This is a genomic window from Aquimarina sp. (assembly GCF_977115655.1).
Genome location: NZ_CDSBKO010000030.1, coordinates 1 through 57,671 on the forward strand (window position 1 = coordinate 1; position 57,671 = coordinate 57,671).

The window sequence follows — 57,671 nt, forward strand, 5'->3', positions numbered from 1 at the left end:
ACAAAGTAAATCATTATTGAAATTTAAACCCTATACAAACATAGGATGACAAGCAAAAAGTATTTAATCTAAAAACCTGCCTGTATAATTTTAGAATCAAATACAGCACTCCATCTATCTGATAAAAGGAAAGTAAAATAATAAAATATATTATTGCAATACATCTGCTCTTTGGTGTAAAAATAGTTTTAATGTTAATATATTTTATTATTTTAGTTTTCTAAACCCCAAAATAATCTATGAAAAAGCTGTCTGCCCTACTACTGCTTTTTTTTGCACAAATTATCTATTCGCAAACATATACTGTGGTTGATTCTACACAAAAAACTCCTGTATCCTATGCTACAATTTCTTTTGGAAATGGAAATGGCACATTTGCCGATGCTGATGGCAGGTTTAATTTCTCAAAAAAATGGTACCCGGATATAGATGTTTTATATATATCTTCTGTTGGATATAATGAAGTAGCTATCTCAACTGAAACAATGCCAAAAACAATATTCTTAACCGGAAGTATCGACGAACTTAATGAAGTACATATCACTGCCGAAAAGAAAAGGAAATACAAGATAAAAAAACTTCCTTCAGAAATACACAATGATTATTTTAAATGCTGGCTTCCAACGGTTGAATCTGAAATTGCTGTTTTTTTTCCAAAAGATCCTGAAAAATCCTCTAAAATAGCTTCTGTTTATTTACCCATAAAAACAGATGACTCTAACAAAAACTCCAGTAGGCCTCCTTCTTTTTCTACTTTATTCAAAATGCAATTTTATACTAATAACAATGGCTATCCGCAAAAAAGATTGCCTTATGATGATATTATCTTTTTGGTAAGCGATCAAGATAAACCTAATTTTGAACTGGACATTTCAGAACACAAAGTATTTATCCCAAAAGAAGGGATTTTTGTATCCATACAGGTATTAGGTTATGCTGATATAAATGGCAAATTACAACAAACCAAAAAATATAGCCAAATCGAAACCAGAAAGGGTACTGTTAAAGTTTCTACCACTTTTAGACCTTTGCTGCCTTTTACAGACAAAATATCAAATTACAGAACTTTTACCCGCAGGATATTTTATAAAAACAGAGAATGGCAACGTTTTGACAAAGAATACAGCACCACCAATAACCTTATAAAAAACAATAATACCAATTATGGTATGGGGTTACGATTACACTTATTTGAAGAGGAAGAATAGCAATTTTTTTCTTAATCCAGAAAAGATCTTCTTTTGGTGTTAAATTGTATTGCTGCCTCATGCATTTGCGTGTGCTTTTTGCGGTTTTCGGCATAATCCACAGCATCTGTAATGGTTAAATAATAATGATCTATCCCTAGCTTATCGGTAAAGCCAGATCGCTTTAAAAAATCCCGCACAGGACCTATAGTACCTACCATTAATAGCTGCATCCCCAAAGTATCCAAGTATTGATGAATATCTTCTAATACATGCAAGCCTGTACTATCCATATCATGCATATTGGTATTATCCAGAATAAGAAACCTGGGTGTGGGTTTACGATTAGATATATACGCCAAAATAGCATCTTTAAAATAACCAGAATTGCCAAAATACAACTGGTTATCAAATCGAATAATCAAATACTCGGGAGATTGTAAAGCATCCGGAAATCTATTTATATTTCTATAATATTCGGTTCCGGGTATATTTACTAATTCTGCAATGTGTGGGCGGGCGCTATAATATTGAAGAAAAACAAAAGATAACAGCACCCCTATAAAAATTCCTTTTTCTACTCCAAAAATCAAAGTTCCTAAAAAGGTAATAAGCATTACTATAAAATCTCGTCTTCTAAGACGGTACAAATATTTGGCTTCGCCAAAGTTTATCAATCCTAATACAGATACCAATATGATTGCCGCCAGAGTTGCTTTAGGAATATAGTAAAAATACGAGGTTAAAAACAATAAGGAAAACAAGACCATGATTGCTGCAATGATAGACGAAACGGTAGTTTTTCCTCCTGCCTCATCATTGATTGCTGTTCTGCTATAACTGCCCGAAGATGGTATTGCCTGAAAAAACGCGCCGATAACCTTGGCAATGCCCAATGCAAATAGCTCCTGATTAGGACGTATAACATGATCTCTGTTTTTCATCTGCATAGATTTGGCAATGCCTATACTACCAACATATCCTATAAAAGTAACTGTTAATACAGATGGTATAAGTGCAACCATAGTTTCATAACTCATTTCGGGGACAACAAAAGATGGCAGTCCGCTAGGAACCTCTTTAATGATAGCCACTCCATGATGTTGCAGATCAAACATATAAACAAGCACTGTAGTAACAACCAATACCATCAACGCTCCCGGAAATGATCGTTTCCATTTTTTTAAAATATTAATAATTATAATTGAACCAACACAAATCGCCAATGTAATCCAGTTTACTTCAAAAAAATGGCTGATTGCATACCAAACAATTTGATGGGTGTGTTTAAAATCAGGAATCTCAATACCTGATCCTTGTTCTAATTGAGAAATAATTATAATAATAGCTGCGGCAGAAATAAAGCCAGAAATAACGGGTTGCGAAATAAGGTTTACCAAAAACCCCATACGTAATACACTCATTACAATTTGTAATACCCCTATCAAAAACCCTGCAAATAAAACTAATTCTATAAATTTTTCGGTAAATGGCTCTGCAAGCTGGCTTACCCCGCTCATTACCAAAATAGCTGTAACTGCTACAGGGCCTATACTTAATTGCCGTGATGTACCAAAAATAGCATAAAGTACCAAAGGGATCAAACAAGCATATAATCCATAAATTGCAGGAACTCCCATTAATAATGCATAAGCTATAGCTTGTGGTATAAGAACCACTCCTACTGTAATACCAGCAATACTATCTGCTTTAAAAAAAGAACGATTGTACCCCCTGTCTTTGAAGGTCTGAAAAAAAGGGATTATTTTATATAGCTTTTTAACGGTATCTGATTATTTAAGTTGCGTAGGTAAATCTACAATAGTTTAAGAAGTTATACCAAATAATTTGTAATTAACTATACATAATCTTGCTATTTAATCCCTCATTAAGGATCTAATCCCACGAGACTTGTCTCGAAACAAAATATATTTCCGGAAGCATTCCTTGTGAGTTTGCTCCCGGATTGTTGATAGATAATAATATAATCTAATTACTTCTTTTTATAAGCATTTCTGTATCTGGTTAAAAGTAAATATCTAATTTTGAAGAGAAATGTACTTTTATTATTTTCTAAAAACACCTTATGAGTGAAACTTTACTTTTATGCACCCTTGCGATAATTGGTTTTATTGCCGGAGTAATTAATACCCTGGCTGGCGGTGGTTCTTTACTTACTTTACCAATGCTTATTTTTATGGGGCTTCCTCCTGCTATTGCAAATGGCACTAATCGTATTGGAATCTTTATTCAGTCTGTATCTTCTATTGCTGGTTTTAAAAGCAAAGGTATCCGACCTACCCCTTTTGGTATATACCTGGGTATATCTGCCCTAGCAGGATCCCTTATTGGAGCACAAATCGCTATCGATGTTAAGGGTGAAACCTTTAATAAAATCTTAGCTATCGTAATGATAATTGTAGTACTTATTATGGTATTTAAACCTAAAGTAAACATACAGGATCTAGCTGAAAGAACAACAGGCAAACACCTTTGGATATCTATTATCGTATTTTTCTTTATCGGGGTTTATGGCGGGTTTATTCAAGCAGGGGTAGGAATATTTATATTACTGGCATTAACCTCTATTAACTACCTAAGTCTGGTTACATCTAATGCAGTTAAAGTGTTGGTCGTTTTTATTTATACCATTGGTGCTTTAGTAATATTTGCATATAACAACCAAATCGACTACCTGTATGGTCTTGTCCTTGCATTAGGAAATGCTACAGGAGGCTGGATTGCCAGTAGATGGTCTGTAAAAAAAGGGGATGGATTAGTCAAAGTATTTTTAGTAATAATGGTCACTGCAATGGCTGTTAAATTATGGTTGAATAATTAACTCCAAGGTATCCACTAAGTATATTTGTAGTATTATTGCTATCTTTTATATCTTAAACAAATACATAAATCCATCTGTTATGAAAAATTTTCCCTTTTATTTTTTTATACTCTGTATTTTCTTTGCAAGTTGTAAATCACAAAAAAAAGAAGAGCCTGATAGTAGTAGTGAAGAAGTTACAGATACTATAGAAACCGCAGTACAAAAAGTAGTAAATGATATTATTATAGATCCAATAACGCATGCTACTACTATTATAAAATGGAAAGAAAAAACTATTTATATAGATCCTGCCGGAGGTGCTAAAGCTTTTGAAGGGAAAAAAAAGCCTGATTTAGTTCTTATTACAGACATTCATGGAGATCACATGGATATAGAGACTTTAGACAGTTTAAATCTGTCCAAATCCGAAATTATTGTTCCTCAGGCTGTTGCCGAAAAACTTCCTGCCAAATATACAGATCAATTAATCATTATAAATAACGGAGAAACAAAAGAAATACAAGGCATATCTATTGAAGCCATACCAATGTATAACCTGCGTGAAGAAGCTTTAAAATTTCATAATAAAGGGCGTGGTAATGGATATGTAATTACTTTAGGAGATAAACGTATTTATTTTTCTGGAGATACCGAAGATATCAGGGAAATGAGGGATCTTAAAAATATAGATATAGCTTTTGTTTGTATGAATCTACCATACACTATGACTGTAGAAAGTGCTGCGGATGCTGTATTAGAATTTAAACCAAAGCAAGTATACCCATACCATTATCGTGGAACCGAGGGATTAAGTGATGTAGCAAAATTTAAAGAATTAGTATCCAAAGACCCGTCTATAAAAGTATTACAGTTGGACTGGTATCCAGAAAAGAATCAATGAACTTTTAACAAAAGGAGGCTGTCTAAAAAGTAATTTTTGATAAAATCCAACTGAATTATTTGTAGTATTTTCTAAAAAAACTTTATTTATTTCAGTAAAATCTTCTTTTAGAGTTGGTTTTTTGAAGAATTTATAATAAAAAAGAGGGGGTTTGACTTTTCAAACCCCCTCTTTTTTGTTTTTTAAACGTATGACTATTATAATAACCGTAAATCCTTAAGCTTTTTTTACACGAACTGCGTTCATACCTTTTTGACCACGTTCTAATTCAAAAGTAACTCTGTCATTTTCTTTTATTTCATTTATCAAACCATTAACATGCACAAAATATCTTTCTTGTGTCTCATCATCATTGATAAAACCATATCCTTTAGAATCATTAAAAAAAGCAACTTTTCCTTTTCGTACAGGATCAAATTCTTCTTTTTCTCTCTTAGGAATCCCTATTTCAATATTTTCTGCTTTTATCTTTTTCTTCTTAGAAGGATCTGGTGGGGTATCCGTAAGATATCCGTTTTCATCTACATAAGCAATCATACTATCTAAGCCATTTCCTTTATTAGAATTAGCTTTACGCTCTACTTTCTTTTTCTGCTTATCTTCTCTTTTTTTTAATTTCTTTTTTTCTTTCTCTATCTTATTGAAAGTTTGCTGTGATTTTGCCATTCGTTTTTATAACTCTTTTTATTAAAACCTATTTTACTCCGGTATATAGGTATGTAACCGGTTGTCATTGAAATACTAAACGAACAATTGGAAAATGACAATTTTTAAGATTGATTTACCGAATAATTTACCCAGTGGTTGCAATAACTAGAATACAAAAATGCATTCAAATTTTTCACAAAGGTAAGTTTTCATTTTTGATAAAAAAAAAACTCTTCATATAAATCAATGTTATTCTATCAAATAGAGAGTCTGCTACGTCAAAATTTGTAAATTGCTGCCTTATTTTTACCAAAAACAAACCCTACCCTTTTTTTGAATGAAACATAAGGTTGAACAACAAAACCATACTCATTTTGCAATCTATAAACCCTATGGCTATTTAAGTCAGTTTATTAACAATGGGCAAAAACAAAATTCAAAAAAATTATTGGGCGAATTATATGATTTTCCTAAAGGCACAATGGCTATTGGCAGGCTTGATGAAAAATCTGAAGGATTATTACTATTGACCACAGATGGAAAAATCAGCAACCATATATGTAGCGGCACTACCGAAAAAGAATACTACGCGCAGGTAAACGGAAATATTACTACAGAAGCTATTGAGTTATTAAAGTCTGGGGTCGAAATTGGTTTTGACGGAAAAAAATACACAACCACACCATGCAATGCCTGTAAAATAGAGACCATACCAGAGTTTCCTGAACGTTCAAAAAAGATACGGGACAATAGACATGGCCCTACAAGCTGGATATCTATTACTTTGCAAGAAGGCAAATTCAGACAGGTACGAAAAATGACATCTGCAGTTGGTTTTCCTACCCTACGATTAATACGTGTACGCATTGGCTCTATACACCTAAAAGGAATGCTTATTGGCGAAGTACGAGAATTAGACTCTATATAAATGCCTGTTTTTAATACCGTGTGCTTCTGTACATCTGTTATAAAGAAGAAATATTTTCTAAATTCAATATCAATTTTTGTAAAAAAAGGGATAAAACAACTTGAAAATGATTTATAAAAGATTATTATTCTATTTTAAATTCATTTTTTAGAAAATAAAACCTTTGTGTGTAGTTTTGCTCAAATTATACATCTATTATGAAATTACGTACCGCAGAACAAGAACAGCTAGAACAATTATATTTAAGCATACAAAATACGACACAAAACTTTTTGGGATATCCGGTATCCAAAGATTTTGATTATTCAGAGTTAATGCCTTTTTTACAATATCCATTAAATAATCTTGGAGACCCCTTTAGTGAGTCTACATATCGTGTAGATTCCAGAACTATGGAACGTGAGGTTGTTAATTTTTTTGCAGGTCTGTTTAGAGCACATACAGAGGATATATGGGGATATGTAACTAATGGCGGGTCTGAAGGAAATTTATATGGTTTATATGTTGCCCGTGAATTATACCCTAAAGGAATGGTATATTTTTCTGAAGCCACACATTATAGTATTCAAAAAAATGTAACCTTGCTTAATGTAGATTATGTTATTGTAAAATCGCTTTCGAACGGTGAAATAGATTATGAAGACTTAAAAGATGCTATTGGATATCACAGACACAGACCTGCAATAGTTGTAGCTAATATTGGTACTACAATGACAGAAGCCAAAGACGATACTAAAAAGATCAAAGGAATTTTAGAAAAAATGGCAGTAGAAAAGCACTATATTCATGCAGATGCTGCATTAGCAGGTGGTTTTGCTCCTTTTGTGACCCCCAGACCTGCTTTTGATTTTGAAGATGGCACTGATAGTATCTCGATTAGCGGACATAAGTTTATTGGTTCTCCTATGCCATCTGGGGTAGTGATTGTAAAAAAAGATAACAGAGATAGAATTGCCCGAAGAATTGCATATATAGGCAGTTCTGATGCTACTATAACCGGATCCCGAAATGGGCACACTCCATTATTTTTGTGGTATGCTATAAAAAAACTAGGAGTGGATGGCTTTAAAAAACGTACAGAACATAGTTTAGCTGTTGCTTCCTATACCGAAAAAAAACTAAAAGAGCTGGGTATTAAAGCATGGCGAAATCCTAATGCCCTAACCATAGTCTTTCCTGCACTTAGCAAAACCATAATAGATAAATGGCAATTGGCCACCGAAAAAGGACAATCACACATTATTTGTATGCCAAACGTGTCGTATAAACAAATTGATGAATTTATTGCAGATGTAGAATTAGAAATGTGTGCCTCTGCTGTATAACAATTATTCATTTAGCAATCGCTGAAACTCTGCCAGATATTGACCAATATGATATCCATCCATTAATCCATGATGCACATTAATTGCAATAGGTAAGCTTAGTTTATCTTTTTCTTTAGAGTATTTACCAAATGAAATTTTTGGCACACTATCTTTAAATTGAAAATGCCTGACGTGTATAAGTCCTGTAAAAGTATACCAAGGAATTGATGAATAATGGATGGTATCTATGCGTTTAGCATTATTTGTATTTCGTAACCTTTTACTGTTTTGCGTTTCCAGATCTAATTTAGTCCTACTTTGTCATCTTATATATGCTTTTATTTCATTTTTAGATTTACCATTAACATCTCTCTACATCTCCCGTCATAGGGAGAATTTTACTCCTTCCTTTGAAGGAAGGTTGGGATAGATGTATTTTTAACTCTAGGATCACAAAGTAGGATTAGTTCTCTTTTTTATAATACCTGTAATAAATCGCTGGCTTTTGTAAAGCTTCTAAAATTTGGATGATTTATTTCTTCATTTATCATTTCATGTGCCCAGGTAGTATGAAAAGGTATATGAAATGCATGTGCCCCTATATTTAAAACAGGTAGAATATCTGATTTTAATGAATTACCAACCATTAAAAACTCATTTTCTTGAATATCCAGATGTTTCACTAGTTTTTTGTAGTGTTTTTCTGTTTTATCGGAAACAATTTCTATATGATGAAAATATTTTTCCAGGCCCGATTTAATCAATTTGCGTTCTTGATCTAACAAATCTCCTTTGGTAGCCATTACCAAACGATATTTTTTAGACAACTCCTTTAATGTAATCTCTATACCATCTATTAGCTCTACTGGTGCTTCTAACATTTCTTTTCCTATATCGATAAGTTTCTGCACAAGTTCTATTGGCATAGTCCCTTTAGAGACTACTATAGCTGCTTCTATCAAAGAAAGTGTAAAGGGTTTGATACCATAACCATATAAAGGCAGATTTCCTATCTCCATATCAAAAAGCAACTTATTAGCTTCTTCTTTTGGCATATATCCTTCTAAAAGAGCGCAAAAATCTTCTTCTGCTTTTCTAAAAAAAGTTTCATTAACCCATAGAGTATCATCTGCATCAAAGGCAATGACTTTTATATTTTGTAGTGGCATTTTTTTAAGTATATAAGTTTTAAATCAACACTCTACAATACAAAATGGCAGAGTGCTGATTCTTCAATAATTTTACTAGTTTTTACTTCTAATTATCGAACTAACTTCTTATATTTAATACGTTTTGGCATAAGATCACCTCCTAAACGTTTCTTTTTATTTTCTTCATAATCCGAGAAGCTTCCTTCAAAGAAATATACTTGAGAATCTCCTTCGAATGCTAGTATATGTGTGCAGATTCTATCCAAAAACCAACGGTCGTGAGAAATAACTACGGCACATCCTGCAAAGTTTTCTAAACCTTCCTCTAAAGCTCTTAAAGTATTTACGTCCAAATCATTGGTAGGCTCATCCAAAAGCAATACGTTACCTTCTTCTTTTAAGGTCATTGCCAGGTGCAATCGGTTACGTTCTCCTCCTGATAATGCCGAAACTTTTTTGTTTTGTTCGCTTCCGCTAAAGTTAAAACGACTTAGATACGCTCTTGAGTTTACTTGTCTGCCTCCCATCATCACCAATTCTTGCTCATCACTAAAGTTTTGCCAGATGGTTTTTTCTACATCTATATTACTATGGCTTTGATCTACGTACGCTATTTTGGCTGTATCTCCTACAATAAAGCTTCCTTTGTCTGGTTGCTCCTCTCCCATTATCATTTTAAATATAGTGGTTTTACCTGCTCCGTTTGGACCAATAACCCCTACAATACCTGCTTGTGGAAGTTTAAAATTGAGATCTTCGTATAGTAATTTATCTCCAAAAGCTTTACTTACTCCCGTAGCTTCTATTACATTGGTTCCTAATCGCGGGCCATTTGGTATATAGATTTCTAGTTTTTCATCTATTTGTTTCTGATCCTGACTAAGTAACTTATCATAATTGCTTAAACGGGCTTTTTGTTTTGCCTGACGTCCTTTTGGAGCCATACGAACCCATTCTAACTCTCTCTCTAAAGTTTTTTGGCGTTTAGAAGCTTGTTTCTGTTCTTGCGATAATTTTTTTGCTTTTTGATCCAGCCATGAAGAATAATTTCCTTTCCAGGGGATTCCTTCTCCTCTATCTAACTCTAATATCCATCCTGCAACGTTATCCAAAAAGTACCTATCATGCGTTACGGCAATTACAGTACCTTTATATTGTTGTAAATGATGCTCCAACCAATGTACAGATTCTGCATCCAGGTGGTTGGTAGGTTCATCCAGTAGTAATACATCTGGTTCTTGTAATAAAAGACGACAAAGAGCCACCCTTCTTCGTTCCCCACCAGATAAAACTCCAATCTTTTTATCTGCATCTGGCGTACGAAGTGCATCCATTGCTATTTCTAATTTTGTATCCAACTCCCATGCATTACTTGCATCGATTTGATCCTGTAAACTTGCTTGCTTATCCATAAGCTCCTGCATCTTATCCGGATTTTCATACACTTCTGGTAAGCCAAACATATCATTAATCCTATTGTACTCATCCAATACAGCAACAGTTTCTGCTACTCCTTCTTTTACTACTTCAAGTACTGTTTTTTCGGGATCTAATTGCGGTTCTTGTTCTAATAAACCTACCGTATATCCAGGGGCAAAAACCACATCTCCCTGGTAATTTTTATCTATCCCTGCTATAATTTTAAGCAATGTAGATTTACCAGATCCATTAAGCCCCAGAATACCTATTTTGGCTCCGTAAAAAAAGCTTAGGTAAATATTTTTGAGAACCGGAGTATTTGCACTTTTATAAGTCTTGCTTACTCCCGACATCGAGAAAATTACTTTTTTATCGTCTGACATATGTCCTTAAATTATTATTTTATATTAAGATAATTTGTATGTATATTATAATCACACTCTTCCTTTTAAAGCATTAAAAACCCAGGCTATTGCAAAAAAACCTATACCAACAGCAGCAAAACCATACCCTGATACATCTCTATACCTAAAAGCTCCTAATGCAATAAGTGCAAGTCCAACCAATACCATTATAAAAGTTGCCCAAGCTAAAACTGTATTTTTATTCATTCCCATATATTATTATTTAAGTTTAGTACGGTTTAAAACAGGTACAAATATCGGTATTTTATCGTCAAAACACAGGTTTTTATAGAGTTCTTAAAACATAAAAACACCTTATATTCTATTTTACAATAAATTTGAAAGTACTTTTAATTAAAAAACAGATGTTTATATATGAAGTATCTGTTTTTAAACCGTTAATTGTTCTATTTTTTAACACAAAATTCATTGTCAATACTATTAACTTACAAAACCAACCATACAAAAATAGGTATATATTGGTTTTTATAAGTTAAATTATTGTTTACAGAGAGTTTTTCTCTAGTAAAATAAAGATCTTCATATATGCAACAAACATCCTGAATAAGGATAATGAACTCATCTTGACTTTTTCTATTTCCTAAAAAAATGGCTGAAATTCACCCATATTTCGTTACTTTTCTTACCCGTAGCGCTGCTATAGCTTTCAAAAAGTGCCTCATCTGGTCAAATTTCAACTCATTTTCGGTTAAAAACAAAAAGTCAAGATGAGTTCAATGATAAAATTGATAGTTACCCCCTTTATTATTGAATAATTTTAGTTTATTATTCATTAAACCCGGATTATGCAACAGAAAATCTATTATGCCCTTAATACCATTTTAACTTTGAAATAGCACTAATAAATTATTTCTTTTTCAAAGTTAAAATGGTATAATCTACTGCAAATACAACCGTTACACTTGATTTTTTAATTTAACCATAGCCCTTCGATAAACTCAGGGTAAACTGCTATGCTAAAACTAAGAAAATCATTGTATTTATGGTATCTCAAAGTTTCATCACGAAGTTCTGTTGCATAATTCGGGCAATGTCATTAAGTTAAGAATTTAAAGTTTGTTAATAGTGGATTCCAGTCCCGTTCTTCAACGGGACTGGAATCCATGATGGAAGTAAAGGGGTATTTTGCTTTTACAGATATTTAATCCTCAAAAAGATACAGCGTTAAAATAATTAGTAATTTGTTATAAAACTGTTAAAACACCATAAATTAAAAAGACTAAAACACTGTTAAAAAGTGTTTTAACATCCTTGCCTTAATGTCTGTTTGTAAAATCTAAGATGTATTTAAAATATTTTACTATCCTTTATAAACTCTATGTTTTTTGTATTTTCGTGCAAACAATACACACTCATAAAACACACTAATGGATATAAACTTTAATAAAAACGAAGATCATAATAAACTTTTAGTATCAGATTTAAGGCAAAGATTAGCAAAAGTAAAATTAGGGGGAGGCGAAAAGCGAATCGAAAAACTTCATGCCACCGGTAAATTAACGGCTCGCGAAAGAATAGATTATTTATTGGACAAAGGTTCTAAATCTATAGAGATTGGAGCTTTTGCAGGAGAAGGCATGTATGAAGAGCATGGTGGTTGCCCTAGCGGAGGTGTTGTCGTAAAAATAGGATATATAAGTGGTAAACAATGTATAGTAGTTGCAAATGATGCTACTGTAAAGGCCGGGGCCTGGTTTCCGATTACCGGAAAAAAAAACCTGCGCGCTCAGGAGCTTTCTATCGAAAATAAATTACCTATTATCTATTTGGTAGATAGCGCAGGTGTTTATTTACCTATGCAAGATGAAATTTTTCCTGACAAAGAGCATTTTGGAAGAATTTTTCGTAATAATGCCGTAATGAGCAGCATGGGAATCATTCAGATTTCGGCAGTTATGGGTAGCTGTGTTGCTGGTGGGGCTTATTTGCCAATTATGAGTGACGAAGCTCTTATCGTAGATAAAACCGGAAGTATATTTCTTGCCGGAAGTTATTTGGTAAAAGCTGCTATTGGTGAAAGTATTGATAATGAAACTTTGGGTGGCGCAACCACTCATTGCGAAATCTCTGGGGTAACAGATTATAAAGCAAAAGATGATAAAGATGCTTTGGATACTATAAAGAATATTATATCCAAAATTGGTGATTTTGAAAAAGCTGGTTTTAACCGCATCAAACCTGCTGTTCCCAAAGAAAATCAAGAGGATATTTATGGTATTTTACCAAAAGCCCGAAACGAGCAGTATGACATGATGGAAATCATTAAAAGATTAGTGGATGATTCTGATTTTGAAGAATATAAAGCAGGATATGGGCAAACCATATTAACAGGGTATGCCAGAATTGATGGTTGGGCTGTAGGAATTGTAGCTAATCAACGTAAAATTGTAAAAACCAAAAAAGGAGAAATGCAGTTTGGTGGTGTAATCTACTCTGATTCTGCGGATAAAGCAACACGATTTATCGCCAATTGTAATCAAAAAAAGATACCTTTAGTATTTCTACAAGATGTAACTGGTTTTATGGTAGGAAGCAAAAGTGAACATGGAGGTATTATTAAAGATGGAGCAAAAATGGTAAATGCAGTAAGTAATAGTATTGTTCCAAAATTTACTATTGTGGTTGGCAACTCTTATGGTGCCGGTAATTATGCTATGTGTGGCAAAGCATATGACCCAAGATTAATAGCCGCATGGCCTAGTGCAGAACTTGCGGTAATGGGGGGCTCACAAGCTGCAAAAGTTTTATTACAGATAGAAACTGCATCTTTAAAAAAGAAAGGGGAGCAGCTATCAAAAGAGGATGAAAAAGCCCTGTTTGATAAAATTAAAGCTCGATACGACAAGCAGACATCACCATATTATGCTGCAGCAAGAATATGGACCGATGCAATTATAGATCCTTTGGATACCAGAAAATGGATTTCTATGGGTATAGAAGCTGCTGATCATGCCCCCATTGAAAAGAAATTTAGTTTAGGGATTATCCAAGTATAAAATAAAAATTAATCAGGCTGTATATAAATAGCCATTTTATAAATAACTTAGGTAATTTTTTTGCTATCCTGCCATAGGCACAATAATATTACCTAAGTTATTCAAAATAAGTGTTTTAAAACAATAATTCTTTTTATTTTTCTTGCCTTTTTGGCACTAATTTCAGAATGCTTTTGGTCTGAAAACTATAAAAAACTATATACTCATCTATAATACTTTTCCTTAATAAATCGTTATAAGCATAAAATTTATAATGAAATTTATCCATCAATTTTGTATTCTTTCATTATTAACGGTTTACTCTGTTAAGGGTCAAAATTATTTGAATCAAGAAAACCCATGGGTGCTTGGGATTGGTGTAAATATTATATATGATTCGGGTTCTTTATTTGATGGGGTATTTAACCTAAAAGAGAATTATAACTACAATACTCCCATACGCTTATCTCTTGAAAAAAGATTTAAAGATGATTATGGATTTGAAATTTCTGGTAGCTTTAATAAATTTTTGGAAGGCAAAAGAGTTAACAATAAAATATTAGATAAGAGTGTTAATATTTTTATTCTGGACGGGGCTTTCAAATACTATATTACCAATAAATATTTAAACAAATACCGAGCATTGTATGAAGGTTATTTTTCTTTTGGGGGAGGAAGCAGTTTTTATGACAAAACCCCAGCAACAACAGCCAATCTTGGTATAGGGATTAATTATTATATCTCTGAAAGTATTCGTTTTAATGCCCAGGCTACCGGTAAAATATCTATAGATAACTCTTTAAAAGGCAGCAATTACATACAGTACAATATTGGCTTAATAATTAGGTTAGAAGAATCTGATTTTGATTAGTTCAGCAGAGCTTCTTGCATTATAAATAATTGGTTTTTAACAAGTTGTATCACACCATAAGTTGTTTAGAGCTTTTTGATTCATCCTTTTGATCCCATATTGATAGTTTAATTCACCACAAGGCTTGCTTTAAACCAAATATATTTTTGAGAACATATCTTCGTGAGCCTGCCCCTAGGTTATTGATTTATCCATTAATATAGATAGAAATAAAAAATAGAACACCAATTTATTCGCAAAAAAATGCATTTAACAATAGTTTACGACATGTAAGAATTATCCTATAATCTATTGATTAACAACCATAATACAAATAAATATAATGTTTGTTTTAAAATATAGATTTAAAATATTCGTTATCCATTTTTTAAGAAACATTCGCAGATTAAAAAGATTAAACTTAAAAAAGACATGTATTTGATTCATAGTACTAAAAGCTAAAAACCGCTTATAACCTTCAGATTAAAAAAATTATTTAAAGCAAGATATTTTGGAAATAAAAATATATTATCATCTGTGAACAGCTTAAAAAAGAAAGCCACAAGCGGGGTTATCTGGAGCAGTATAGACAAGTCTTTTACCATGTTAATCCAATTTGTGTTTGGTATCATTCTTGCTCGTTTATTAGTGCCCAAAGATTATGGGTTGATTGGTATGATTACCATATTTATTACCATTTCTCAGGCTATTGTAGAGAGTGGTTTTAGCAGGGCTTTAATTCAAAAAAAAGATGCAGATCAACTGGATTACTCCACTACATTTTTTTTTAATTTTTTAATAAGCATATTAGTATATCTGATACTTTATTTTACCTCTTCGCTTATTGCAGATTTTTATGTTCAACCGTTATTGGCAGATCTTGTTAAAGTCGTTGGTTTAAATGTTATCATATCTTCTATAGCAATAATTCAACGTACAATCTTAATCAAAAAAATAGATTTTAAAACCCAGGCCATAGTAAATATTATTGCAGGTATTGGCGGGGCATTAATCGGTATTGGATTTGCTGTATCCGGATTTGGAGTATGGTCATTGGTTTTTCAATATTTATCCAGAAACTTTATAACTTCGGTATTATTCTGGATAATGAATGACTGGAGACCAACCTTAGTTTTTAGTTTAGCTTCTTTAAAAAGACTTTTTAATTTTGGATCTAAAATTTTGGCTTCTACCCTTTTATATGCTGCTTTTCAGAATATTTATTTGGTTATAATAGGTAAGGTTTATAAATCTGAAGAATTAGGATACTATACCAGAGCTACTTTATTTAAGCAGATTCCAGCTACTTTAGTGACTACTATTATACAAAATGTTACATTTCCTATACTAGTTTCAGTAATTGAAGACGACACCCAGGTAAAAAAAATAATGAGAAGAAGTATTAAGCTTACTGCTTTTCTTATATTTCCTATGGCTGTGAGTTTGATTGTTTTTGCACATCCTCTTGTTTTAATATTGCTTACAGAAAAATGGTTGCCAACCGTTATTTTATTACAAATCCTTGCTGTCGGAGTTATTTTTTTTCCTGTAAATAGTATTAATACTAATTTTATTAATGCTAAAGGAAGATCTGACTTATTTCTAAAACTAGAAATCATCAATAATGTACTTACCATTATGGCAATTGCCTTTACGTATCGTTTTGGTATGACAATAATTGCTATTGGTTATGTAAGTGTTTCATGTATAGGCTTCTTTACTTATGCATACTATAGCGGAAAATTTATTGCCTACTCCGGAGTAAAACAAATCATTGATATGTTTCCTTATGCACTGGTTAGTATTATTGTAACCATTTTAAGTTCTTTTATTTGGAAACTTGTCGATAACCAAACCCTATATCTGCTTGGTGGTATAATCACCAGTATTTTAGGATATATACTATGCTCCTATATTTTAAAGTTTAAAGAGTTAGAGGATATTAAAAATATAATAACAACTAAAATTAAAAAATAACAGTTTCAATTTGTTAATTATCAAATAGTACCAAATGATGTGGACTAAAGAATATTCAGGAATTGCAATAGTGTTTTCTATACTAGTACTTAGTGTTCATATACTATTTTTCTTTGAATACACTATGCCGTCCTTTATATTATTAACAGGTTTGGGAATAATCTTTTTATTTTTTATCTCCTTGTGGTACTATACCAAATATTGGAAAAATATAAATTCATTTACTAAAAAACTCTTTTTTCATAGTATTATTTATAGAGTTCTTGGAGTAGTATTTCTATATACACTAAGCATGTTTTATGATCCGGATAGCCTTCCGTTTGAGATCTCTGCAATTGATTCTGTTAATTACGACGCCTCTGGAAAACTGGTTACTGACGCTATAGAAAAAGGAGATTCTGTTTTTAAAACTCTTTCTACATTCTGGAAAGGAAAATCTGATTATGGGTTTTCTATCCTAATCGGTATACTATATTATGTATTTGGAAAATTCCCTCTGATCATTAAGATATTTAATGTTTTAATAGGAAGTTTTTCTGTTATACGGATTTATCAAATAACAAAGTATATATATGATGAAGAAAGAGCAAGGTTAACCGCTATATTAATGATGATTATGCCTCCTTTAATATGGTTTGGAGCCATGGTATTAAAAGAAACTTTCTTAATTTTTGTTATTTTAAATATAGGATACTTTATTATAAAACTTGTATATGGAGCCCGAGTAAAATTATGGATTCTTGCTTTTATTGTTTTACAGATAGGGATTACATTATATTTTAGAACCGTTTTAGCACCATTGCTATTAATATGTGTTTTACTACAAATAATATTCTTAAAAACACAAAAAAAGCAGTATCGCATAGTTTCTGTATTAATATCTGTATCCTTAATTTATGCTACCTATTTTGTGGTGGATCAACTGGGCATGAAAGAAAACGTAGATGCTATTGTTGCTGCAAGTCAAAATCAATTCGAAAATGAACTTACCCATGCTGCATCATCCAGAGGTATATCGTATACCACTGCTATTGTTGCACCATTATTAATTGCCGGAGCTATAGTAACTCCCTTTCCTTCGCTATTAGATTTTGAAGAAGCGCAATTAGGGATTTTCGCGCATTTTCAGAACGAAATTATACGTAACTGCTTATATTTTTTCGTTTTTTTTGGTTTGTATCAAGCAATTAAAAACCGTAGAAAAGGAAGCATTTTTATAGTAAGTTTTGCTGTAGGGTACATTCTTATTTTGGCAATATCCGGAATATCTTTTCAGGATCGTTTTCAGATTTTAGCACTCCCCTTCTTACTTATTTTTATGGCAGATGGAATTTATACAGATTTTCCAAAAAAAATAAAACACTGGACAATATATCTGGTTTTTATTTTTATAGCAATACTAATGTGGAATTTATTTAAACTATCTAACAGAGGACTTTTATAAATGATGGATCATTTTATTATATCAAAATCAAATCAGCAATCCCTTGGGCAACCTAAGATAAAACTTACAGAACATTGGGATCTGACCATGCAGGGAAAAAAGTATTATGACTATAACAATACAGATACCAGAATTATAATTATTGGTGATTATATTGGTGGTGAAGAAGAGCTTTTTACTGTAGATACTAATGCTATCCCAAAATTAAGAGGTAATTTTTATGCAATTGTGATAAAAAATGAAAGCATAAAAGTTTATAGTAGCTTTTTAAATATACTCCCCATTTATCATACGATAAACAATACACTTATCTCATCATCTGTAGAGCTTATAAAACAATCCAGCAAAGAAGATTTTTCTATAGATAAAAAATTTATCTTAGAAAATTTACTGTTCAACTATGGCTTTTTTAATAGAACATTCTATACAGAAATTAAATTAGTTCCTTGCAACTATTTTTTAGAATTGCAACAAGAAGCGGTCATTAAACATAAACATTTCGAAACAGCTTCTTTATTTACCAAAACCCCGTTACAAGGATCGAAAGTAGCAGACGGTTTAAGTACTCTTTTTATAGAGACTACAAAGTTTTATTTTCCGAACACCCCTTTTGACATTGCTTTTACCAGTGGTTTTGACGGCAGAACTTTAGTGAGTTGCGCTACGTATTATAACAAAGAATTTAAAACTTTTTCCTTTGGAAAACTTAATAACGAAGATGTTTCTATTCCTAAAAAAAATGCGGCAGATCTTCATATTCAATATCAATATTTTGATTTAGGAAAGGACACATATATCGATCAGGATTATTTTACAAATGCAACAGAGTATATTAAACAACAACCTGGAACAAATGGTTTTATCTATGCTCATTTTTTATATAGTACCAAAAAAATAGCAACAGATACAAACCATTTACTATCTGGCGTAATTGGCAGCGAACTTTTTAGAGCTTTACATCTTACTGGGGCGGTAACATCAAAATCATTAGCTGATATTTTTATGAGCAGTACCCCTCAAGAAATAAAAAATAAGATCCTTAATTCGTCAACAATAAAACATTTAAAAAAAGACGAGTTTAAAACCGAACTTGAAGAATTAATACAAGAGATAATAACTTATAAAGACTCTATCCCTAAAAACCTTACTAAAAACCAACAGTTTTACACTTTTGTGTTCGAAGAGGTTTTTAGAAAATTTTTTGGGCAATGGATCTCTATGCAAATGGGTTATGTAAACGTAAGAACCCCTTTTCTTGATTTTAATTTTATTACAGCACTCCTTAAAACTAAATACGCCGGGGCTAACAATGATTTTTTTACAGAAAACCCGTTAAAAAGGATGAAAGGGCAATATTTATATACGGATATTATAAAAAAAACAAATACCAAAATTTATCACCAAAAAACAGGAAAAGGATATCGCCCAAAAGACCTTAGAGAACCTGTTTTTATATATAAAATTATAATTCCTTTTCTTTTAAAACGTTTTAAAAGAAAAACAAAAACTCCAAACCTGGATAACCTGAGCATAATTTCAGGGATTTTAGCTAATAAAGATCCTATAAAAGAATACTTAAAGGATATAGAACCTACATATTTTGATTTTTCGAGTATCTGTAAAACATTAAATAACCTATCCCCTTACACCCCAGAAAAAGAAAGAGACACACTACTGATGATGTTGTCTATTCTTCTTTCTATTAAAAACAGCTCTTTAACCAAAAAACAAACCATAACCACTCATGAATAAAATTATTATACTAACCGATTATAAAAAAAAGTTTGGGTCTAAACACTTCGATACTCCATATAGAAGCGGTATGGATAAAAAAAAACTAGCATATTATTTTAAAGACTCCGGGTATCTAACCGAGTTTAAATCTTTTAACGAGGTACATCTGGATGATCCGGAATACAAAAATAGTGCTGTACTTTATACTTCTTCTGAAGATATAGGGTATAGATATAAATCTTATATAGAAGATATAATATTTGCCCTTGAGTTAAATGGTTGTAAAACAATCCCGGAGTATAAACATTTAAGAGCCAACAATAATAAGGTTTTTATGGAATTAATGCGCGAAATCACAGAAATAACCCCTGATTTAAAATCCAAGGTTTTTGGTTCTTTAAACGACCTTAAAATGCGCATTTCAGACATTACTTTTCCTTGTGTGTTTAAAGCAGCAGAAGGGGCTTCGGGTACAGGGGTTGCACTGGTAAGAAACCAACAAGAACTCTATGCTCAAGTAAAACAACACAGTAAAAAAAGGAATTATTTTGAAGACTTTAAAGATCATGCCAGAGCTTTAAAACACAAAGGATATATAAAAGAATCTATTTATAGGGACAAATTTATTGTACAGGACTTTATTCCTAATCTAAAAAATGATTGGAAAGTATACATTTTTGGAGATAAGCTATTCACTTTTATGCGTCCTGTTCTAAAAGGAAGAGGAATCAAAGCTAGTGGTGGTGGATATGACAATTATTTTTATGGTCCGGAAGCTAAAGCCCCGAAAGGTATGTTTGATATTGCTTTTGATATTTTTAAAAAACTTAATGTTCCCCATGTATCTTTAGATTTTGCTTATGATGGAAAACAATTTTCTGTACTAGAGTTTCAATCTTTATATTTTGGTACCGCAGGAATACCATACTCAAAAGGATATTTCACAAAACAAGATAACGAATGGAAATTTATTGAAGAAGATTTAGAAATTGAAAAAGTCTATGCAGATAGTATAATACAATATCTTAAAAATTAATCTGTTACAAATGACTTCCACTAAAGAAATCTTTGTATTAACCTGTAAAAATGGCTTTGGTTCTATGCACAAAGACCTCCTATCCAGAATAGGTATGGATAAAAGTAAAAAACACCGCACAGATGTAAATATAAAGTAATAATACCTTACACGTTTTGAACCTTTAATATACTATGAACATTCTATTTGTTAGTAGCGGAAATTCTAAAAACGGGATTTCCCCGTTAATCAAAAACCAAGGAGAATCTTTAATTAAGTTACATCATAATGTTACCTTTTTTACTATAAAAGGAAAAGGTTTCAAAGGATATTTCAAAAGTATTTTTGAGCTTAGGCGTTTTTTAAAGAAACAAAAATTTGATATCATTCATGCACATTATTCTTTAAGCGGTATGGTAGCCAGTCTTGCAGGAGCAAAACCAATAGTTATTTCTTTAATGGGAAGCGATGTAAAAGCTTCTCCGGTTTTAAAATATATAATACGGATTTTTAGCCTGTTATTTTGGAAACAAATCATTGTTAAATCCCGAGATATGAAAGAAGATTCGGGGCTTAATAAAGCATATATAATTCCAAATGGTGTTGACTTTAATAAATTTAAACCCATCAAGAGATCAGATGCTATTAACGAAACAGGCTGGGATCCTAATAAAAAACATATCCTGTTTGCTGCAAATCCGGATCGCCCGGAAAAAAACTTCAAATTAGCAAAAGAAGCTTTTAATTTGATAAAGAATGATGCTATTCAACTTCAAAAACTAATAGATATTCCTAACAAAAAAATGCCTTACTACTTTAATGCCGCAGATGTAATATTATTAACCAGTTTATGGGAAGGATCACCAAATGTTATTAAAGAAGCAATAGCATGCAACTGTAAAATTATTGCAGTAGATGTAGGGGATATCAGAGAATTAATAGGTAATACCAAAGGTTGCCACATTACAAATTTTGATGCTTCACAAATTGCTAATAAATTACTTCTATCCCTAAATTCAGAACAAAAGACTAATGGCAGGGATACTATTAGACATCTGGACAGCGTTACCATAGCTAACAAATTAACCAATATATATAAAAGCACTATATCGTGACAAAACCACAAATCATACACTCCAATATTAACAGTATTTCTTCAGAACAATGGGATAAGCTTTTAGAATCTGATAGTGCTAACTTTTTTCAAACAAAAAAAGCATTTCAGTTTTTTAAATCCGTTGGCTTAGAGCCTTTTATTTTTGCTCTGGAACAAGACGAACAAATTACTTTATTAATAACAGGAATCATACAAAAAGAAAAAGGAATAAAAGCAGCTTTTACTAGTAGAGCAATAATTTATGGAGGTCCTGTACTATCAAAAAATGTAAGTAAACGCGACATTTTAGAGTTTTTAAAAGTAATGATCTCCCATTTAAAAAATAAAGGTATATATATCGAAATCAGAAACCTAAATGATTATAGTGGTTACATCGATATTTTTGAAGAAGCTGGTTTTACTTATTTACCACATCTTAATTTTTATTTGGACTGCAAAGATGAGCAAGTTATGCGAAAACGTATGAGCAGTAGTAAGCTTAGGCAAATAAAAAAAAGTATTAAATCGGGAGCTAAAATTATAGAAGCCCAAAATATTGAAGAAGTAAAAGAATACTACACGATCTTACATGATTTATATACTACAAAAGTAAAAACACCCCTACCCGATCTCAATTTTTTCACCACAATGTGGAAGGATGGTGTAGCAAAATTTCTGTTGATTCATTACAATGACGAAATCGTTGGTGGTATTGTATGCCCCATTTTTCAAGACAAAGTAATTTACGAATGGTTTGTATGTGGCAAAGATGGTAAATATAAAGACGTATACCCAAGCATCTTAGCAACTTGGGCTGCAATGGAGTATGCTAATAAAAACAATATTAGGTATTTTGATTTTATGGGAGCAGGAAAGCCTGATGAGGATTATGGAGTAAGGGAGTTCAAATCTAAATTTGGAGGAGATTTAGTAGAACACGGCAGGTTTTTATACGTTTCTCAACCTCTTCTGTATAAAGTAGGAAAAACTGCAGTTAAAATTTTAAAAAGCTCTTAATGCGTATACTAATTGATATAGGTCATCCGGGTCATGTGCATTTATTCAAAAATTTTGTGAAAGAAATGCAAAATAAAGGACATGAATTTTTATTTACCTGCAGACAAAAAGAATTTGAAATAGAATTGCTAAAAGCAGAAGGATTTAACTATGTTTCTTTTGGCAAAAAATATAACACCACATTAGGTAAGATCTGGGGGTTATTAAAGTTTGATTTTCTCGAATTTATACAAGGGTTACAGTTTAAACCCGATATTTTCATGAGTCATGGATCACCTTATGCTGCACACGCATCTGCTATACTTAGAAAACCTCATATCTCTATGGAAGATACCGGTAATATGGAACAGGTAAAATTATACCTTCCTTTTACAGAAAGTGTGCTTACATCGACTGCTTTTCATAAAGATTTAGGAAAAAAACAAATTCGATACGCAGGATATCACGAATTAGCTTACCTGCACCCCAATCGTTTTACTCCTGATTCTAAAATTTTTAATATTTTAAAAATAAATCCGGAAACCAAATATGTGATTTTACGCTTTGTATCCTGGAATGCCAGCCACGATATTAATCAATCCGGATTAACTATAGATGAAAAAAGAGAGTTGATAACCTATCTGGATAAAAACTTTGAGGTCTTCATTTCTTCAGAAGGTTTATTACCAGAAGAATTTAAAAAATATCAAATCAAGATCCCGCCAGAAGAAATGCATAATGCACTAGCTTTTGCTCATCTATTTATAGGCGAAGGCGCAACTATGGCATCAGAATGTGCAATTTTAGGAACTCCCGCAATATACATTAATAGTATAATGGCTGGTACCATTGATGAGCAGGTAAACTATGGATTATTATTTAATTTCAAGAATGGCGAAGGTGTTCTGGAAAAAGTTAAAGAATTAGTCGAGATAAAAGATCTAAAGATTTTTTTCAAAAACAAACAAAACAGACTTCTTGCAGAAAAAATTGATGTCACTGCCTTTATGGTTTGGTATGTAGAAAATTTTCCTGAAAGCCAAATTGAAATGAAAAACAATCCTAACTATTACCTTAACTTCAAATAATGGATTTTACTGTTAAAAAATATAAGGAATTATTGAAATCACTTGTTAATCAAAATTATACATTTCAAACATTTGATGAATTTATAACCGATCCATCCTCAAAATCTATCGTTTTACGGCACGATGTAGATTTGTTACCCTATAACTCTTTAGCTTTTGCAAAAATCCAAGCAGAACATAATATAAAAGGAACCTATTATTTTAGAGCTGTTCCCGAAAGTTGGAATGAAGATGTTATTTTGGAGATTCTTGATTTAGGGCATGAAATAGGATATCATTATGAATGTCTTACAACCTGTAACGGAGATCTAAAAAAGGGAATACGAGATTTTGAAGATAATCTTATGGCACTTCGTAAATTAGCCCCTGTTTCTACAATTTGTATGCACGGAAGCCCTATGTCTAAATATGATTCTAAAGATCTTTGGAAAACTTATGATTATAAAAATTATGATATTATAGCAGAACCGTATTTTGATGTTAATTTTGAAAACGTTTTCTATCTAACAGATACCGGACGCCGTTGGGATGGTCATAAAGTAAGTGTAAGGGATCGTGTGCAGAGCTCTTTTAATAAAGTATTTCATTCTACAGACGACATTATAAATAAAATAGACACATTACCATCAACCATTATGTTTACTTTTCATCCGCAGAGGTGGAATGACAATACATTATTATGGACAAAAGAGCTCCTATTGCAAAACACAAAAAATATTGTTAAAAAACTTTTTTTTGTACAAAAACAACACCCCTTAAATCAAAGCTGAATAAGCTATAATAAACAGTATTAAAACTTACTTGACATGGGGCTTACAGTAGATTTATCTCTCTTTATTTTTTACTCCGTAATATAATCTAAACTTATGTTAATATAATTTTCAACTTCTATACTCCTATATATGTGGTACTTACAAACAATCGTTTTTTTTAGTATAATATTATAAAAATATAATCGTTAAACAAACCGTATTAAACTGATAACCAAATGTTTATGTGTTAAAAAAATATTAAAAAATTAACTTTCTATTAACATTTATATTTAACACAAATACTCTTAGACATAACCAAAAGGCTAAAAAATGATAACCAAATTTGCTCCATTTATTGACAAACAAGTCGAAAAGCTTTTAAATCCTGAAAACTCAAAAGATGTAATAACCATTACTGAACAAGATTGGAATCAAGATATTAAAGATCTGATAATCAAAGAAGTTGGGAAAGAAACTTTTGATTTTATAGATGAATACGTAACCCATCCTTCCAAAAAAGTTTTTGTTACTGCTACCAGAACAAGTTTTAACATAGACAAGATCCCCGTAAGCACCTATAAAACTATAGTAAACCTTAAACGAGTCAATGATTTTAGAAGGATCAATAAATACTTTGAATCGGTCAACTCAAAACTGGCCGTAGGAGGGATTTTTATTAATCATGTAGAAACTTATGCGGTTCGAAAAAACAGAATATTAAAAAAGCTTCCCGAGCCATTTAATTATATATACTACATGGCAGATGTGTTTTTTACCAGGGTTATTCCTAAACTTAAATTAACAAAAAAGCTATATTTTAATATCACAGGAGGTAAAGGAAGGGTTTTAACCAAAGCAGAAACTTTTGGTCGTTTATACTCCTGCGGTTTTGAAGTACTGGAAGAGAAAAACATCAATGATGTATTGCATTTTGTTGCCAGAAAAATCAAGGAACCTGCTTTTGATAAAGACCCAACCTATGGCCCTCTTATTAAATTAAGAAGATTAGGAGAAAACGGAAAAATTATAAAAGTTTATAAATTCAGAACCATGTATCCGTTTTCTGAATATTTACAACAATATGTTTTTGAAAAAAACAAACTAAAAGAAGGTGGTAAAATCAAAAATGATTTTAGAATATCTCATGAAGGAAAAATAATGCGAAAATACTGGATTGATGAATTACCCATGATTATCAATTTGGTAAAAAACGAAATGAAACTAATAGGGGTCCGACCATTAAGCAACCATTATTTTAGCCTATACCCCAAAGAACTTCAAGAAAAAAGAGTAAAGGTAAAACCAGGGCTTCTTCCCCCCTTTTATGCAGATATGCCAAAAACTATAGATGAAATTGTAGCATCAGAAATGAAATATCTTGAAGCGTATGAAAAAGCACCATTACAAACCGATATTCGTTACTTTATTAAAATCTTACAAAATATTGTTTTACGAGGTAAAAGAAGTTGCTAAAAGCAATATATACCACTAATCATAAACAAATGATAATTCAGTTTTTAAAAAAAAATTACCCAATCATTATATTACTGTTTTTAACCTCTTGTGCCTCCCGAAAAGATATTGTGTACTTTAAAGATATAAAAGACCAATATGAGAAAGAAATAAAAACAGGTTATGAAACCCTGTTTGAACCAGATGATCTTTTGGCCATTACAGTCTCTTCATCCAATATGGAAGGTTTAGAACCATTTAATTTGCCTGCCGTTTCTTTTAATGCTATTCCGGGCAGTGTAGTAGGAGAACAAAAACAACTTACCTATTTAATCAAAAAAGATGGAACTATTGATTTTCCTGTTTTAGGAAACATAAAATTATCGGGCTTATCCAAAATGGAAGCTATACAAATTTTAAAAGAAAAATTATCTGTTTATCTAAAAGATCCAATTATTCATATAGAATTAGTAAATTTTAAAATAACCATACTAGGAGAAGTTAATAACCCTGGGACCTTTACAATTCAAAATGAGCGCATTAGTATTATTGAAGCTTTGGGACTAGCAGGGGATCTTACCATTACAGGCAAAAGAAATGATATTTTGGTTATCAGGGAGCAAAACAATAAGTATAAATATCATCGAATAGATATTACTACTGACAATATTTTTAATTCTCCTGTATATTATCTAAAACAAAACGATGCAATTTACGTTACTCCAAATAATGCACAAATCAAGTCTTCTTCGTATAATAAAAACACTCCTATATGGGTATCTGTAGCATCTGTACTAGTGTCGTTGGTTATTTTATTGACAAAATAATGATTTCTGAAAAAAATAATTTTAAAAAATAGTATCCATGGATTACGAATATCAAAAAGAACAAAGTAATCTTCATTTAAAGGATCAAATAGCAAAATACCTTAGCTACTGGAAACTATTTCTTGTAACAGGTATTATATGTTTAATCTTGGCTGTATTATACCTAAAATATACTCCTGTTCAATATAACGTAAAGTCAACTATTCTTATTAAAAGTGAAAAATCCGGAATGCTTTCAGAACTCTCTGCCTTTGAGGACCTGAGTATTGTAAAAAACAATAATAAAGAGATTGAAAATGAAATAGAAATTTTAAAATCCAGACCTCTTTTTGAAAACGTAGTTAAAAAACTCAATCTGAATTATCAATATTTTTCTAAAACAAAATTTTCAAAACGATTAGTTGAATTATACGATAATACCCCCGTTCATATACAGTTTGAAAAAGATTCATCAATTACAGATCCTTCTGCCTATTTTGTTATATCTATACTATCCAAAAATGAATTTACTATTACAGAAGAAGGTAATGATTCTATCATAAACGGTTTTTTTGGAAAAGAAATCTCTGCCAAAACAGGAAACTTAATCATTAATCCAAACCCTGATTATCTGGATTCTTTTATAGAACACGAAGTTTTTATATCTATCAAACCTGTAATGGATATTGTTGAAGACTACAAATCAAAAGTAAGTATTGGACTTGTTCATAAGGATGCCAATGTTATCTCTTTAAGTTTAAATACAACAGTAAAAGCAAAAGCCGAAGCCATTTTAAACGAATTGGTAAAAGAATACAATATAGATGCCGCAAATGACAAAAATCAGGTTTATGAAAATACGGCTAACTTTATTAAAGAAAGATTGGGTATAATAAATACCGAATTATCAGATATAGAACAAGGTGTGGAAGTATTCAAAACCTCTCATAATTTAACCAATGTTACGTCAGAAACCGAACTGTTTTTAGAAAGCTCCTCTGAAAATAAAAAAGGAGTGTTAGAAACAAACACTCAATTAGGCTTAGTTGACTTTATGAATGAATATTTAAAAGAAAATAAAGGAAGTTTATTACCCGTTAACCTTGGTTTTTCTGAAGAGTCAATTACCCGAATCATAGCACAGTATAATGAAACCGCTCTAAGAAGGGATGAAGTACTAAAAAGTACCACATTAAAAAACCCCATAGTTGTTCGTTTAAATGAAAAATTACAAAGCTTAAATTTAAGTTTGAAACAAAGTTTGGACAACCAGAAAAAAACTTTGAAAATAAAACTTAGGGATCTTCAAAGGCAAGATGCTGTAATGAGTGCTAAAATAGCTTCTTTACCAAAAAAAGAAAGAGAATTAAGAGACATTGTAAGACAACAAGAAATAAAGGAAACACTATATCTTTATTTATTACAAAAACGAGAAGAGACAGCGATATCACTAGCCGCAACAGTTTCTAATGCAAAAGTTATTGAAAAAGCATATAGTTCTAAAAACCCTATAAAACCAAAAAAACGAATCGTTTTGTTGGTTGCATTTATGGGTACATTTTTGATTCCTGTTATGATCCTGTTTTTTAAAGACCTTTTGGATGTAAAAATAAAAGACAAAAAAGAAATTCAGAAAAATACAGATATGCCAATTGTTGCTGAAATTCCTAATACAAATACAAAAGGTAATTTTATTATTTCTAAAGATGATCGGTCTATTGTAGCCGAAGCATTTAGAATCTTTGAAAGTAACTTAAAATTTTTGCTTTCAGAAAGTGATAATGAAACAAAAACTATTTTAGTAACCTCTTCTATAACAGGAGAAGGTAAGTCATTTATATCAACCAATTTAGCTATTACTTTGGCAGACCCCGACAAAAAGGTTGCTTTATTAGGCCTGGATCTAAGATCCCCAAAAATCCTGGAATATTTTAACCATAACTCAACAAAAGGCATAACCAATTATGTAAGGGATAAGAACCTAAATTTGAAAGATATTATTATAAATATTGAGAGCATACCAAATCTGGACATTATAAACTCTGGTGTAATTCCTCCTAATCCTATTGATATATTAAAAAGTAAACGCCTGCAAGAGTTGATTTTAGAACTCAAATCAAAATATGATTATATAATTATAGACACTCCCCCTGTAAATTTGGTAGCAGACCCGCTATTACTTGCCGATTATGTAGATTTATGTATCTATGTAGTAAGATCTGAATATACAGACAGAAGATTATTATCTGATCCGGAAAGCCTGTATAAAAACAAGCGTTTTTCTAACATGAGTATTTTGCTAAACGATGTAAATATCAATAGCAAAAAATATTATGGATCTCCTTATGGATATAACCACCCAAAACAAAAATCATGGTGGAAACCCTATCAAAAAAAATATTAATTCAATTAGGATGTATACTATTTTGCAAAGTCCCAATCTCTAATTTAGCTATGAAACTACATATAAGTATATCGGATTATTATTTACGTATGTTCAGGCAAAAAAACAATATAAATCTTAATAATCACCCTTTTTCAGATTTAGAAATATCTTCTTTTGAAAGAATTTTATCAAAGCAATCTTTTTTCACAGGTTTTTTACGGAATACTTTTTCCCTCAAAAAATCCCATAGTATCATATATAAAATAACAAATATACCACCAATAAGAGTCAATACTCCTAAAAATGACCTAAATACCAAGCCTGCACCTCGTTTTATCATGTTTAATCATTCCTGTTATATAACTATAATTAATCCCAAAAAAATTATAGCCGTAAATATTTGCTCTACATGTAACTAAACAATCCTTATAATCGAGCATTCCCCTCAAAAACAAAGTTACACATTTAAAAACTTGAATCAAAAATATATCCTCTGGTAAAAGTATACAGATGGAGTTAAAACCCATATAAACAAAACTATATCTCAGTTTTTTTATTTCCTTTTGGGAATTGTAATCAATTCTGTTTGTCTTTCATAAATATATTCAAATCCGGCAGAACCACCCCAAGATCCTGCTTCTTCGAGCATAATACGAATATCTTTTTTCCATTCTGGTAATGTAACTGTAGTATTTAATTCAATAGCGTAAACTGTATTTTCATGCAAAGGATGATCTCCTGTACCTTTTACCCCTTTTTGAGCATCCCACATCCCTATTGTAGTACCTGCAGAATGACCATATAAACCTAACGGATGTGTATAAATAGAGGGAGCTAATCCCTTTTGTTTAGCTTCATCCAGAGATTTTATCAAAATCTCATTTCCTGTTTTTCCAGTCTCAAAATTAGAAGTTAAAATATCCTGTACCCGATTTCCGTCTGCAAAAGCTTTGACCAAAAAATCCGGAGGAGAAGTTTCATTATTTTCAAGAATATAAGCATGTTGTTGGCAATCTGTATTTAATCTTAAATAGGTTATTCCAAAATCACAATGTATCAAATCCCCTGCCTTAATTATTTTATCATTTGGTCTGCCTGAAAAAGAAACAATATGATTTTGCAACGCTTCTTCACCAGATCTTTGAATATCTACTGTTGGATGAAACCAGGTTTCTAATCCCATATCTGTTACTTTTTGTCTTAGCCACCAAACTACATCATCTGTTGTTGTGGTTCCTGGTTGTATAACCGAAGTACTAAAAGCTTCTGCAATAATATCGTGTGTTGTTTTAACCAGTTCTTTATAAATTTCTAATTCTTGGGGAGTACGTGTTTCAATCCATGCAATTGCCAATTTTTCAGCAGAAGTAACTCTGGCTTTATATTCTTGAGGTAATACTTTTAAAAACTCTTCATAATCTGTTTTTACAATTCCATCCAGAATACCAAAATCTTCTGAATAGTTAATTCCAATCTTTTTAGGATCTCTTTCTGAAATTATCTCTACCAGTGCTTTCCATTGATCTGGTTGTTTTTCTTTATCCCAGGCAGAATCTATATTTTTTCCAACATTATATCTGGCTACAGCTAATTTTTCTATAGTATTTTTCTCTTTATTTCTATAAAACACCAATATGGTCCTGCGTCTGGCATTAAGCCACGTTGCAGGTAACATTGTTTTAACAACCGGATCTTCATTATACTCTCTGGAGATCAAAACCCACATATCAAAACCTTCCCGATCCATTAATTCTGGTAATAGATTATTAAATCTATCTTCTAACACCATGTCTATAACATTAGCTCTCTCTCTTTCTGTTAATATTTGTGATTGTACAATTGTTGAAGTTATTAAAAAGCTAAAAAAAATGAATAGTCGCATAAAAAGTATAGTTTCTAAAGGTGTGATTCTCGAATTTAGATAAAAGTATCATAAAAACAATCTTCCACAAAATTTGAAAACTTAATTAGCATAATATTAGTTGTTTTTATTGCTATATCTATTTTTTGAAAGAAGTGAAAATTCTATTATTTACTACCTTATCCAGATTTATAACGTGCATTTGTAACTTCTGGTCAGGAGACCCAAATTTGGTAAATACTTTTACTTTAAGAAATACAGGGTATTTAAGGTTTGGCATGTAATTATTTGATGTTACAATATTTAAAAACCATTCATCATCATCCATTTCAGAAAGCACATATTCGTTTGAAGTAAACCCCTCGTTAAGTTCTACCTGCATTGTTTTCTTATTCTCTTCCTGTGTATGTGTTAAAGTAAAATATTGTTTTTTAGAATTTATATACTGTAATTCAAACTCTGTTTGCGGGTGTGACCATTCTATAATCACCCTCAAATCATATTTAGGCGAAACAAAATATCTTGAATCTATATTATTAGTTTGCCATTGTTGGTTACGATTAGATAACACATTTTTAAAATCATTGGTTATCTGGTTACTTATACCATTAAACGAACTAATTGCTTCTATTTTATTTGTTGTTAGTTTTTTAAATAGATTTATAGATTCTTGGTATTTTTTACCCACAAAATAAACATTAGCCAGATCTAAATACGTTTGTGATAAAGAAGGAGAAACTATACAGATTTGTTTGTATACGATCTCTGCTTGCTCAAATAATTTATGTTTCTCTAAATTAAAAGCTAATATTTTAAGAACCGAAGTGTCTTCTGGAAAAATCTCTATCAAATTCGAGAGGATCCTTAATCCTACATCAGGTTTGTTTATACTAAAAAAATAATCTGAACATTCTACAAAAAAAGACACATTATCTTTATTAGCAGAAAGCATATCTATATACTTATTATAAGATTTTTTAGGATCCGAAAATAGTTTTAATGTATTTATATAATTGGAGATATTTTCATCAGAAATCTTCAAATCAGAAGTATACATATTATACTTTATTTCAGAAGGTTTATCTTCTAGAGCATTTTGTTCTAAAATTTTATTATTGCTTGCTGTTTTTGTTTTAATTAAAACTACTCCATTACGTCCCTCTGCTCCATATTGATTAGTAGCTGCATATCCTTTAAGAACGGTAACTTCTGCAATATTATTCGGATCAATAAAATCATAACTAGCTATGCTTTGACCTCCTTCACCACTTCGTGGTAATGGTATTCCGTCAATTATATAAAGAGCATAAATACTATTACTACTTATAGAATTTGAACCTCTTATAATTGTAAGGCCCGCATTACCCATATTTCCCATTGATACTCCTGAAAATTTTCCCGCTATAGCTTTTCCGACATCTCCTTTATTATCGCCAATATCATTATAATCAATACTTTGAACTGCATAACCCAATGATTTTTTGTCTACTTCAAAATTACCTGCTTTAGTCATATCCGGATCATTATACTTTTTAGACATAACAACAGCAGAGTCTAACTCATTAATATCAGTATTTAATTGAACATCAACAATATTGTCATCTCCAACCTCTATAATAGTTTGTTTAACGCCTATATAACTAAAGTATAAAACCTCCCCCTTCTCTACCGCTATTTTATACCTCCCATTTTGATCTGTGATAGTACCTCTTTTTTGATCTGATAAAAAAACATTTACATTAGGTATTACTCTATTATCATAAGTAACTACACCTTCTATATATCTCTTTGTATTATTTATATTCTTTTTGGTAACAAATTCTAACTTGGGCATCATAACCCCATCCACAACTGCTTTGATAGATGAAGAAGCATCAGTCTCTAAAAGGTTTATGTAAAAACCATTATTATAAAAAGCTGTATTGTGAAGAAATTTTTTATCAATATTTATCGTGCTGCTTATAGTAATTATTCTTGGACTATATAAACTAGTCTTAAAATCCCCTAAATTACTCTTACCATCTGTAAAAAAAAGTAACATTTCTTCTGACAAATCTGTATTGACCAAACTAAAATCCGAAGCACCATCATAGTTTACTTCTACAAGCTTTTGTTTAAGATTTTTCCAGTTAGATGACTTTATTTGTAATTTTTCATCACTTATTATCTTTGTATTAAAAACAATAAGTGAAACATTAGAATTAGGATAGGTTTTAAAAAAAGTATCTAAAAACTCTAACTCTTTTTCTATATTTTTTTCTTTTTGAGAAAAGGAAGCATCCCAATAAATAGCTATATTTATATTGTTCTCTATCCCTACACTGTTTGCAATAACAAAATTACCAAAAAGTAAAGTCGCTAAAATAATAATAAACTTTTTCATGTATTAAATTTATAAAAAAATACGACATGAAATAATTATTATTAAAACATGAATCTCTATGAAATAATTAAACTCAATTATGTAAAGCTATCTCCAATGTTTTTACTCTTTGTATTTTACCATTATCTGTTCCTATAAATTGTGGAACAAAATAAATTTCTTTAGGAATTTCGTATTTATTAAGGGTTTTTAGATTTTGTATTCCCTCTTTTAGCGTATGGCTAGATATTTTGTCATAATCTCTTTCAATAACCAAAACTACTTTGTTTCCTAAAGAATCATCAGGAACGGCTGAGATAAAAAAACGGTGGCCTATTAATAATTGTAATTTAATTTCGATCTCTTCGGGAAATAGTTTCACTCCCCCACTATTAATTACATTATCATAACGACCTTTCCAAATAAATTTTTTGTATGTTTTAAGCTCTACAACATCATTGGTTATAATTGTTTCTTCATTGAGTTGGGGTGCTTTTACAATCAAACAGTCTCTATCGTCTGTATTTAATGTGATATTTGGCAATGCTTTAAAAAAACCAGCATCTTTTTTATCTTTTTTCTTTGGATTTATTCTTCTGGCTGCAATATGAGAAACTGTTTCGGTCATTCCGTAAGTTTCATATATTTTGGTTTTAAAGCCCTGTACCAGGCTTTTTAAATTCTCAGAAACAGGACCTCCCCCAACAATTAATTTTTTGACTAAATGAAGTCTGCTAATAGAATTATCAAGCTGCAACGGTACCATTGCACAAAAATCATATTGTTTATATACCGTATCCAGTGGATTTGTTTTTGGTGGCACCAAATCTATTTTCCAACCAAGCACCATTGCTCTTACAAGCATCATTTTGCCGGCAATATAGTTTACTGGTAAACATAATAACGCAGTAGTCCCTTCTTGTAGTTTAAAAAACTTTCCGGTTGCCAGCGCACTATTTACCATGTGTTGCTTAAATACCTTTATTTTTTTGGGTTTTCCTGTAGAGCCAGAAGTTTGTACTACAATATGATCCTTATCACTAATCCAGTCTAGCAAAAAATACCCTGCTTCCTGCTCATAGACCTCTCCTTCTTTAATAAAATTATGGGCAAAATATTTCAATCCTTCTTTGTCCAAAGAATTTTTATTAATGGTAAATCCTTGGTGTATTTCGGGAATAGAAAATGTATTTTTTGTTTGCATATTCAAATTTCAATTTTATGCCATATTCAAGGGTTACGGGTATGTAAAAAGTGTATTATTTTTATGTTATCTCCTGTACAGCTACATCCGGTTCTATTTTACCAAAAAGCCTGTCTTTCCATCCCGTCCATTTATATTTTTTAGAAAGTATTATCAAAAAAATCGGAAAAACTATAAATACAGGCATAAGCACTTCATATCCTGTCCCGGGATCAGAGGCATCTATAAAAATAGAATCTGTTTGGAGAGCTGTCCAATCTGCTGTTACCAAAAGTACCGTAACCAGATTATTGGCTGCATGAAAACCAAGGGCTAGTTCTAAACCATCATCCATTAAAGTAATTATCCCCAAAAACAAACCGGTACCTATATAATAAACCATGAGTATAGGCCCTAATTTTTCTACCTCGGGATTAGCTGCGTGCATAACCCCAAAAAGCACCGATGTAATTAACAAAGGAAACCACTTGTTTTTTGCAGCCAAACCCAATCCTTGCATTAAATATCCCCTAAACAGATACTCTTCAAAACTAGTTTGTACAGGGATTAACAATATTGCAATAACAGATAGTATTAAAAATGGTACAGGTTGAAAATTTAATTGGTAATTTTCTGGAGTTATAAAATAAGCAGCAACTGTAGACATGATTATAAATGAAGCCATTAGTCCAAAAACAAAAAACACACGGCTCCAATCTACTTTTTTTCTACTTGTGGTTAGAGATAAAAGGCTTTGTTGATGTACATAGCGTACCCAAAAAAGTAACCCGCCCAAAAAGATTGCGAAGGGGATCAAAAGTTGAAGAAACAACATATTTTTACCAATAGATTCAATTTGTTGTTTCATTACAGCTTCTGTATCCATATTAAGCATTTTTACTGCTAAATAGTTTAAAGCCATTAATAACATAAAACCTAGTGGTATTGGTAAATATTTCCACATTCCTAACTTTCCTTTTCTTCCTTGAGTGATATACATATAATCGTGATATTATTTTAAATAGTCAATTTTCCATTTTTTTTGGATATCATACACCAAGTTGCCTTGAACCACCTTTAACGGGCAATCAATGTTATTGGTATATAAGCCTCCTGTTCCCAATCCTTGTGGCATTTCATTACCCAATGTATAAGTATACTGTGCAATGGCATTAAGGCCAATATTGCTTTCCAGAGCACTGGTAATCCACCAATTTATACCCAAAGATTCTGCCAAATCAATCCACTCTTTAGTTCCTTTAAAACCTCCTATCAGACTTGGTTTTAAGATAATATATTGAGGTTGAATAGTTTCTAGCATTTTTACCTTATCTGCTTTATAAAAAACACCTATTAACTCTTCATCCAATGCAATAGGCAATGGAGTTTCTTTGCACAATCTTGCCATCTCTTTGTATTGCCCTTGGCGTATTGGCTGTTCTATACTATGCAAATCATATTCAGAAAGATACTTTAATTTATCCAAAGCTTCTTCTGGAGTAAAAGCTCCATTAGCATCTACCCTTAACTCTATAATATCTGAAGAAAACTTAGACCGAATACAGGATAACAAATCTAGTTCTGTTTCAAAATCAATTGCTCCTATTTTCAATTTTATGCACGTAAAACCTTCTTTTAGTTTATCTTCTATTTGTTGGTGCATAAAACCCTTATCCCCCATCCATATCAATCCATTAATTAAAATATGGTTTTGTTTTTGGGTAAATGCAGAAGGAAATAATATAAAAGGCGAGACGCTTTGTAAAGATTTAAAAGCCATTTCTACTCCAAACTGAATACTGGGAAACTCTATGAGGATTTCCCAAAGTGCAGCAACTCCTAAATGAATATTATCACATACCCATTTTAATTTATCTTCATAATCCGGGCGATCATCTATGCTTAATGTTCTTAAAATCCCACACTCACCTATCCCTTTTTTTGCCCCATCAAAAATTACTATAAACCAAGTTTCTTTCGTTTTTAAAACTCCCCGGGATGTTCCGCTTGGTCTTTTAAACTGAAGGATATGTTTATAATACTTAGCATTCATTATAACTCTATGCTCCCTCCAATATCTAATAGCATAAGATCTTTATTTTTTGCAAAAAACTTTCGTTTAGCTTCATCATGATCAATCTCTATATATCCAAAAGTATCATAATGTACTCCCAGTACCTTATCACATTCTACAAAATCACTAGCAATAATTGCATCATCAACACCCATCGTAAAATTATCTCCAATAGGTAAAATTGCTAAATCCAGCTTATACCGTAAAGGAATTAATTTCATATCCATAGTTAGCGCTGTATCTCCTGCTATATAAATAGTCTTACGCTCTCCTTCAATAATAAACCCACCTGGTTGTCCCCCATAAGTTCCATCTGCAAAACTACTGGTATGTACTGCATTTACATATTTTACATTTCCGAACTCAAAACTCCATTCCCCTCCATGATTCATTGGGTGTACTTCTATTCCCATATTTTGATAATACATTGCTATTTCATAATTTGAAACGATAGTAGCATTCGTTTTTTTTGCAATAGCTTCAGCATCTAATACATGATCCTGATGTGCATGAGTTAACAAAATATAATCTGCTTCTATTGTATTAATATCCACTTTATCTTTAGAAAGGGGATTTCCCGAAATAAATGGATCTATTAATATGCTTATATCATTAATATTAATTAATAATGTGTTTTGCCCGTAAAATGTGATTTTCATGAGTGAAATAGTTAAAACTTCTTACTATAAAATATGTTTTGTACCTGTATTTTTTTTAACAGATTTTACTAAATTATAAAATCTGTCCTAAACTAAATAAAATAGAGAATAAAAATGTTGTTAAAGCTACTTTTTTGAGTTCAGGATCCAATAATTCAGAGATATTAGTTTTGAAAACTTTTACAAAATGAAATAATACAGGTATAAAGGATAACAAAAATAATAAATGTATAGGTTTGTTGTATGTAAAAAAAAGATAGGTCAACATACATAAAACAGATATAATAAGCAATGCATAATGGTACATTTTTGCTCGTTGGATTCCTAATTTTACGACTAACGTATTTTTGCCGGATTTTTTATCATTATCATAGTCTCTCATATTATTAAGGTTTAATACCGCCGCACTCAATACGCCAATTGTAGTAGCAGGAAGAAAAACCAGTAATTCTATATTTTTGGTATACAAAAAGAAACACCCCACTACACTAACCAAACCAAAAAAAAGAAAAACAAAAACATCTCCCAAGCCCCTGTACCCGTATGCCGAAGTACCCATTGTGTACTTAATTGCGGCTGCTATCGCCGCTAGACCAAGTATAAAAAATAATAACGAATACAAAAAGTTATCCTTCCCAAAGGAGAAATATATCAAAAAAATTGCTAGCCCTAATACTATTATTGCAGTACACACTATCCCTTTTAACATCTGTTGTTTAGAAATCACTCCACTCTGCAAAGCGCGCATTGGCCCTACTCTATCCTTATTATCTGTTCCTTTTACCCCATCACCATAATCATTGGCAAAATTAGATAATATTTGTAATCCCAAAGTGGTTGCAATAGCTAACCAAAAAATATTTGTCGTAAAAAACAAATTATTTCCTAATGCAGAACCAACAATAATACCTGAAACAGATAATGGTAATGTTCTTAAACGTGCAGCAGAGATCCAAGCTTTAAATTTGATCATTTTCGTGATTTTGACTCCAAAGGAACAGTATTTTTACAAAAAAATAAAAATTAATTATATCTATTCTTTATGCTGCCCAATAGAATAATGTATTGTAAATTCACATGAAAATATTTTATCTGTTTTATAGTTTATAAACAACTTAATTTATTGAACTCATTGAAACTTTTTTTTTGGAAACCAAAAAACCCGTTTTTGATAGATGATAAATCCATTTTTGCTTCCCAATATTAAAAATTCTAACGACGTTCATTAAAATACTTATATAGCTAGCAGTTTTAAACCCCATAAAAACTTATGAATATTCCTCTTAAAATTATTGTCTTTTTACTTTTATTTATAATACTGGCATGTAAAACCAACTCTGATAAAGAGAAAAATGATCTGTTTGATAATATAAACAACAACAAAGATCTTTTTACAAAAACAAACCCGCCTTTTGTCTGGGAAGGATCCAATATTTATTTTTTATTAACTGATAGATTTAATAATGGAGACATAACTAATGACAAGATTACACACAGGACTAAAAAGACAGGGAAATTAAGAAACTTTGAAGGAGGCGATATAAAAGGTATAACTCAAAAAATAGAAGATGGATATTTTAACGACCTTGGAATAAATGTAATTTGGTTTACTCCTGTTGTAGAACAAATATATGGTAGTATCGATGAAGGAACAGGGAATACTTATCCATATCATGGATATTGGATTAAAGACTGGACAAAAATAGACCCTAATTTTGGAACCTATGAGGATCTTAAGCAATTAGTAGAAATAGCTCATAAAAATGGTATACGGATTATTATGGATATAGTAATAAACCATACCGGTCCTGTAACAGATCTGGATCCACTATGGCCGGACACATGGGTAAGAACCAGTCCACAATGCGATTACAAGAATTATGAAAATACTGTATCCTGCACATTGTCCAAAAATTTACCCGATATTAAAACCGAAAGCGATAAAAATGTAGAATTACCCGAAATCCTGATACAAAAATGGAAAGCAGAAGGGCGATTGGATAAAGAACTTTTGGAAATAGATACCTTTTTTAATAAAACAGGATTAAAAAGATCCCCGAAAAATTATATCATAAAATGGCTAACAGATTATGTTAGAGAATTAGGAATTGACGGATATAGAGCAGATACCGTTATACATGTTGAAGAAGATGCCTGGAAAACACTTGCAGAACAGGCCAAACTTGCACTTATAGAATGGAAATCCAAACACCCGCACAAGGTTCTGGATACTAATGAATTTTATATGCTGGGAGAACTATATGGCTATAATATCCATAACAAACGAAATTATAAATTTACAGACCGTAAAGTAGATTACTACGCATACGGGTTTGACAATCTAATTAATTTTCAATTCAAATATGATGCAGAAAATATTAGCTATGAAAAATTATTTAATGAATATAGCAAATTATTGTATACCAATCTTATTGGCAAAAGTGTAACCAATTATATAAGTTCTCATAATAACAGCTCTCCTTTTGATAAAAACAGAACTAAAACTTATGAGTCTGCTACTAAACTTTTACTAAGTCCCGGTGTATCCCAGATTTATTACGGAGACGAAATAGCAAGACCTCTATTCGTTACAGATACTGAAGGAGATACCAATCTAAGATCCAAAATGAATTGGGAGGGTATTAACAATGAGGAAACTAAAAAATTACTAAACCACTGGCAAAAATTAGGCGTTTTTAGAAAAAACCACCCGGCTGTTGGTGCCGGAAGACATAAAATGATCTCAGAAAAACCATATATATTTTCAAGGGAGTACAATAAAAATAATTTTTTGGATAAAGTAATCATTGGTTTAGATCTTAACAAAGGGAAGAAAACAATCAAAGTTAATTCTGTTTTTGCAGAAGGTGAGGTTCTTGTAGATAAATATTCTGGTACAGAAGCAAAAGTATATAATGATTTTGTAACTATTGATTCTAATCAAGAAATTGTGCTGCTGGAATTAAAAAAATAAAGCCCTAATTTATAAATAACATTGATAATTATAAAATATATACCCCCCATGAAGAACTTACCTCCTTAAAAAAAGGAGGTAAGTGTTGGGGAAAACAAAAAAAGTAAGGGAAAAATTGTAATTGGAATACTTTTCAAAGATAAAGAGGTTTGTTGCATATACGGTTACGGTTTTACCTCAAACTTTAGCCGGAATAGTCTTAATACTTGCGAAAAAACATGTTAAATACTTAAAAAACAGATTATTACAACAATAAAAAACACCTTGTTAAAATATCTTACAGAAAAAAATAATTAAAATATAAATAAATAACAGTAATTGATTTTTAATAATACAGGAAAAATATAAATTTGCAATTATTAGTATTTAATCATCTATATAACCTTACCCTTTTGGAAAATAAAAAAGCAATCAAATTAATCGATAAAATTCTGGAGGATCTTGATAAAACAGGCATCAATACAGATACATTAATTGAAGACATCAAAGAATTAAGAACTTATGCATTAGAAGAGCAAGTTCCTTTGGTTGTTAAAGTTCTTAGGTATACTTATGAGCATATCGAAAAAAACAACTCATTCCTTATACCAATTCCAGATGATGAACCTATAGACGAGGAGGATTCTACTGAAGAAAAAGAAGCTATTGATCCTATAGAAAGTCTTAAGTATTTAATATCTCTTACAAAAAGTCTTAAGAACAGAATGAATATATCTGATCTAAAAGAATACAGAGATGCCTTGATGGAATATTAATTTGATTACTGAAGAAGATCAAACAACATAAAATAAAAAATCCTGCAATATGCAGGATTTTTTATTTTATGTTGTTGTTATATTATCTTCGGGCATCATAAATTCTAACCCGCACTCCCACTCTTGCATAAACATCAAAAAACTTACTACCTGTATTGGTTAAATTATCTACAAAATCGTTCATCACCCCTACTTCTGCCATAATATCAAACATTTCTCCTATCATCTGCGAAAACCCAACCCCATAAACACCTCCAATAATAAGTTGTTCATATTCTTTATCTTCTAATTTCTCTCCATTAATTTTAAAACTTGTATTAACTCTAAAAGATGGCCCTGCATTTATAAATCCACGAAATCTGTCTTTACCCTCCCCTGTTAGATACCTGAATTTTGGGTTAAACCCTACCTGAAGTGTTTCTGCATCTCCCAAACCTTCTATTTCACTGGTACGTTGTAGCAAGTCTAATGAAAATACAATACTTGTTCTTGCCCGAACCCCCATTAAGTAACCATATCCGGCATTTACATAAAAGCCAGCTCCGCTGGTTGTTTCTTTATTATCCATATCTAGTTTAGAAAAAGTAGCTCCACCAGAAACTTCCCAACGATATTGTCCATAAGTAGCAATAGAGATTGCTGCAAAGAACATAAATAATACTATTTTTTTCATTATTTCATATTTAGATTTGTGGTTTTATTAAAGCGAAAGTACTAAAATTAAAAAAATGACCATAAAAAAACCTATCACAAGACAGGTATTTTTATAATCTATACGATAAAAATTACTCTTATTTATGCATAAAAGATTGCTTCTTCAATAAAAACTCTTCAGTTTCTACAACATTTTCATCAGGAACACAACAATCTACAGGGCAAACTGCGGCACACTGTGGTTCTTCATGAAAACCTTTACACTCTGTACATTTATCAGGTACAATATAATAAATCTCATCACTTATTGGTTCTTGTGCTTCCTCAGCATTTACAGATTTGCCTCCGGGTAGTACTACATCTCCTTCCAAATCTGTACCATCAGAATATCTCCAATCATCAGCTCCTTCATAAATTGCAGTATTTGGGCATTCTGGCTCACAAGCGCCACAATTTATACATTCATCTGTTATTATAATTGCCATAGCTCTTTTTTATTCTAAATTTGCAGGACAAAAATAACTCCTAAACTAGTGATAAACAAATAAGAAATGTTATTAAATGATCGTATAAAAGCTTTTTCTGAATTAGGGAAGTTCCTTAGTCAATTCAAAACAACTGGTTATGAGAATGTTAGATCTGTTTTGTGTAATGAATATTTTTTTGATGAAATGTCTCAAAAAATTAATACTGCTGTACATCACAACGGATGGTTTACAAAAGAAAACATACTTTTTTCTCTACAACAATGGAGCAATGCCCTAACCAAAGAAAATCTTAATAATTGGCTGTCACCATATTCTATTGCCAAAAACGAACCTAAAACAATCGGGACTATACTGGCAGGAAATATACCTTTGGTAGGCTTTCATGACTTTCTTTCGGTGCTAATTTCGGGAAACAAAATCTTGGTAAAACAATCCTCAAACGATAATCAACTACTACCATTTTTGTCTACTTACCTAATTGCTGTTGAACCTCGTTTTAAAGACTATATATCATTTACTTTTGATAAACTTAAAAGCTTTGATGCTATTATTGCAACAGGAAGTGACAATACAGCCCGATATTTTGAGTACTATTTTAGTAAAGTTCCAAATGTTATCCGAAAAAACCGAAATTCTGTTGCCGTTTTAACAGGAAACGAAACAAAAGAACAGCTTCAGGCATTGGGCGAAGATATCTTTAGATACTATGGTTTGGGTTGCAGAAGCGTATCTAAAATAATGATCCCCGAAAACTATAATTTTGATTTATTTTTTGAAGCAATGTACGACTATCATGATATAATGAATAGTGCAAAATACGCCAACAATTACGACTACAATAAAGCCGTATATTTAATGAGTAACTACAAGTTGTTTGAAAATGGTTTTTTGATGTTAAAGGAAGATCAAAGTTATGCTTCTCCAATAGCTACATTGTTTTATGAAAAATATGAATCTATAGATCTGTTAACCAAAAAATTAGAAAAGGACAAAGAAAAGATTCAATGTATTGTTGGTACTGATTTCTTACCAAAATGCACAGAATTTGGTCAAACACAAAATCCAGGACTTTCAGATTATGCAGATGGTATAGACATTATTAAATTTTTGGCAAAAATTGCTTAAATATTTTATTAATTTGACAACGCTTTTCTATAAGATTATTAGCACCTTTGTGGTGTTTTCTTCTTTACAACAATAGAATGAAAAGATAAAGTATTGTAATCTATAAATATAACAAACCACTAAAAAACTGGTATGATTAAATTAATTGTAAAGTTTGTTTGTGGGTATAAAAACAATAAATATTAGCACATGAAAAAGCATAATTTTAGCGCTGGACCTTGTATTTTACCACAAGAAGTATTTAAAGAAGCGTCACAGGCAGTGTTAGATTTTAACAACTCTGGTCTTTCTATTTTAGAGATATCACATCGTAGTAAAGATTTTGTTGATGTTATGGAGGAAGCTCGCTGTTTGGCTTTAGAACTATTAGGTCTTGAAGGCAAGGGATATAAAGCCTTATTTCTTCAAGGTGGAGCAAGTACTCAGTTTTTAATGACTGCTTATAATCTGTTGGAAACAAAAGCTGGATATATTAATACCGGTACCTGGAGTGATAAAGCAATAGCAGAAGCTAAGCTTTTTGGTGAAGTTATCGAAATCGCCTCCTCAAAAGACAGCAATTTTAACTATATCCCAAAAGGTTATAATGTTCCTGAAAACCTGGATTATGTACATTGCACCAGTAATAATACAATTTTTGGAACCCAAATAAAAAAATTTCCGGTTACAGATACCCCTTTAATCTGTGATATGAGTAGTGATATTTTTTCCAGACAATTAGATTTTTCAAAATTTAGTTTAATCTATGCCGGAGCACAAAAAAATATGGGTCCTGCCGGTACAACTCTTGTAATTGTAAAAGAAGATATTCTGGGTAAAGTAGAAAGAAAAATCCCTTCTATGCTAAATTACCAAGTACATATTAGCAAAGCAAGTATGTACAACACTCCTCCTGTATACCCCGTATACGTATCTATGTTAACTTTAAAATGGCTTAAAAAACTTGGAGGAATATCTGCTATAGAAAAATTAAATGATAAAAAAGCTAATCTTTTATATTCAGAAATTGATCTGAATCCATTATTTAAAGGATTTGCAGCCAAAGAAGATCGTTCTAATATGAACCCTACTTTTACTTTGGTAAACGAAGATCTTAAAGAAACTTTTGACGCAATGTGGAAAGAGGCCGGAATTAGTGGTCTTAATGGCCATAGAAGTGTTGGCGGATACAGAGCAAGTATGTATAACGCACTACCTATAGAAAGTGTGGCAGTCCTTGTAGATATAATGAGTGATTTGGAACGCAAAGCATAAATCATAGTCCGCGCATATTTTAATTACGATTATTTAGAGCAAATCAATTTAAAATTAAACTTAACAATGAAAGTATTAGCAAACGATGGGGTTTCACAAAGCGGAATCGAAGCTTTAGAAAAAAAAGGATTTGAAGTTTTAACTACCACCGTAGCCCAGGATCAACTGGTAGATTACATTAATAAAAATGAAATTTCTGTACTACTTGTTCGTAGTGCAACCCAAGTAAGAACAGACATTATAGATAACTGTCCATCTCTTAAAATTATTGGTCGCGGTGGTGTAGGAATGGATAATATAGATGTAGCATACGCTCGTGAAAAAGGATTACATGTAATAAATACTCCGGCAGCATCTTCCGGATCTGTTGCTGAACTAGTTTTTGCCCACCTGTATGGGAGTGTTCGGTTTTTACACGATTCTAATCGTAATATGCCATTAGAAGGGGACAGCAAATTTAAAAATTTAAAAAAAGCTTATGGTAATGGTATCGAACTAAGAGGTAAAACACTTGGTGTTATCGGTATTGGGCGCATAGGGCAAGCTACTGCCAAAATTGCTATAGGAGTAGGTATGAAAGTAATAGCGTATGACCCTTTTATAGAAGAAGTAGAGATCCCTTTAGATTTTTTTGATGGTCAATCTTTAAAGTTTAAAATTAAAACTATCTCTAAAGAAGAAGTTCTTAAAAACTCTGATTTCTTTACATTACACGTGCCTGCACAAAAAGAATATGTTATAGGTAAAGCTGAGATCGCACAAATGAAAAATGGAGCAGGAATTATTAATGCCGCCCGTGGTGGAGTTATAGATGAAGTTGCCTTAGTAGAAGCCTTAGAAAATGGGAGATTAGGATTTGCAGGGCTGGATGTATTTGAAAATGAACCAAACCCTGCCATAAAAGTATTAATGAATACAAAAATATCATTAACCCCCCATATTGGTGCCGCTACAGAAGAAGCACAGGATCGTATTGGTCAGGAACTGGCAGAACAAATTATTGGGATACTTAATTAGTATTCTCTAAGCATATAAGTGTTAATAATAAAGCGTCATTTTAATTAAAAAATGGCGCTTTATGCTTTTTATCTTATAAAATTGTCTTTCGTCTTTTTTTTACTAAAATAAAATACCAATAGACAGATAATTTTAACATTAAAGATGTAAATTTAGATTCATCAAAAAACTTTATTAACTATGTCGGGAATTTTAGATCTTTTAAATAGCCCAATGGGTAAACAAATTATCAGCGGTGTTAGCTCGCAAACCGGGCAATCTGCAGATAAAACAAGTGACTTATTAAGTATGGCAATGCCTGTGCTAATGGGTGCAATGCAACGTAACGCTGCTACACCAGAAGGTGCTTCTGGATTATTAGGAGCTATAACAGGTAAACATTCGGGTAGTATTTTAGACAACCTAGGGGGCTTATTTGAAGGTGGCGTAGATGAAAGTGTAACCAATGACGGGGCCGGCATTCTAGGCCATATCCTTGGTGGTAAACAACCAGTAGTAGAAAATGCTTTAAGTCAAAAAACAGGAATCGATGCCGGTTCTGTTGCTCAAATTCTTAAAGTTGCTGCTCCAATCCTTTTAGGGGTTTTGGGAAAACAAGCAAAACAAAATAATGTAAATGACTCTAATTCGCTTTTGAGCCTGCTAGGTAACTTGTCTGGAGGATCCAAAGGTTCTCAACAACAATCTTTGATCGAGTCTTTTCTGGATGCTGATGGCGATGGAAGCATTCTTGATGATGTTGCCGGAATGTTATTTAATAGTGGAGGAAACAAAAAAAGTGGACTGGGCGGGCTCTTAGGTGGGCTTTTTGGGAAATAAAATACTATACTTAAATTATGGTTAAAGCCGAGGAATAATCCTCGGCTTTTTTGTATTTTCATAAAAATCAAAATAATGAAAAGTATTATTTATACATTCTTTATCGGGGTATGTATTATTAGTTGTGCCACAACCCACAAAAAAAACATAGCCATATCTAATTCAAATTCTACTTCAGATACATTGCGAATTGCCAATGACAGTCTCGAATATGAAATAATGATTATCGAACCCGGATTTAACTCCTGGATTGTGACTCAAAGACCCAGAGGGTTTTACACCGAAACATTTTTGGAAAACAGAAATCGTATATATGTTACAGAATATAATCAACGTGTTTTACAACCCCAACGTTTTGATCCTCTTTTATACGAACAGCAAATTAATTATGACCCCGCAATTCATTATGGTTATGAAGTTAATTACCTTTTATATAATTACTTTATCTATTTTGAACAACAATATAATCAACGATTTATTGTTACCAGAGGCAGGCGGTATTGATTTTAATTCTTTTTAATTGTATTTTTACACCATGCAAAAATTTAAAGACCGTTGGCAAATAAAACATAATTGGCAATTAATATTTCCAATATTGGGCATGTTAAGTTTAATATTCTCTTCTTACTTAATTGCAAAATATATTTTGAATCTAACAAACATTCCACAAACAAACAATTTCTATTTTGGCATCCTATCTGCCATAGTTGTTGTTTTTTGTTTTGTATTTCTTTTTATCACCTTAAAATTATTTAATATTCTCGAACCCAAATGGAAGGTTAGCTACAGATGGGAACTTATTGCTATATTTATAGCTTTTGCCGTAACAGGCTCTACTGCAGCTCGTATTTCTGACCCAATACTTTCGTTTTTAAGTTTAGATAAAGCCTCTACAAACGGATGGATTTATTGGCCTATAAGAATATTGATAATTTTTCCTGTATATCAAATCCTGCTTCTTATTGTAGGGTGGATTTTTGGGCAATTTAAGTTTTTCTGGGACTTTGAAAAAAAGATGCTTAACAGAATGGGGCTAGCTCGTTTTTTAAAAGATTAAGAAATATCCAAATCAATAATTTCTTTCACTTTTTCTTTTTTGATCACATAGGTATACACCCACATTATAGTAAACGTTGGAATAATATCAAAACCAGGTAATGCTTCTTCTATCAATGTAAATATTCCCGCAGCTTTACCTATATTGCCTTTATACATCCTGGTCATTAACCATCCCGCTATTGGTGCCCATATAACATCTGTAAACTCCAACACACCCGGAACTATATAAGAAATCATTCCTACTCCATCAAAGAGTAAGCTTAATGCAAGTTTTTTGTATTTATCGTTTGCCATATTTTTTTAATAATTAAAGTTTGATATACAAAAAGTAAAGCAAAGAGTATTCCAAAAAAAAAATTATCCTAAATCGGAAGTAATCAATTTTAAAAATTCTGAACGGGTCTCTATTTTTTCAAACTGCCCTCTAAACCCTGAAGTTGTTGTTACAGAATTTTGCTTTTGTACGCCACGCATCATCATACACATGTGTGATGCTTCTATTACAACAGCAACTCCTTTTGGTTTTAAAGTAGTATTAATACACTCCAAAATATCATGAGTAAGTCGTTCTTGTACCTGTAATCGTCTTGCAAACACATCTACTATTCTGGGTAATTTACTTAATCCTACAATATACCCGTTAGGAATATAAGCGATGTGGGCCTTCCCAAAAAATGGTAACATGTGGTGCTCGCACAAAGAATATAATTCAATATCTTTTACAATAACCATATCATCATAACCTTCTTTAAACATTGCGCTTTTAAGGATTTCAGCAGGATCCTGATGGTATCCTTGTGTAAGAAACTGCATAGCTTTTGCTGCTCTTTCGGGGGTTTTAACGATCCCCTCTCTATTCACATCTTCGCCAAGGTTTTTTATAATAGATTCAAAATTTTCTTTTACTTCTTCGGTTACGTTTATACTATATTCTTCAAAATTTTTATATGGCATAGGTAATTACTTCAGGTTTTCTTTTTTGATTTTGTCTTGAAAGATAATACTTAATTTATTAAGCTTTGGATTTATTACAAATTCGCAATAGCTTTGTCTGCTGTTTTGATTATAATAATCTTGATGATATTCCTCTGCATTATAAAAAGTATCCAGTTCTGTTACTTCTGTTACGATAGCATCTTCAAAAACATTATTAGCTGTTAGCTCTTCAATAACCTGCTCTGCCAATTGTTTTTGTTCATTATTTGTATAAAAAATAGCACTTCGATATTGTGTTCCCTGATCATTACCTTGGCGATTTAGAGAGGTAGGATCATGTGTGGCAAAAAATATATTCAGTAATTCTTTATAGCTAATAATTTCAGGGTTATATATAATTTCAATCGCTTCAGCATGACCTGTTGTTCCTGTTGTAATTTCGCGATACGCAGGATTTTTTACAGTTCCGCCAGTATATCCTGAAATCACCTTGTCAACCCCTTCTAAACGTTGAAAAACTGCTTCGGTACACCAAAAACAACCTCCTGCAAGTACTGCGACTTCCAAATTATTTCCTTCCATAATATTATGCTAGTAATTTATTAAACGAAAATACATATAAAGCAATTAGTATTTCACTTTTTAACTTTTCATTTGGCATACAATTTATAATATTTATTCTATAAAAAAAACAATGTAAAAAACAATAATCATGTATTTAAAGGCTATATTTAAAATCTAGGTTTTGGGGGTTCTAAGGATATTGATTACTTTCACTGCTTCAAGTTTAAAACAAATGATTAAAGCTAATAATATTCACAAAAATTATGAGGACCTCCATGTCCTTAAAGGTGTAGATCTTCATATTAAAAAAGGAGAAATTGTATCCATTGTTGGGGCTTCGGGAGCAGGGAAAACGACATTATTACAAATTTTAGGAACTCTGGACCGAGTAAACCAAGAAAAAGAGAGTCAACTATTAATTAACGAAATTAATATCAATACTCTATCTCAAAAACAACTTTCAAAATTTAGGAATGAGCAATTAGGTTTTATTTTTCAGTTTCATCAATTATTACCTGAATTTTCGGCTATAGAAAATGTTTGCATTCCAGCTTTTATAAAAAAAACTCCAAAATTAGAAGTAGAAAAACGTGCTAAAGAGCTTTTAGATTTTCTTGGTCTATCTCATAGATATAACCATAGACCAAAAGAATTGTCCGGAGGCGAGCAACAGCGAGTAGCTGTAGCAAGAGCTTTAATTAATAATCCTAAAGTGATTTTTGCAGACGAACCTTCTGGAAATTTAGATAGCGAAGCTGCAGAAAACCTGCATAAATTATTTTTTAAACTAAGAGATCAATTTGGACAAACCTTTGTTATAGTAACCCATAATAAGGAGTTGGCAGATATGGCAGATAGAAAACTAGTAATGGTTGATGGTAAAATTTTAGGATAGCTACATTATATTGTTAAATGAATTGCCTTGTTTTGAAGTCATATTTTATACGATCTAATCTTGTATAAAAAAAAGAGACTGCCTTTTCAGACAGTCTCTTTCTTATAATTTCAAAGTTCTTAAAAATCGATAATTAATACATATACTCTAAAGCAATTACATCTGCACTACTGAAAGTTCCATTTTCATTACCTGTAGCACATGAAATCATGATAGATGCTCTATCGATACCTGTTGGAGTTCCCGGAATATGAATAGCTCCATCATTACCCTGTCCTTCATTACTCCCATCACATGATCTAGCAAACCAGTCTGTATGACGTAAACCAATACAGTGCCCCATCTCGTGAGTAATTACATGTGTAGCATAAGTTACACCTCTATTAGCTACATCAGGTCCGATTCTTGCCCATTTGTAAGGTCTTCCTCCTGAAGGAAACCCAGCTAATCCACCAGCTCCTAAGTCGCTACGCACATAAACTACCAGGTCTGCAGCTTGGTAATTAGTACCAAAAGTAAGTCTCATGTTTAGACTAGAATTTACTCGATTGTAGTTATCTACAGCTCTTCTTAAAGCTTGTTGCCCTGTAGATGACAGTCCACTACCGCCTCCACCAGTATATCCTAACACGTCGATAGTACGGTTGCTACCAGTAACAAGGTTTCTGGTTCTATACTGTTTCATACCATTATCCAGAGTGCCCAGATCTTCTTGATCGTTAAGCCCTGCAACTGGTATTCCTAAATCTGTACCATTAACAAAATAATCCTCGATAGTACCATCCAGGTTTTCGATTGTTTTGATAGATACATTTTTTGTATTAACCCCCATATTATTCAATTTAAGGAGTTGTTTTTTTGTTGGAGTGTTACTTACTTCATTTACTTCTGTAGCAACTTCTTCTTTTTGGCAAGAAGTAATACATCCTGCAACGATTACGCTAAGCGCTAATAATTTGATAGTTTTCATATTGTTGTAGTTAAATTTGTGTAAATCATAGAAGCTAATTTCAGCTTCCATTAAAAAAATAGTGTTAAGAACTTTGAAACTGTATATATCTTTATTCTTGAGCGTAAAATTTTACTAGAAAAAATAATGCAAAGCATAAACTGGATCGAAAACTTAAAGACCCATCTTAATCAAAATGTAGAAAGTGTTTTTTGATATCAATTATCGATATTATAATCTTTAAAATTTACCTCCTGAATATTTTATAAAATTCAAGAAGTTCACTTTGTGTTATAATTCACCAGTTTACTACTTTGCGAACAACCAAGAACAATTATCTATGGTATATACCTATAAAAAAATTTCTTTATTTCAGAAACAGGATCTGACTCGAATTTGAAGAATGTAATCATAATAGTTTGAGTTTGTGTAATTAGTTGATGCTAAATTGAATAAAAAAAAGAATGCAATCAACTTTTAGATGTCTCTTATCATGATATAAGATGTCTTAAATCACGATAAAAGACATTTAAAACATACTATGCCTTTAAAACACAAAACAAATTAAACAACTGATTAACAGTGTTTTATTATGTGTTAAAAAAAAAAACAGAAAACTTCCTTAAAAAACAGTCTTTATTATTATTTAGCTACGGTTCTGATTTTTTAATGTTGGATAAGTAAGAAAAGATCTATATATAGATTATCAAAATTAAATGGTATAAGAGTTTTGAAACAAAAAAACTTTTGATATTATTTTGGAGGTTTATTAAGAATATAACCAAAAAAAGTATATTAAACCCAGATTATCAATGTTGCTAATCCGACATGTATTTTTTTGATTATTAACTACCTGCAAAGGCAAAACATTTCAAACCCTGGTTATTAACTTAACGACATTGCCTGGATTATAAGGATAGAAAATGTATTATCTATAACCTATCAACTTATGTATCAAACCTTTTCTTTTTTGGCATATATAGAAGGAGATACACCTACAATTTCTTTAAAATTTTTATAAAATGAAGCTCTCGAATTAAAACCTACCTCATTAGCAATAGCAGAAATACTAAATTTTTTATGCCTGTCCATGGATAAAAGTTTTTTAAATTCTTCGATTCTGTAATAATTTATATAATTATTAAAGTTTTTGTCTTCTATTTTATTAATTGCTTTAGAAATCAATCTTTCCGGAAGCTTAATATCTTTGGCAAAAGTTTTTAAATTAATAGATGGGTTTAAATATGCTTTTGTTTCTGTCATATATTCTTCAATCGTTTTTATAACATCTTCTAATTCTGCCGTAACCCTCTTTTTTTCTTCCGGAGAAATTATATTGATTATATTAATCTGTACCAGACTTGCTATAGTGATATAATAAAGAGATAACAAATACATAGAATCAATGGCTATACGCAAGTATTTCCATTCGGCAAACACTTGTACAGCATTATTAAATAAATTGAAACAAATACATATTACACAAAATATGGTTAACCAGCTAAGAGATTTGAATTTTGTGTTTTCATAAAAATCTGGTAATTGTTTTTTATGTTTTAAATTAACTTTTATAGTTAAAAAAGATAAAATTACTATATACAACGAAGCAAGAGAACGAATGATAAGAAAAAAATCATTATTTTTTAATACAACATGTAACTCTGGATTTTGGAGTACTGCTATAAAAAGGACAGAAAAAACCAGAAATTCAAAAATTGCCGGAAAGTAATAATAAAATCTATTTTTTAAACGAATTCCCGAGGTTTCTACTGCATAAAAAAATAGAAAGTTCATGCTTAAAAAATCAAACCGAAAAGGAAGATAATGAACAGCAGGATGCTTAATCATATTAAATACATATAATAAAACAAACTCTACTAGCAACGTTACAAAAAACAGTCCCAGATATCTGTTTATTCTTGCTTTTTTTGATCGAAAAAAAAGCAAAATAACAGAGATAACAAACGTTTGTAAGCCACTTATTAAAAATAAACCATCTATAATTTTCATTTCATAAATCTTTTAGGTAGCAAAAGAACACTGACTGCTATTTTATTCAGATATTATTGAAACGATATCGTAACATTCACAAAATATAAATTTAATTTTGGATAGTTATAAAGTTATTAAACTTTTTAACGAATTGATTTATTGTGTTTAAAAATCAACATCTTCAAGAGTAAATTCACCATAAGATATGTTTCTGAAAAATATATTTTGTTTTTGAAGCAACATGTTAATAATCAAATCATAAATAAGGATTTAAAAATCATCATATTATAAATTCGCCGTACTTTTATACGCCTTCAAAAATTATTAGGATCTTTACCTTCTTTAATAAAACCATATTTTATAGTTATTTGTGAAGAAGCTTACAAGAACAGAGCTCAAAGATTTTTTAGACGAAAAAGCGTTTTTTTATGAGCAACCAAAATTTATTGAGACCGATCCAATACAAATTCCACATTTATTTACTCAAAAAGAAGATATTGAAATTTCAGGATTTCTTACTGCTACTATTTCATGGGGAAACAGGAAAAGTATTTTAAAAAATGCACATAGATTAATGAATCTATTAGGAAACAGTCCTTATGATTTTGTAATGAACCATAACAAAACCGATATTCATAACTTAGATGGTTTTGTACACAGAACCTTTAACAGTATTGATTTAACCTGTTTTATTACTGCTTTACAACACCTGTATAGCACATTTGGCGATATGGAGAGTTTTTTTAAACAATACCAAGGGGATAGCAACTTACAAAGTGCTATACATGATTTTAAAAAAGAATTTTTTAATTTACCGCATCCTTTACGAACCGAAAAACATATTAGTGATCCTTACAAAAATTCTGCTGCAAAAAGAATCCACATGTTTTTACGGTGGATGGTTAGAGATGCTGGTGCCGGAGTAGATTTGGGAATTTGGAGCAGCCTGTCTCCTTGTCAGTTATCATGCCCGCTAGATGTTCATTCTGGAAATGTGGCTCGTAAATTAGGATTACTTAAACGCAAACAAAATGATGGAAAAGCATTGCTGGAACTAGACACAAAATTAAGAAAACTAGATGCTACAGATCCCGTTAAGTATGATTATGCATTGTTTGGATTAGGGGTTTTTGAAAAATTTTAAAACCCAAAAAGCCAATTGTATGAGACAGGTTTGGGGTTTTAAAATTTTTGTTTTATTATTTTATAAACACTGCAATTATTGGTTATAAGAATCTGCTACCTTATCATCAGATAATGTTTTAACATAGGCTACTAATGCTTGTAATTCTGTATCTGTTAATTTTAATTCATCAAAAGGCAAGGTTTGATGTGGCAAATCAAAGCCAAGACCTGCTCCACCCCCCAGATTATAAAACTCCATTACTTGTTCTAATGTGCTATATACACCATTATGCATATAAGGCGCTGTAAGTCCGGCATTTCTAACAGTTGGTGTTTTAAACATCCCCCAGTGCAGTTCTTCTTTAAATTTCCAATAAAAACCTAAATCATCATCTGCTTGTTTGTTTTGTATAGTCTCTGGTACTCCTATTACCTCTTTTTCTGTTTCTGCAAAAAAAGGTGGAACCGTACCATTAGTTAATGGCACAAAATGGCAAGTTGCACAAAGTGCTTTACCCATAAATAAATTAAACCCTAACTTTTCTTCTTCGGTAAATGTATTTTCTTCTCCTCTTATATTTTTATCAAATTTAGAGTTAAAACCATTTAGTGTTGAAATATAGGAGGAAATTGCTTTTATAACTTCTATATTTTTAGTAGAAATCCCTCCATAGGCCTCTTCAAATAGTTTAATATAAGTGGTATCTTTAAGAATTGCGTCAGAAAATTGATGGACAGTAGAGTCAAACTCTTGATTATTGGTAAATACCGAGGATATCTGATCCAATAATGTTTCTGATCTTCCGTCCCAAAAAAAACTTTGTTGAAAAACAGAGTTAATTAATGTTGGTGTGTTTCTTTTAAGCGGTTTACCTGTATTGCTTAAATTGACATCCATACCATCTGCGTATGCTTTTTCTGGAACATGACAAGTAGCACAAGACATGTTTCCTTTTTTTGCGAGATTGGGATCAAAAAATAGTTTTTCTCCTAACCGTATTTGTTTTTCTGTAGGGTTGCGATTCACTGCCGGGGTAAAATAATTAAGATTAAAACTATTGTTCTCAAAAAAAGTAGGTGCATCAAAATTAAATGGCTGGGTGTCTACTCCTTCCCAAAGCCCGCTTTCTTTTCTTATTGCTACCCAATTCGTTGTGACCGGGTTCATAAAATCCCGAATAAAGGTGAATCTATCAAAAGTATCAAAGTTGGTGTTACTTTTTATAAAACGAATAGATCTTTTTATATTATTCAAAAATTCTGTATCCAAAGATGGATTCTTTTTTTGTATTAAAAATTGAATACTATTTTCATATACAATTCTTAAACCTTCTAAGGAAATAGCTGTTTCTTGTATTCCCAAATGACTTACGGGGGTATCAAAACCAGATATTGCCAAACTAATAATCCTAAAAAGCTGTTGATGTGTTGCTATAAAAAATCGTTGAGGATCTAATTTTCTTTTTTCTATACCTTTTTGAAGATTTAGCAGCAAACCTTTGGTTATATCTATTTCTCTAATAAAATCATTATTACTAACGTCCCCTTGGTAGATACTTTCTTCGATTTTTTGAAAACCTACAGGTTTCATTACTTTACCATTATCTTCTTTAAAAACAGGTAGTGCAGGACCATTTACCCTATGTCCTACTGAAGGGTTTAGATAGGATGCATACGGCTCTGATTTTTTAAAAGAAGAACGTGCCTTTATAAAAAGGTCTTTTGCTTTTTCCCCTTTTACTCCCTCTTTTTTAAGCTCTTCGATATAGGATATAGAGTTTTTTATATTTTCTAAATAAAAATTTTGTGCTTTTGTCCAATCCGGAGTTGTTTTATCCAAGTATACCTCTTTCTTTTTACAAGAAACACCTAAAATAAGAAAACAAAAAATTCCTGTTATTTTATAAACCATTTGCATAGTCTTAATATTATAAAGAGCTTGTCTAAAAAATAATGTATAAATATCCTATCAGGCTTGCCAAAGTTTTAATCAAATTATGCAATTGATTGCTATTGGTCCTTATCAAGCTCAGAACTGTAATCTATACTATTTTTAACTTTTTAGACAAGTCTCTTTTTTAGATTTTTGTATTACAAAAAATATCAATATCTATCTGGGAAGCCCTTGCAGAATTACTATTTGTGATGCCTGATCGTCTTCTCTACTAGAATTTGTGTGACCATCTAAGTTCATAAAACTCGCACTTTCCCAATAATGAGGTTGTACCGCCAAAATAAATGTACCAGGTATCCCTACTTTATCTGAAACATCAATTAAAGAACCAAATTCCCCACTTACTCCTGTACTATTATTAGGATCTAAATCCTGACGTACAACTAATTCTAATACTTTACTTGGATTATTACCGTTGATATCTGTTTGATATATATAAGCAGAATGCCCTCTGCTAAATGAGTTTGGATCTTCTTGTATATATACAAAGTTTTCTGTTACACATATATTATCAGGGCTTTGAAGCATTCCTAAATTACCATCTTTATTATTGGTATCTGTATTACCACTAACAATCTGTGTTAATTTACCTGTCAGGGGTGAAGCCTCATCTAATTGTAATTTATACACCGTTCCCCAATCATTGTAAGTACCTTGTCCTGGTCCTCTTCCGGTTACTGCAAAAAACACATTTCTTCCGTTGGCATCACTTCCTTTTTGATAGTCCACATCTTCTACTCTCATAAATTGTGATGCAAAAACATTGGTACAAGCAGTTTCCATTTCATTTTTGGTAAGATCTTTACCATTTGGTATCTCTACAAATTCTACCTCATACTCTTTATTAAAATCAAGTTGTCCTTCGTTATAAGTAGTATTTGCTGTAACATTTTTTACACCTCCTGCTCCGTCAGACACTTGTTTAAATCTTAGCACATATATTTTTCCGTTATCCAAATCTGCATCTCCATTCTCTGAGTAATATAATGTAACTTGTCCTTCAGATCCGCTAGAGTCATCATCTCCACCAATAATTACTGTTTTGCCTGCGTATGTATTTTTAGGTAACGGAACGGCATTTTCCCAAGAAAACTCTCCTAAAGCATCCAATCCAAAATCGGCAGTAGGAGTTGGTGTTTCAACTCTTGGATCTATTCCTTTTACATCATAATTGATACTTTCTGATGCTGATAAAAAGATATCTTTGGATCCTCCATGAATTTCTGCTTCCCACATAGTCCCGGAGCACTGACGTGCAAAATCTGCTACTCCAGAGTTTAGTAAATAATCTCCCGATACAGGTATCAGGTTCTTGTCCAAACGAATCCTTGCTACTGCATAACTATCCTCGCAGTTTACTACATAGATATACCCGTTATCTCCATCTTTCAAAAACCCTGCACCATCGGCAGATCCTGCCAACTGAAAGTTTCCATTAATAACATCCGGGGTGCTAATTAAAGAATATGCCTGAACATAATTAAACTGTGGTGCAATTGAAACTAAAGGGGCGTAAGAGGATTTGTTAGAAAAAATAGTTGGTACCGGAACAAAATCTGCTCCATTTGCTCCATTTGCTCCATCCCGACCATTAGTTCCGTCTATTCCATT

The 57,671-nt window shown here is 31.6% G+C and carries 51 protein-coding genes (1 of these 51 running past the window's edge); 29 read left to right on the plus strand and 22 right to left on the minus strand.

Annotated elements, in window-relative coordinates:
• The first annotated feature begins 239 nt into the window (after positions 1-239).
• Positions 240-1,208 (plus strand): peptidase associated/transthyretin-like domain-containing protein, encoded by a 969-nt coding sequence (locus ACZIYX_RS13335; RefSeq protein ID WP_462682742.1) that lies wholly within the window; start codon positions 240-242, stop codon positions 1,206-1,208.
• An 11-nt stretch (positions 1,209-1,219) separates the two neighbouring features.
• Here the strand turns inward: ACZIYX_RS13335 and ACZIYX_RS13340 are convergent, their stop codons facing one another.
• Positions 1,220-2,953, minus strand: a complete 1,734-nt coding sequence (locus tag ACZIYX_RS13340) for a SulP family inorganic anion transporter (protein ID WP_462682799.1) — start codon at positions 2,951-2,953, stop codon at positions 1,220-1,222.
• 320 nt (positions 2,954-3,273) lie between these two features.
• Here ACZIYX_RS13340 and ACZIYX_RS13345 point away from each other — a divergent pair, with 320 nt between their 5' ends.
• Positions 3,274-4,029: a sulfite exporter TauE/SafE family protein gene (locus tag ACZIYX_RS13345; RefSeq protein WP_462682743.1), complete on the plus strand. Its 756-nt coding sequence runs from the start codon at positions 3,274-3,276 to the stop codon at positions 4,027-4,029.
• Positions 4,030-4,108: 79 nt separating this feature from the next.
• Positions 4,109-4,912, plus strand: coding sequence for an MBL fold metallo-hydrolase (locus tag ACZIYX_RS13350; protein ID WP_462682744.1), 804 nt, complete (start codon positions 4,109-4,111; stop codon positions 4,910-4,912).
• Positions 4,913-5,128: 216 nt separating this feature from the next.
• Here ACZIYX_RS13350 and ACZIYX_RS13355 read toward each other — a convergent pair whose 3' ends face one another.
• Positions 5,129-5,578 carry a cold-shock protein gene (locus ACZIYX_RS13355; protein ID WP_462682745.1) on the minus strand — a complete coding sequence of 150 codons (450 nt, stop codon included), beginning with the start codon at positions 5,576-5,578 and terminating at the stop codon, positions 5,129-5,131.
• Positions 5,579-5,897: 319 nt separating this feature from the next.
• Here ACZIYX_RS13355 and ACZIYX_RS13360 point away from each other — a divergent pair, with 319 nt between their 5' ends.
• Entirely contained in the window at positions 5,898-6,488 is a 591-nt protein-coding gene (locus ACZIYX_RS13360) for a pseudouridine synthase (protein WP_462682746.1), read from the plus strand.
• Positions 6,489-6,685: 197 nt separating this feature from the next.
• Entirely contained in the window at positions 6,686-7,813 is a 1,128-nt protein-coding gene (locus tag ACZIYX_RS13365; protein ID WP_462682747.1) for a histidine decarboxylase, read from the plus strand.
• Positions 7,814-7,816: 3 nt separating this feature from the next.
• On the opposite strand, the gene ACZIYX_RS13370 is transcribed toward ACZIYX_RS13365, so the two are convergent.
• From ACZIYX_RS13370 to ACZIYX_RS13385, 4 genes are all read right to left on the minus strand, one after another.
• On the minus strand, positions 7,817-8,095 hold the full coding sequence (locus ACZIYX_RS13370) for a CatA-like O-acetyltransferase (RefSeq protein ID WP_462682800.1): 279 nt from the start codon (positions 8,093-8,095) through the stop codon (positions 7,817-7,819).
• A gap of 176 nt (positions 8,096-8,271) precedes the next feature.
• Complete coding sequence (locus tag ACZIYX_RS13375) at positions 8,272-8,964, minus strand: HAD family hydrolase (RefSeq protein ID WP_462682748.1); 693 nt, start codon at positions 8,962-8,964, stop codon at positions 8,272-8,274.
• 92 nt (positions 8,965-9,056) lie between these two features.
• Complete coding sequence (gene ettA, locus ACZIYX_RS13380) at positions 9,057-10,748, minus strand: energy-dependent translational throttle protein EttA (RefSeq protein ID WP_462682749.1); 1,692 nt, start codon at positions 10,746-10,748, stop codon at positions 9,057-9,059.
• 51 nt (positions 10,749-10,799) lie between these two features.
• Positions 10,800-10,976, minus strand: a complete 177-nt coding sequence (locus ACZIYX_RS13385) for a CAL67264 family membrane protein (RefSeq protein WP_205410273.1) — start codon at positions 10,974-10,976, stop codon at positions 10,800-10,802.
• Between the two features lie 1,181 nt (positions 10,977-12,157).
• Between ACZIYX_RS13385 and ACZIYX_RS13390 the strand changes: the two genes are divergently transcribed.
• The 14 genes from ACZIYX_RS13390 to ACZIYX_RS13455 all read left to right on the plus strand — a co-directional run bounded on the left by ACZIYX_RS13390 (position 12,158) and on the right by ACZIYX_RS13455 (position 29,379).
• The gene (locus ACZIYX_RS13390; RefSeq protein ID WP_462682750.1) at positions 12,158-13,786 is read left to right on the plus strand and encodes an acyl-CoA carboxylase subunit beta; all 1,629 of its coding nucleotides are present in this window, start codon (positions 12,158-12,160) and stop codon (positions 13,784-13,786) included.
• A gap of 253 nt (positions 13,787-14,039) precedes the next feature.
• On the plus strand, positions 14,040-14,636 hold the full coding sequence (locus ACZIYX_RS13395; protein ID WP_462682751.1) for a hypothetical protein: 597 nt from the start codon (positions 14,040-14,042) through the stop codon (positions 14,634-14,636).
• A gap of 516 nt (positions 14,637-15,152) precedes the next feature.
• A complete protein-coding gene (locus tag ACZIYX_RS13400; RefSeq protein ID WP_462682752.1) occupies positions 15,153-16,592 on the plus strand; it encodes a lipopolysaccharide biosynthesis protein in 1,440 nt (479 codons plus the stop codon).
• 34 nt (positions 16,593-16,626) lie between these two features.
• On the plus strand, positions 16,627-18,036 hold the full coding sequence (locus ACZIYX_RS13405; protein ID WP_462682753.1) for a glycosyltransferase family protein: 1,410 nt from the start codon (positions 16,627-16,629) through the stop codon (positions 18,034-18,036).
• Positions 18,037-19,788: a hypothetical protein gene (locus ACZIYX_RS13410; RefSeq protein WP_462682754.1), complete on the plus strand. Its 1,752-nt coding sequence runs from the start codon at positions 18,037-18,039 to the stop codon at positions 19,786-19,788. It abuts the gene before it with no gap.
• On the plus strand, positions 19,781-20,806 hold the full coding sequence (locus ACZIYX_RS13415) for an ATP-grasp domain-containing protein (protein ID WP_462682755.1): 1,026 nt from the start codon (positions 19,781-19,783) through the stop codon (positions 20,804-20,806). Before ACZIYX_RS13410 ends, ACZIYX_RS13415 begins: the two co-directional genes overlap by 8 nt.
• A gap of 10 nt (positions 20,807-20,816) precedes the next feature.
• Positions 20,817-20,945 carry a hypothetical protein gene (locus tag ACZIYX_RS13420; protein ID WP_462682756.1) on the plus strand — a complete coding sequence of 43 codons (129 nt, stop codon included), beginning with the start codon at positions 20,817-20,819 and terminating at the stop codon, positions 20,943-20,945.
• A 34-nt stretch (positions 20,946-20,979) separates the two neighbouring features.
• Complete coding sequence (locus ACZIYX_RS13425) at positions 20,980-21,900, plus strand: glycosyltransferase family 4 protein (protein ID WP_462682757.1); 921 nt, start codon at positions 20,980-20,982, stop codon at positions 21,898-21,900.
• Positions 21,897-22,898 carry a lipid II:glycine glycyltransferase FemX gene (locus ACZIYX_RS13430; protein ID WP_462682758.1) on the plus strand — a complete coding sequence of 334 codons (1,002 nt, stop codon included), beginning with the start codon at positions 21,897-21,899 and terminating at the stop codon, positions 22,896-22,898. Before ACZIYX_RS13425 ends, ACZIYX_RS13430 begins: the two co-directional genes overlap by 4 nt.
• Positions 22,898-23,965, plus strand: coding sequence for a DUF354 domain-containing protein (locus ACZIYX_RS13435; RefSeq protein ID WP_462682759.1), 1,068 nt, complete (start codon positions 22,898-22,900; stop codon positions 23,963-23,965). The genes ACZIYX_RS13430 and ACZIYX_RS13435 overlap by 1 nt, the downstream gene beginning before the upstream one ends.
• Complete coding sequence (locus ACZIYX_RS13440) at positions 23,965-24,735, plus strand: polysaccharide deacetylase family protein (protein WP_462682760.1); 771 nt, start codon at positions 23,965-23,967, stop codon at positions 24,733-24,735. Before ACZIYX_RS13435 ends, ACZIYX_RS13440 begins: the two co-directional genes overlap by 1 nt.
• A gap of 312 nt (positions 24,736-25,047) precedes the next feature.
• On the plus strand, positions 25,048-26,190 hold the full coding sequence (locus ACZIYX_RS13445) for a sugar transferase (RefSeq protein ID WP_462682761.1): 1,143 nt from the start codon (positions 25,048-25,050) through the stop codon (positions 26,188-26,190).
• Positions 26,191-26,219: 29 nt separating this feature from the next.
• Positions 26,220-26,996 carry a polysaccharide biosynthesis/export family protein gene (locus tag ACZIYX_RS13450; RefSeq protein WP_462682762.1) on the plus strand — a complete coding sequence of 259 codons (777 nt, stop codon included), beginning with the start codon at positions 26,220-26,222 and terminating at the stop codon, positions 26,994-26,996.
• A 37-nt stretch (positions 26,997-27,033) separates the two neighbouring features.
• Positions 27,034-29,379, plus strand: coding sequence for a GumC family protein (locus tag ACZIYX_RS13455; protein ID WP_462682763.1), 2,346 nt, complete (start codon positions 27,034-27,036; stop codon positions 29,377-29,379).
• 535 nt (positions 29,380-29,914) lie between these two features.
• On the opposite strand, the gene ACZIYX_RS13460 is transcribed toward ACZIYX_RS13455, so the two are convergent.
• The 7 genes from ACZIYX_RS13460 to menA all read right to left on the minus strand — a co-directional run bounded on the left by ACZIYX_RS13460 (position 29,915) and on the right by menA (position 38,473).
• The gene (locus ACZIYX_RS13460) at positions 29,915-31,243 is read right to left on the minus strand and encodes a M24 family metallopeptidase (protein ID WP_462682764.1); all 1,329 of its coding nucleotides are present in this window, start codon (positions 31,241-31,243) and stop codon (positions 29,915-29,917) included.
• A gap of 118 nt (positions 31,244-31,361) precedes the next feature.
• Complete coding sequence (locus tag ACZIYX_RS13465) at positions 31,362-33,605, minus strand: TonB-dependent receptor plug domain-containing protein (RefSeq protein ID WP_462682765.1); 2,244 nt, start codon at positions 33,603-33,605, stop codon at positions 31,362-31,364.
• A 73-nt stretch (positions 33,606-33,678) separates the two neighbouring features.
• Positions 33,679-34,788, minus strand: coding sequence for an AMP-binding protein (locus ACZIYX_RS13470; RefSeq protein WP_462682766.1), 1,110 nt, complete (start codon positions 34,786-34,788; stop codon positions 33,679-33,681).
• A gap of 61 nt (positions 34,789-34,849) precedes the next feature.
• The gene (locus ACZIYX_RS13475) at positions 34,850-35,767 is read right to left on the minus strand and encodes a lysostaphin resistance A-like protein (RefSeq protein ID WP_462682767.1); all 918 of its coding nucleotides are present in this window, start codon (positions 35,765-35,767) and stop codon (positions 34,850-34,852) included.
• A gap of 12 nt (positions 35,768-35,779) precedes the next feature.
• Positions 35,780-36,820, minus strand: a complete 1,041-nt coding sequence (locus ACZIYX_RS13480) for an o-succinylbenzoate synthase (protein ID WP_462682768.1) — start codon at positions 36,818-36,820, stop codon at positions 35,780-35,782.
• Positions 36,820-37,500, minus strand: coding sequence for a metal-dependent hydrolase (locus ACZIYX_RS13485; protein ID WP_462682769.1), 681 nt, complete (start codon positions 37,498-37,500; stop codon positions 36,820-36,822). Before ACZIYX_RS13485 ends, ACZIYX_RS13480 begins: the two co-directional genes overlap by 1 nt.
• 73 nt (positions 37,501-37,573) lie before the next feature.
• Positions 37,574-38,473, minus strand: a complete 900-nt coding sequence (gene menA / locus ACZIYX_RS13490) for a 1,4-dihydroxy-2-naphthoate octaprenyltransferase (protein WP_462682770.1) — start codon at positions 38,471-38,473, stop codon at positions 37,574-37,576.
• A gap of 297 nt (positions 38,474-38,770) precedes the next feature.
• Here menA and ACZIYX_RS13495 point away from each other — a divergent pair, with 297 nt between their 5' ends.
• Positions 38,771-40,474, plus strand: coding sequence for an alpha-amylase family glycosyl hydrolase (locus ACZIYX_RS13495; protein ID WP_462682771.1), 1,704 nt, complete (start codon positions 38,771-38,773; stop codon positions 40,472-40,474).
• A gap of 392 nt (positions 40,475-40,866) precedes the next feature.
• Positions 40,867-41,229 carry a hypothetical protein gene (locus ACZIYX_RS13500; protein WP_462682772.1) on the plus strand — a complete coding sequence of 121 codons (363 nt, stop codon included), beginning with the start codon at positions 40,867-40,869 and terminating at the stop codon, positions 41,227-41,229.
• 82 nt (positions 41,230-41,311) lie between these two features.
• On the opposite strand, the gene ACZIYX_RS13505 is transcribed toward ACZIYX_RS13500, so the two are convergent.
• Together ACZIYX_RS13505 and ACZIYX_RS13510 are read right to left on the minus strand one after the other, a co-directional pair.
• The gene (locus ACZIYX_RS13505; RefSeq protein WP_462682773.1) at positions 41,312-41,902 is read right to left on the minus strand and encodes a hypothetical protein; all 591 of its coding nucleotides are present in this window, start codon (positions 41,900-41,902) and stop codon (positions 41,312-41,314) included.
• Positions 41,903-42,020: 118 nt separating this feature from the next.
• Positions 42,021-42,368, minus strand: a complete 348-nt coding sequence (locus ACZIYX_RS13510) for a 4Fe-4S dicluster domain-containing protein (RefSeq protein WP_462682774.1) — start codon at positions 42,366-42,368, stop codon at positions 42,021-42,023.
• Positions 42,369-42,434: 66 nt separating this feature from the next.
• On the opposite strand from ACZIYX_RS13510, the gene ACZIYX_RS13515 reads away from it, so the two are divergent.
• The 6 genes from ACZIYX_RS13515 to ACZIYX_RS13540 all read left to right on the plus strand — a co-directional run bounded on the left by ACZIYX_RS13515 (position 42,435) and on the right by ACZIYX_RS13540 (position 47,643).
• Entirely contained in the window at positions 42,435-43,496 is a 1,062-nt protein-coding gene (locus ACZIYX_RS13515; protein WP_462682775.1) for an acyl-CoA reductase, read from the plus strand.
• A 189-nt stretch (positions 43,497-43,685) separates the two neighbouring features.
• Complete coding sequence (serC, locus tag ACZIYX_RS13520) at positions 43,686-44,750, plus strand: 3-phosphoserine/phosphohydroxythreonine transaminase (protein ID WP_462682776.1); 1,065 nt, start codon at positions 43,686-43,688, stop codon at positions 44,748-44,750.
• A gap of 66 nt (positions 44,751-44,816) precedes the next feature.
• Entirely contained in the window at positions 44,817-45,767 is a 951-nt protein-coding gene (locus ACZIYX_RS13525; RefSeq protein ID WP_462682777.1) for a D-2-hydroxyacid dehydrogenase, read from the plus strand.
• A gap of 180 nt (positions 45,768-45,947) precedes the next feature.
• The gene (locus ACZIYX_RS13530) at positions 45,948-46,586 is read left to right on the plus strand and encodes a DUF937 domain-containing protein (protein WP_462682778.1); all 639 of its coding nucleotides are present in this window, start codon (positions 45,948-45,950) and stop codon (positions 46,584-46,586) included.
• Positions 46,587-46,661: 75 nt separating this feature from the next.
• On the plus strand, positions 46,662-47,090 hold the full coding sequence (locus tag ACZIYX_RS13535) for a DUF6146 family protein (RefSeq protein WP_462682779.1): 429 nt from the start codon (positions 46,662-46,664) through the stop codon (positions 47,088-47,090).
• A 31-nt stretch (positions 47,091-47,121) separates the two neighbouring features.
• On the plus strand, positions 47,122-47,643 hold the full coding sequence (locus ACZIYX_RS13540) for a DUF6787 family protein (RefSeq protein WP_462682780.1): 522 nt from the start codon (positions 47,122-47,124) through the stop codon (positions 47,641-47,643).
• Here ACZIYX_RS13540 and ACZIYX_RS13545 read toward each other — a convergent pair.
• The 3 genes from ACZIYX_RS13545 to msrA form a co-directional block, all read right to left on the minus strand.
• Positions 47,640-47,939 carry a hypothetical protein gene (locus ACZIYX_RS13545; RefSeq protein ID WP_462682781.1) on the minus strand — a complete coding sequence of 100 codons (300 nt, stop codon included), beginning with the start codon at positions 47,937-47,939 and terminating at the stop codon, positions 47,640-47,642. The two genes, ACZIYX_RS13540 and ACZIYX_RS13545, sit on opposite strands and share 4 nt — an antisense overlap.
• A gap of 63 nt (positions 47,940-48,002) precedes the next feature.
• Positions 48,003-48,599, minus strand: coding sequence for a GTP cyclohydrolase I FolE (gene folE, locus ACZIYX_RS13550; protein WP_462682782.1), 597 nt, complete (start codon positions 48,597-48,599; stop codon positions 48,003-48,005).
• A 6-nt stretch (positions 48,600-48,605) separates the two neighbouring features.
• Positions 48,606-49,163, minus strand: a complete 558-nt coding sequence (msrA, locus tag ACZIYX_RS13555) for a peptide-methionine (S)-S-oxide reductase MsrA (protein ID WP_462682783.1) — start codon at positions 49,161-49,163, stop codon at positions 48,606-48,608.
• Between the two features lie 214 nt (positions 49,164-49,377).
• Between msrA and ACZIYX_RS13560 the strand changes: the two genes are divergently transcribed.
• A complete protein-coding gene (locus ACZIYX_RS13560) occupies positions 49,378-50,040 on the plus strand; it encodes an ABC transporter ATP-binding protein (RefSeq protein WP_462682784.1) in 663 nt (220 codons plus the stop codon).
• 133 nt (positions 50,041-50,173) lie between these two features.
• Here ACZIYX_RS13560 and ACZIYX_RS13565 read toward each other — a convergent pair whose 3' ends face one another.
• Entirely contained in the window at positions 50,174-51,010 is an 837-nt protein-coding gene (locus ACZIYX_RS13565; protein ID WP_462682785.1) for a M57 family metalloprotease, read from the minus strand.
• A gap of 933 nt (positions 51,011-51,943) precedes the next feature.
• Complete coding sequence (locus tag ACZIYX_RS13570; RefSeq protein WP_462682786.1) at positions 51,944-52,999, minus strand: helix-turn-helix domain-containing protein; 1,056 nt, start codon at positions 52,997-52,999, stop codon at positions 51,944-51,946.
• A 352-nt stretch (positions 53,000-53,351) separates the two neighbouring features.
• Here ACZIYX_RS13570 and ACZIYX_RS13575 point away from each other — a divergent pair, with 352 nt between their 5' ends.
• Complete coding sequence (locus ACZIYX_RS13575) at positions 53,352-54,125, plus strand: TIGR02757 family protein (protein WP_462682787.1); 774 nt, start codon at positions 53,352-53,354, stop codon at positions 54,123-54,125.
• 75 nt (positions 54,126-54,200) lie between these two features.
• Here the strand turns inward: ACZIYX_RS13575 and ACZIYX_RS13580 are convergent, their stop codons facing one another.
• Positions 54,201-56,018 carry a cytochrome c peroxidase gene (locus tag ACZIYX_RS13580; RefSeq protein WP_462682788.1) on the minus strand — a complete coding sequence of 606 codons (1,818 nt, stop codon included), beginning with the start codon at positions 56,016-56,018 and terminating at the stop codon, positions 54,201-54,203.
• 198 nt (positions 56,019-56,216) lie between these two features.
• Positions 56,217-57,671, minus strand: partial view of a hypothetical protein gene (locus tag ACZIYX_RS13585; protein WP_462682789.1) — the 3' portion only. The gene runs 93 nt beyond the window's last position; only the last 1,455 of its 1,548 coding nucleotides appear in the window; its start codon lies off the right edge, out of view — the gene reads right to left on this strand; its stop codon occupies positions 56,217-56,219.

Excerpts from the sequence above, each read along its gene's own strand:
- ACZIYX_RS13335 (WP_462682742.1), top strand. The coding sequence starts at position 240 with ATGAAAAAGCTGTCTGCCCTACTACTGCTTTTTTTTGCACAAATTATC.
- ACZIYX_RS13345 (WP_462682743.1), top strand. The coding sequence starts at position 3,274 with ATGAGTGAAACTTTACTTTTATGCACCCTTGCGATAATTGGTTTTATT.
- ACZIYX_RS13350 (WP_462682744.1), top strand. The coding sequence starts at position 4,109 with ATGAAAAATTTTCCCTTTTATTTTTTTATACTCTGTATTTTCTTTGCA.
- ACZIYX_RS13355 (WP_462682745.1), bottom strand. The coding sequence starts at position 5,578 with ATGGCAAAATCACAGCAAACTTTCAATAAGATAGAGAAAGAAAAAAAG.
- ACZIYX_RS13360 (WP_462682746.1), top strand. The coding sequence starts at position 5,898 with ATGAAACATAAGGTTGAACAACAAAACCATACTCATTTTGCAATCTAT.
- ACZIYX_RS13365 (WP_462682747.1), top strand. The coding sequence starts at position 6,686 with ATGAAATTACGTACCGCAGAACAAGAACAGCTAGAACAATTATATTTA.
- ACZIYX_RS13375 (WP_462682748.1), bottom strand. The coding sequence starts at position 8,964 with ATGCCACTACAAAATATAAAAGTCATTGCCTTTGATGCAGATGATACT.
- ettA (WP_462682749.1), bottom strand. The coding sequence starts at position 10,748 with ATGTCAGACGATAAAAAAGTAATTTTCTCGATGTCGGGAGTAAGCAAG.
- ACZIYX_RS13385 (WP_205410273.1), bottom strand. The coding sequence starts at position 10,976 with ATGAATAAAAATACAGTTTTAGCTTGGGCAACTTTTATAATGGTATTG.
- ACZIYX_RS13390 (WP_462682750.1), top strand. The coding sequence starts at position 12,158 with ATGGATATAAACTTTAATAAAAACGAAGATCATAATAAACTTTTAGTA.
- ACZIYX_RS13395 (WP_462682751.1), top strand. The coding sequence starts at position 14,040 with ATGAAATTTATCCATCAATTTTGTATTCTTTCATTATTAACGGTTTAC.
- ACZIYX_RS13405 (WP_462682753.1), top strand. The coding sequence starts at position 16,627 with ATGATGTGGACTAAAGAATATTCAGGAATTGCAATAGTGTTTTCTATA.
- ACZIYX_RS13410 (WP_462682754.1), top strand. The coding sequence starts at position 18,037 with ATGATGGATCATTTTATTATATCAAAATCAAATCAGCAATCCCTTGGG.
- ACZIYX_RS13415 (WP_462682755.1), top strand. The coding sequence starts at position 19,781 with ATGAATAAAATTATTATACTAACCGATTATAAAAAAAAGTTTGGGTCT.
- ACZIYX_RS13420 (WP_462682756.1), top strand. The coding sequence starts at position 20,817 with ATGACTTCCACTAAAGAAATCTTTGTATTAACCTGTAAAAATGGCTTT.
- ACZIYX_RS13425 (WP_462682757.1), top strand. The coding sequence starts at position 20,980 with ATGAACATTCTATTTGTTAGTAGCGGAAATTCTAAAAACGGGATTTCC.
- ACZIYX_RS13435 (WP_462682759.1), top strand. The coding sequence starts at position 22,898 with ATGCGTATACTAATTGATATAGGTCATCCGGGTCATGTGCATTTATTC.
- ACZIYX_RS13440 (WP_462682760.1), top strand. The coding sequence starts at position 23,965 with ATGGATTTTACTGTTAAAAAATATAAGGAATTATTGAAATCACTTGTT.
- ACZIYX_RS13445 (WP_462682761.1), top strand. The coding sequence starts at position 25,048 with ATGATAACCAAATTTGCTCCATTTATTGACAAACAAGTCGAAAAGCTT.
- ACZIYX_RS13450 (WP_462682762.1), top strand. The coding sequence starts at position 26,220 with ATGATAATTCAGTTTTTAAAAAAAAATTACCCAATCATTATATTACTG.
- ACZIYX_RS13455 (WP_462682763.1), top strand. The coding sequence starts at position 27,034 with ATGGATTACGAATATCAAAAAGAACAAAGTAATCTTCATTTAAAGGAT.
- ACZIYX_RS13460 (WP_462682764.1), bottom strand. The coding sequence starts at position 31,243 with ATGCGACTATTCATTTTTTTTAGCTTTTTAATAACTTCAACAATTGTA.
- ACZIYX_RS13465 (WP_462682765.1), bottom strand. The coding sequence starts at position 33,605 with ATGAAAAAGTTTATTATTATTTTAGCGACTTTACTTTTTGGTAATTTT.
- ACZIYX_RS13470 (WP_462682766.1), bottom strand. The coding sequence starts at position 34,788 with ATGCAAACAAAAAATACATTTTCTATTCCCGAAATACACCAAGGATTT.
- ACZIYX_RS13475 (WP_462682767.1), bottom strand. The coding sequence starts at position 35,767 with ATGTATATCACTCAAGGAAGAAAAGGAAAGTTAGGAATGTGGAAATAT.
- ACZIYX_RS13480 (WP_462682768.1), bottom strand. The coding sequence starts at position 36,820 with ATGAATGCTAAGTATTATAAACATATCCTTCAGTTTAAAAGACCAAGC.
- ACZIYX_RS13485 (WP_462682769.1), bottom strand. The coding sequence starts at position 37,500 with ATGAAAATCACATTTTACGGGCAAAACACATTATTAATTAATATTAAT.
- menA (WP_462682770.1), bottom strand. The coding sequence starts at position 38,473 with ATGATCAAATTTAAAGCTTGGATCTCTGCTGCACGTTTAAGAACATTA.
- ACZIYX_RS13495 (WP_462682771.1), top strand. The coding sequence starts at position 38,771 with ATGAATATTCCTCTTAAAATTATTGTCTTTTTACTTTTATTTATAATA.
- ACZIYX_RS13505 (WP_462682773.1), bottom strand. The coding sequence starts at position 41,902 with ATGAAAAAAATAGTATTATTTATGTTCTTTGCAGCAATCTCTATTGCT.
- ACZIYX_RS13510 (WP_462682774.1), bottom strand. The coding sequence starts at position 42,368 with ATGGCAATTATAATAACAGATGAATGTATAAATTGTGGCGCTTGTGAG.
- ACZIYX_RS13515 (WP_462682775.1), top strand. The coding sequence starts at position 42,435 with ATGTTATTAAATGATCGTATAAAAGCTTTTTCTGAATTAGGGAAGTTC.
- serC (WP_462682776.1), top strand. The coding sequence starts at position 43,686 with ATGAAAAAGCATAATTTTAGCGCTGGACCTTGTATTTTACCACAAGAA.
- ACZIYX_RS13525 (WP_462682777.1), top strand. The coding sequence starts at position 44,817 with ATGAAAGTATTAGCAAACGATGGGGTTTCACAAAGCGGAATCGAAGCT.
- ACZIYX_RS13530 (WP_462682778.1), top strand. The coding sequence starts at position 45,948 with ATGTCGGGAATTTTAGATCTTTTAAATAGCCCAATGGGTAAACAAATT.
- ACZIYX_RS13535 (WP_462682779.1), top strand. The coding sequence starts at position 46,662 with ATGAAAAGTATTATTTATACATTCTTTATCGGGGTATGTATTATTAGT.
- ACZIYX_RS13540 (WP_462682780.1), top strand. The coding sequence starts at position 47,122 with ATGCAAAAATTTAAAGACCGTTGGCAAATAAAACATAATTGGCAATTA.
- ACZIYX_RS13545 (WP_462682781.1), bottom strand. The coding sequence starts at position 47,939 with ATGGCAAACGATAAATACAAAAAACTTGCATTAAGCTTACTCTTTGAT.
- folE (WP_462682782.1), bottom strand. The coding sequence starts at position 48,599 with ATGCCATATAAAAATTTTGAAGAATATAGTATAAACGTAACCGAAGAA.
- msrA (WP_462682783.1), bottom strand. The coding sequence starts at position 49,163 with ATGGAAGGAAATAATTTGGAAGTCGCAGTACTTGCAGGAGGTTGTTTT.
- ACZIYX_RS13560 (WP_462682784.1), top strand. The coding sequence starts at position 49,378 with ATGATTAAAGCTAATAATATTCACAAAAATTATGAGGACCTCCATGTC.
- ACZIYX_RS13565 (WP_462682785.1), bottom strand. The coding sequence starts at position 51,010 with ATGAAAACTATCAAATTATTAGCGCTTAGCGTAATCGTTGCAGGATGT.
- ACZIYX_RS13570 (WP_462682786.1), bottom strand. The coding sequence starts at position 52,999 with ATGAAAATTATAGATGGTTTATTTTTAATAAGTGGCTTACAAACGTTT.
- ACZIYX_RS13580 (WP_462682788.1), bottom strand. The coding sequence starts at position 56,018 with ATGGTTTATAAAATAACAGGAATTTTTTGTTTTCTTATTTTAGGTGTT.